Origin of the sequence: Micromonospora coerulea, from assembly GCF_016598485.1 — a bacterium.
GTDB classification, from domain to species: domain Bacteria; phylum Actinomycetota; class Actinomycetes; order Mycobacteriales; family Micromonosporaceae; genus Micromonospora; species Micromonospora coerulea.
In genome coordinates this window covers 1-57145 of the sequence record NZ_JAEMUW010000006.1, presented here as the reverse complement: position 1 = coordinate 57145, position 57145 = coordinate 1, and the positions used below count along the sequence as shown (strand labels likewise).

Sequence of the window (57145 nt, the reverse complement as noted above, 5' to 3'; positions counted from 1 at the left end):
ACTTGTCCGGGCAGAGCAGCACGCGCATGCCCAGCAGTGTGGCAGCCCACACCGCGGGCGGCTGCACGCCGGGCTCGCTGTGGGACCATGGGAGGCGTGACTTCGACCTGGGCTGAGCCTTCCAACACCGCCACTGCGCTGCTGCTTCTCGGCCGCGGCAGCGACCCCGCCACCGAGCGTGGCGTGGAGTGTCCGGGTGACCTGCCCGCGCCAAGCGACCCGGACCTGGTGGCCCGGGCGGCGGCGGCCAAGGCCGCGCTCGGCACGAAGGTCTTCGTGCTCGGCCACCACTACCAGCGCGACGAGGTGATCCAGTTCGCCGACGTGACGGGCGACTCGTTCAAGCTCGCCCGCGAGGCGGCGGCCCGGCCGGACGCGGAGTACATCGTCTTCTGCGGCGTGCACTTCATGGCCGAGAGCGCCGACATCCTCACCTCGGACGCCCAGAAGGTGATCCTGCCGGACCTGGCCGCCGGCTGTTCGATGGCCGACATGGCGGTGCTGTCGCAGGTCGAGACCGCCTGGGACGTGCTGACCGAGCTGGGCGTCGCGGCGGACACCGTCCCGGTGACGTACATGAACTCCTCGGCGGACATCAAGGGCTTCGTCGGCCGGCGCGGCGGCGTGGTCTGCACCTCGTCGAACGCGAAGCGGGCCCTGGACTGGGCCTTCGAGCAGGGCTCGAAGGTGCTCTTCCTGCCCGACCAGCACCTCGGCCGCAACACCGCCGTGCTGGAGATGGGCTTCTCGCTGGACGACTGCGTGCTCTACGACCCGCACAAGCCGAACGGCGGGCTGACCGCGGAGCAGCTGCGCGACGCCAAGATGATCCTGTGGCGGGGGCACTGCTCGGTGCACGGCCGCTTCACGCTGGACAGCGTCAACGACGTCCGCGAGCGGGTCCCCGGGGTGAACGTGCTGGTCCACCCGGAGTGCCGGCACGAGGTGGTCACCGCCGCCGACCAGGTCGGCTCCACCGAGTACATCATCAAGACCATCGAGGCGGCCCCGGCCGGCTCGGCCTGGGCGGTCGGCACCGAGCTGAACCTGGTCCGCCGGCTGGCGCTGGCCCACCCGGACAAGCAGATCATGTTCCTGGACAAGGCGGTCTGCTACTGCTCGACGATGAACCGGATCGACCTCCCGCACCTGGTCTGGGCCCTCGAAGAGCTGGTCGCGGGCCGGGTGGTCAACCAGATCACGGTCGACCCGGACACCGCGCACCACGCCCGGGTGGCGCTGGACCAGATGCTGGCCCTGCCGGGCGCCTGATCACCCTCGGTCACATCGCTGGTACGGAAACGCACCGGACACCCCGGTTCGTGCCCTCGCTGGCGATGTGACCGATTCCATTCTCGTCACCGAGGGCTATGCTGCCGGGGCGAGAAACATGCCGGCCGTTTTCATCCGGCGGCGCACCGGGTAGCGATGCAGATCGTGGGCCCCACTCATCTACACGGCAGCACCAACGCGCTGGAGGTTGCGTTGACCGACGACGTCCTGGTCGTACACGGAGGCACTCCGCTCGAAGGGCGGATCCGCGTGCGCGGCGCGAAGAACCTCGTTTCGAAGGCGATGGTCGCCGCCCTGCTGGGCGACTCCCCCAGCCGACTGTTCGACGTGCCGAAGATCCGCGACGTCGAGGTGGTCCGCGGGCTGCTCGGCCTGCACGGGGTGAAGGTGACCGACGGCGACGAGGACGGCGAGCTGGTCTTCGACCCGTCCAACGTCGAGAGCGCCAGCACCGACCAGATCAACGTGCACGCCGGCTCCAGCCGGATCCCGATCCTGTTCTGCGGCCCGCTGCTGCACCGGCTCGGCCACGCCTTCATCCCGGACCTGGGCGGCTGCCACATCGGGCCGCGCCCGATCGACTTCCACCTCCAGGCGCTGCGCGAGTTCGGCGCGACCGTCGACAAGACCCCGGAGGGGCTGCACCTGTCCGCGCCGAACGGGCTGCACGGCACGAAGTTCGCCCTGCCGTACCCGAGCGTGGGCGCCACCGAGCAGGTGCTGCTGACCGCGGTGATGGCCGAGGGCGTCACCGAGCTGCGCAACGCGGCGGTCGAGCCCGAGATCATCGACCTGATCTGCATCCTGCAGAAGATGGGCGCGATCATCAAGGTGCACACCGACCGGGTGATCGAGATCCAGGGCGTGAAGAAGCTGCACGGCTACACCCACCGGCCGATCCCGGACCGGATCGAGGCGGCGAGCTGGGCGGCGGCGGCACTGGCCACCCGGGGCGACGTCGAGGTGCTGGGCGCCCAGCAGGCCGACATGATGACCTTCCTCAACGTCTTCCGCTCGGTCGGCGGCGAGTACGAGGTGACCGACGCCCGGCCGCCGAAGCTGGGCGACCCGGGCCAGGAGGGCGGCATCCGCTTCTGGCACCCCGGCGGCGAGCTGAACGCGGTGGCCCTGGAGACCGACGTGCACCCCGGCTTCATGACCGACTGGCAGCAGCCGCTCGTGGTGGCGCTGACCCAGGCCCGGGGCCTGTCGATCGTCCACGAGACGGTCTACGAGCAGCGGCTGGGCTACACCGAGGCGCTGAACACGATGGGCGCGAACATCCAGGTCTACCGGGACTGCCTGGGCGGCACCCCGTGCCGCTTCGGCCGGCGCAACTTCAAGCACTCCGCGGTGATCGCCGGCCCGAGCAAGCTGCACGCCGCCGACCTGGTCATCCCGGACCTGCGGGCCGGTTTCAGCCACCTGATCGCGGCGCTCGCCGCCGAGGGCACCTCCCGGGTGTACGGCGTCGACCTGATCAACCGGGGCTACGAGGACTTCGAGAAGAAGCTGGCCGACCTGGGCGCGCACGTCGAGCGTCCGTGACGTCACACCGCTCTTCCCGCGCCCGGTGCACCCGCGATGTGCACCGGGCGCGGCTGTGTGGCTACCCTTCACCACGTGCCGTCGCTGTTTCGCCGCAAGCCCGCCGACCTCGTCGATGAGTCCGTCACCTCGGTGACGACCGACGAGGAGTCCGTCAACGCCCGCCCCCGGGGCTACACCCCGAGCAAGAAGGAGCTGGGCCAGGTCACGCCGAAGCGGCCGACCGCCGGCCGGCGGCTCAGCGCGCCGAGCCGGCCGTTGACCAAGGAGGAGGCGCGGGAGCAGCGCCGCGCGTCCCGGGCCGAGGCGGCCTCGGAGTTCCGTCGCGAGGGCGGGCCGCGCGACCGGGGCCCCGAGCGGCTGCTGGCCCGCAACGTGGTCGACTCCCGGCGTACGGTCGGGACCTGGTTCTTCGGCGGGGCGCTGATCGTGCTGGTCGGCTCCAACCAGGCCATGCCGCCGATCGTCCGGCTGATCTCCAACGTGCTGTGGGGCGCGCTCGCGCTCGGCGTGGTGGTCGACTCGGTGCTGATCTCCCGCAAGATCAGGAAGCTGATGCGGGAGCGGTTCCCGAAGAGCAACGAGAAGCTCGGCTCGCTCTACCTCTACGCGATCATGCGGTCGATCACCTTCCGCCGGATGCGCGCCCCCCAGCCGCAGGTGAACATCGGCGACAAGATCTGACCACACGCACGTCGACGAAGGCCCCGGGCACCCACCCGGGGCCTTCGTCACACCTGGGCCGGACTGCGGTACAGCCGGGCCACGACCTCCTCGATGTCCGGCTCGACGATCGAGATGTCGCGCAGCGCGGCCAGCCCGGCCAGCCCGGCGACCACCTCGGCGACGCCCGCCGACTCCAGCGCGTAGACCAGCCGGTGCCCGTCCGCCTCCACCCGGTGCAGCGGCGCGCCCGGCAGCGTCGGCGGCGCGGCAAGGGCCGTGTCCAGCTCGGCGACGACCAGGCGGCGGGAGCCGTACCGGCTGTGCAGGGCGGCGATCGAGCCGTCGTGCACCACCCGGCCGTGGTCGATCACCACGAGCCGGCGGCAGAGCCGCTCGATGTCGGCCAGGTCGTGGGTGGTGAGCACCAGGGTGGTGTCGCCGGCCCGGCCCAGCTCCGCCAGAAAGCCCCGGACGGCCTGCTTGCTGACCACGTCCAGCCCGATCGTCGGCTCGTCCAGGAAGAGCACCTCCGGGCCGTGCAGCAGGGCGGCGGTCAGCTCGCCGCGCATCCGCTGGCCGAGGGAGAGCTGCCGGACCGGGGTGTCCAGGAACTCGTCCAGGTCCAGCAGGTCGCGGCAGCGGCGCAGCCGCGCCGCGTGCCCGGCGGCCGGCACCCGGTAGACGTGCCGCAGCAGGTCGAACGAGTCGCGCAACGGCAGGTCCCACCAGAGCTGCGAGCGCTGGCCGAAGACCACCCCGATCCGCAGCGCCAGCCGGGTCCGCTCGGCCACCGGCCGCAGGCCGCAGACCCGGGCCTGTCCCGCCGACGGCATCAGCACGCCGGTGAGCATCTTCAGGGTGGTCGACTTGCCGGCGCCGTTGGGGCCGATGTAGCCGAGCATCTCGCCGCGCTCCACCCGCAGGTCGACCCCGTCGACGGCGGTGACCATCCGCTTCTCCCGGCGCAGCCGCCCCGCCTTCACCCGGACGGTGAACTCCTTGCGCAGCCCGTGCACCTCGATGACGCTCATGACCCCGTGCTCCGGTAGTGACGGATCCCGACGCGCCAGGCGACGGCCGCGACCGCGGCGGCGACCAGCGCCACGCCGGGCGCGGTCCAGCCGACCCAGGCCGGCAGGCCGAGCGGGTCGGCCCGGCCGAGCAGCGCCAGCGCCGGGTGGTAACTGACGAAGGCGAACCCCATCCCGTACGCGAAGAGCGCGCGGAACCAGCCGTCGTAGACGGTGATCGGGTACGACGTGAAGTCGCGCCCGCCGTAGGTGACCGAGTTGGCCAGCTCGCCGGAGTCGATCCAGTAGAACGACACCGTCGCGGTGGTCACGAAGACCGCGCCGAAGAAGACCACCGCGGCGACCGGGGCGACCACCACCAGCGCCAACCGGCCCGGCGTCCAGTCGATCCCGGCCGAGGTGACCGCCACCACCAGCACGGCCAGGCCGAAGAGCGCGCGGGACACCTTGCGCAGCGGCAGGTCCATCAGCAGCAGCTGAGGCAGCGCGCCCAGCGGGCGGACCAGCACGGCGTCGAAGAGGCCGGTCCGGACGTACCGGGGCAGCCGCTCGATGTTGCCGACCAGCAGGTCGGCGGTGGCGAACGCGAACGACGAGATGCCGACGATGACCAGCGCCTCCCGCAGCGTGAACCCGCCCAGCTCTGTGGTCACCCCGAAGAGCACCAGCACGGTGACCACGTCGAAGACGGTCGCCCCGACGTTGCCGACCAGGTCCACCACGAAGGAGGTCCGGTACGCGGTCTGCGACCGGGCCTGCGCCCGCAGCAACGCCCGGTACGCGGCCAGGCCGCCCGACGCCCTGTCGGCCTCCGCCGGGCGCGCCGGCTCGGCGAGGGTCTCAGCCACCCTGCACCACCAGCCGGCGCTCGGCGCGGCGCTGCACCAGCCGGCAGGCGGCGAGGATCAGCACCGCCCAGGCGACCTGGAGCCCCACCAGCCCGACCTGCGTCGGGGCCGGGTCCCGCTCGACCAGCACGTCGAGCGGGGTCTGGAACAGGCTCGGGAACGGGGTGGCGTACCAGAGCACGAGCTGGAGCCATTCGGGCAGGAAGCGCAGCGGGAAGTAGAGCCCGGCGAGCACCCCGGAGCCGAGCGTCCAGAGGATCATCGCGCCCCGGACGTCCTGCAGCCAGTACGCGGTGGCGTTGACCAGGAACCGGCAGCCGAAGCAGAGCACCACGGCGACCAGCACGGAGAGCGCGAAGAGCGCCACGGTGGCCCAGCGCCGGGGCAGGTACACGTCGAAGAAGAGCGGGCCGATCAGCACCGGCGGCAGCAGCCGGGAGAGCGCGGCGAACCCCGCGCGGCCCAGGTCGGTGGCGAGGTAGCTGGTCACCGGGTGCACCGGACGGAGCAGGTCGCTGGCGATCTCCCCGGTCCGGATCCGGTCCGCCAGGTCGGTCCAGCCCCAGAGCAGGATCACCGCCAGCAGGCCCTGCCCGGCCCAGACGAAGGTGGCGAGCTGGGCCCGGTCGTACCCGGCGACGGTGCCGGCCGCGCCGGCCACGGCGAGGAAGATGTAGCAGCGCAGGAAGCCGAAGACCGTGTTGGTGACGACCCCGGCCACGGCGGCCTGCCGGTAGGTCGCCTGGCGCCGGAAGCCGGACGCGACTATGGCACCAAATGTCCGAAACCATCGGGTAACGTTTGTATGCGTGGGCGGCGCCACAGTGGCGGTGACAGAGCCCACGCCGCTACCCTCCATCCGCAGCCATGACGTGCTGGACCGGGCGACTCTACCGGCGCGTGGGGTGCCCAGCGCGACAATTTCCAACGAGGTGACATCGCCGTGAGCGAGCGACGCGAGCCGGCCCCGGGGCCGCGCCGCGCGGGCGGCGACCGGGTGCCCCGATGAGTGGCGGCTACGACCGCTGGCGCGACCCGGCGGAGCCGGCCTGGGTCGCCGAGCCGACCACCGAGTGGCACCCCCAGTTCCCGGGTCAGCGCTACCCGGGTGACATCGGCGTGGCGTACCTGGTCCCACCCGCCCAGCGCGGGCGGGCCGCCGTCGTCGGCCGCGCCGAGGTGCAGCCGGTCAGCCCCGCCCCGGACGACGCGTACCCGGTCAGCCCGGCACCCGACGAGCGGCGCGGGTACCCGGTCAGCCCCGCCCCCGGCGACCGGCGGGGCACGTACCCGGTGAGCCCCGCACCGGACGAGCGGCGCGGCACCCACCCGGCCAGCCCGACCCGGGAGGCGCGGCGCGGAACGTACCCGGTGAGCCCCGCCCCGGACGAACGGCGCGGCACCCACCCGGCCGGCCCGGTCCCGGACGAGCGGCGCGGCACCCACCAGGGCAGTGGTGACCGGCGTGGCGCCTACCCGGTCGTCGGCGCCGGGGGCGACCGGCGCGGCGCGTACCCGGTGATCCCCGGCCCCGGCGCGGGGCGCGGCGCGGACGACCGGCGTGGCCGGGACGACGCGGGGGTCACGCCCGACGGCCGCGACCGGCCGGCCTGGCCGGACCGGCGGGCCGACCCGGACCCGCGCGAGCGGCGGCCCCGGACGGACGGCCGTCCCGAGGACGGCCGGGCCGGCGACGACTCCCAGCGGCGCGGTCCGGCGCAGCCCGACCGCGCCGACCATGGACCCGGCCGGTTCGACCGGCGGGCCCCCGAATGGACGGTGGACCGCGACCGGGCCGGCTGGCACGGCGACCGGCACGACCCGCCGTGGGGCCGCGACTCGGGCCGGCGGACGGCGCCGCCGGAGGCCGTGCCCCCGCGGCCGGTCTCCCCCGCCCCGGAGCCCGGCTGGCTCCCCGAGCCCGACGAGTTCCCGCACCGCCCCCAGCCGCAGCCGACCGACCGCCGCCCCGAGGCGCCCACCTGGTCCGAGCGGCGGTGGAGCACGCCGACCGCCGACGGGCGGCCCGCCGCCGCGCCACGTGGCCCCCTGGACCGCCCGGAGCACGATGTCGACGGTCCGCCGCCGGCCCGGGAGCGCGACCCGCGCCGGGAGACCGCCGCCCGGGCCGAGACCCACCGGGACGCGCCCCCGGCGTCCCCCCGCGACGGCCAGCGCTGGTCGACCACGGATCCGCACCGCCCGGCGCCCGGCCAGCACGGCGACCCCCGCCCCGCGGGCCGGCCCGCCGCCGGCCCGCCGGACGACCGGCGGGACGACCACCGCTTCCCGGACGGTCCGCGACCGCGGCCCGACGCCCGCCTGACCGACGAGCGGCGAAACGGTCATCGCACCCCCGGCGACCTCCGGCCGCGGCAGGACGACCGGCCCGCCACCTACGCGCCCGACGAGCGCCGCCGGCACGGCGAGGCCGCCCCGCGCCCGCCCGAGCGACCCGCCGAGCACCGGAGCCGGACCGAGCCGGCCGGCCAGCGGCCGGACGACCACCAGCGCCCGCCGGTCGGCCGGGCCGCGCGGCCGGTCGACCCCGTGCCGCCCGGCCGGGACGAGCGGGGCCCCGCCGGGCCGTACCCGGGCGGTCCGCGGCACCAGCCGGCCGATGAGACCGCAGCCCGGTACGACGGCCGGCGGCCCGAGCCGGCCACTGCCCGGCCCGAGGACCGGTACCGACCGGAGGACCGGTTCCGGCCCCGTCCCGAGGACCGGCAGGCACACCCCGCCGAGCAGGGCCCGGCCCAGCCCGGTCCGAGCTGGCGTGCCCCGGTGGAGCCGGCCGCCCGCGTCCGGCCGGACGAGCCGCGGAGCCGTCCGGTCGAGCCCGCACCGAGCCGGTACGACGACGACCGACGCCCGACCGCCCGACCCGTCGCCGGCACCCGGCCCGACGACCGGCCGGTCGCCCCTACCTCCGGCCCACCGGTCTCGGGCGCACCCGGCTACCCGCTCCCCACCTCCGGCGTGCCCGGCTACCCGCTTCCCACCTCCGGCCCGCCGGTCTCCGGCCCGCCGGTCTCCGGCCCGCCGGTCTCCGGCCCGCCGGAGGTCCCGGTTGCCACCGAGCGGCCGGTCCCTGGCGACCGCGCTCCGCGCCCGGCACCGTCGGCAGCGCCGGCGCCGCGGCCGACCTCGGCGCCCCCGGCCGACGGGCCGCGCCCGCGGTTCCTCCCCGGGGAACCCCCCGCGACGGCGCCGCGGCCGAGCGATCGGCATTCCGCCGCCGACCCGTCCGCGCGCCCGGCGCCGCCGGCGTACCGCGGTCCGAGTGGCGAACCGGCCGCGCCGCGCCCGGACGAGCGGGGTGCCCGGGTCGCGGACGGCGCAGCCACCGTTCGGCCGCGCTCCGCACCGCCGGAGTACCTGCCGCCGGTGTCGGCGCCGCCCACTCCGCCGGCCCCGGTGTCCGGCCCGCCCGCCGCCCGCCCGGTCGCGGAGCCGGCGCCGTCCGCGTCACCGGCCCCGGTCTCTGGACCGCCGGCCCCGGTGTCGGCGCCGCCGGCTCCGGTGTCCGGGCCGCCCGCCGCCCGACCGGTTGCCGAGTCGCCGCCCGTGGCCGGCACCACGTCCTCCCCGGCCGGATCGGACACCACCGAGCCGGGCGCGGCCGCCCGACCGGCGGCGACACCGCCGCCCGGTCCGGCCGAGGTCGGCGAGGCGTGGTTCCGCCCGGCGCCGCCACCCGGGCCCCTGCCGCCCCCTCCGCCGCAGGTCAGCGCGCCGCCCGCCGGGACCAACCCAATTCCCGCGCCGGCCGCGACTCCCCCGCCGCCGGCTTTCGCGCCGGTCCGGCCGCCGCTGGACGAATCCGAACGGCCGGTGTCCGCACCCGCCGACCCGGCGCCGACCGCGCGGGAGGTCCGGCCCTCGGCCGGGTCTGAGTCGTGGTCCGCGCGCCCCGTATCGGCCCCGCCCACACACTCGGGCTCGGCCGCCGCGCCGGACTTCGCGTCGCCGGACCCGGTGTCGGCACCGCCCGCACCGCTCCCGGCGCCCGTCTCGGGACCGCCGGCCCAGGTCTCCGCACCGCCGGCCCGGTCCGGCCCGGAACTGCCGGCCCAGCCGGCGGCGCCGGCACAGCCCGGGTCCGCACCGCCGGCCCCGGCCTCCGGGTCCGTCCCGGGGCCACCCGCCCCGGACGCCTCCGCCCCGCCGATGCTCGCGCCAGCGGCCGAGTCCACCCGGCCCGTGTCCGCGCCACCCGCGCCGGCGGACGACTCCGCACGGCCGGTGTCCGGGGCGCCCGCGGCTTCGGGGGCGGCGGCCGCGGTGCCGGGAGCCGACACCACGACCGAGCCGGAACGGCCGGAGCCGCCGACCGACCCCGAGCAGGTGCTGGCCGCAATCCGCTGGCGGCTGGACCCGGAAACGCTGCGCGAGGAGGCACCCGACCCGGAGGAGCTGGGGGCCGTCCGGGACGGGCTCACCGCCAAGCTGGGCGTCGCCCTCGACAACCGGAGCCGGGCCCGGCTGCTCAGCCTCCGGTCGGTGGCGTCGCGGCTCCTCGGTGACCTGGACGACGCGCTCGCCGACGGTCGGCTCGCGGTGACGTACGCCGAGGCCACCGGCGAGTTGCGACGGACCGCGCTGGCGCGGGCGCGGCTCGCCCAGGTGCTGCGGTGGCGGGGTGAACACGCGGAGGCGGACCGGCTCTTCGCCGAGGCGAACTCCGCTGAGCTGCCCGACCGGTTGCGCGCGGCGCTGCACGAGCACGCCGGCCGGTCCTGCCTGGACCAGGGGCGGCTGATCGAGGCGTGCGACCACTTCGAGCGGGCCCTGGACCTGCGCCAGGGCGCGGATCCGGAACTCGTCGCGCGGACCGCGGTGGCGCTGGACGCGGTCCGGGACCGGGCCGCGGCCAGCGGGTTCGGCCCCTGGCCGCGCGAGCGCGAGGCGATGTTGGGCGGCGACCGTCCCCCGGTGCCGACCTTCGACGAGGAACTGGGGCTCTGGGGCTACGCCGACGCCGAGGGCAACCTGGTGATCGACCACCGGTACGCCGAGGCGCAGCCGTTCCGCGAGGGCATGGCCTGGGTACGCCGCCCCGAGGCGTCCCGGTGGGCGCTGATCGACACCTCCGGGGCGGGGCTCATCGAGGCGAACAACGGTTACCGTGCGGTGGGGTCCTTTTCCGCCGGCCTGGCCTGGGTGTCGATGGACGGCAAGGGCAACTGGATGGCGGTCGACCCGACCAACATCGTGAAGATCCCGCCGGGCTTCGAGGACGTCCGCCCGTTCCGGGGTGGCCTGGCGGCCGTCCGCCGGGGCGGCTGGGGCGCGGTGGACCGGAACGGCCAGCTCGTCGTCCCGACCCGGTACCACGGCTTCCCCACCGCGCTGACCGATGGCCGGTACGTGGACGGTTTCACCGACGAGGGCCTGGCCGTGGTGGAGCTGGCCGGCCGCCGGGGGGTGGTGGACCGCACCGGTCGGGTCGTGGTCGAGCCGGCGTACCGGGCGCTGGTGATCCACCCGGTGGCGTTCCTGGTCGGCGACGGCGCCGGGCGCTGGGGGGCGCTCGACCGGCACGGCGAGCCGCTGATCGACCCGGTGCACCCGAGCCCGGCCAAGGTGGTCGCGGAGATCGACCGGCTGCTCGCCGACACCAGCCCGGTGCTCTGAGGCGTGCCGTCCGGCACGCCGGCGCAGCGCGACCGGGTGACCGTGATCCGGCGGGACTAGGGTCGGGGCATGGAATTCCGACACCTAGGCCGTTCCGGCCTGCTGGTCAGCGAGATCTCGTACGGCAACTGGATCACCCACGGTTCCCAGGTCGAGGAGGACGCGGCGACCGCGTGCGTGCGCGCCGCCCTGGACTCCGGCATCACCACCTTCGACACCGCCGACGTGTACGCCGGCACCAGGGCCGAGTCGGTCCTCGGCCGGGCGCTCAAGGGCGAGCGGCGCGAGGGGCTGGAGATCTTCACCAAGGTCTACTGGCCGACCGGCCCGGGGCGCAACGACCGCGGCCTGTCCCGCAAGCACATCATGGAGTCGATCAACGGCTCGCTGGGTCGGCTCCAGACCGACTACGTGGACCTCTACCAGGCCCACCGGTACGACTACAGCACCCCGCTGGAGGAGACGATGGAGGCCTTCGCCGACGTCGTGCACTCCGGCAAGGCGCACTACATCGGTGTCTCGGAGTGGAAGGCGTCGCAGCTCCGCGAGGCCCACCAGCTGGCCCGTGAGCTGCGCATCCCGCTGGTCTCCAACCAGCCGCAGTACTCGATGCTGTGGCGGGTCATCGAAACCGAGGTCGTGCCCACGAGCGAGGAGCTGGGGGTCGGCCAGATCGTCTGGTCGCCGATGGCCCAGGGCGTGCTCTCCGGCAAGTACCTGCCGGGTCAGCCGCCGCCGGCCGGTTCCCGCGCCACCGACGAGAAGTCCGGTGCGGGCTTCATCGCGTCCTGGCTGACCGACGAGGTGCTGACCCGGGTGCAGCGGCTCAAGCCGCTGGCCGAGCAGGCCGGGCTGACCATGCCGCAGCTGGCCATCGCGTGGGTCCTGCAGAACCCGAACGTGTCGTCGGCGATCGTCGGCGCGTCCCGCCCGGAGCAGGTGTACGACAACGTCAAGGCCGCCGGCGTCAACCTCGACGCCGACCTGCTCAAGGCGATCGACGAGATCGTCGAGCCGGTCACCGAGCGCGACGCGGCCAAGACCGAATCCCCCGCCCAGCGCCCGTAACGCCCGCACCGAGTCGATCTGGGGCCCGTCGTTGCCTGCTGATCTCCAGCGGCGGCGACGAGCCCCAGATCGACGAGGCGACGGTCAGCCCTGCCAGAAACGGATCAGGTCGAAGCCGGCCGAGTAGAAGGCGGGGGGCAGGCCCAGGAAGTCGGCGATCGCGAAGATCGCGCTGAAGAACCAGCCGCCGATCCGCGGGCTCCACAGCAGCGCAAAGAGCAGGATGAAGCCGTACGGCGCGAAGAGGTCGTAGGTGCGCCGGTGCGCCGGGCTCAGCCACGGTTGGATCATGTTGCCGCCGTCCAGGCCGGGCACCGGCAGCAGGTTGAGCACGCTGGCGGTGAGCTGGAGGAACGCCAGCAGGCCCACCCCGGCCCAGAACTCGATCGAGCCGCCGGTGCCGAAGCCGATCCGCAGCGCCGCCACCAGCACCAGGGTGAACAGCACGTTGGTGGCCGGGCCGGCGAGGCTGACCAGGGTGTGCCGCAGCCGGCCGGGGATCGCGTGCCGGTCCACCCAGACCGCCCCGCCGGGCAGGCCGATGCCGCCGAGCAGCACCACCAGCACCGGCAGCACGATCGACAGCAGCGGGTGGGTGTACTTGAACGGATTGAGCGTCAGGTAGCCCCGGTGCGCGATGTCCCGGTCCCCGGCCCGGTAGGCGACCACCGCGTGGGCGTACTCGTGCAGGCAGAGCGACACCAGCCAGCCGGAGACGACGAAGAGGAACACGTCGAACCGGACGTTGCCGTACCGCTGCCAGGCCAGCACCCCGCTGGTCACGAAGAGCGCGACCAGGGCGAGGAAGACCGGGCTGGGCCGGAACGCCGCCCGGGGCACGCCGAGCACCAGTGGCTCGCCGGGCCGGTTGTAGCCCATCACTCGGCCGGGGGCAGCAGGCTCATCCGGTACTCCACCCGGTCGTCCTCGACGAGCGCGACGGAGGTGACGCCGGACGCCGCGAGCTCCCGCCAGACCTGGCCGATCCACGACTCGGCATCCGCCTGGCTGGGGAACGACTCCGCCGGTCCCTCGACCGACTGGCCGTCCGTGCCCTCGTACCGCCAGCTCCACGCCATGCCGCGTCTCCCCTCGCCGCCCGTCGTCCCTCTGGGACGGAAACCTCCGCAAGCGTAGTCGGCCGATCGCGGGACGGCCCGGCCGACCATGGTCCGGACGGCCCACCGGGTGGATCAACGAGGTCGCCGCCGGCCGGTACGGTGACGCGGTGCTGACTCAAGGAGTGGTGCTCAGCGATCGCTACCTGCTGGGCGAGCGGATCGCGACCGGCGGCATGGGGGCGGTCTGGCGCTGCACCGACACCCTGCTGGGCCGGGAGGTGGCGGTGAAGGTGCTGCTGCCGTCGCTGGTCGCCGACCCGGAGTTCACCACCCGCTTCCATGCCGAGGCGCGGATGATGGCCGCGCTGCGGCACCCCGGCATCGTGCAGGTCCACGACTTCGGCTCGGCGACGCTCGCCGACGGCAGCCAGGTCAGCTACCTGGTGATGGAGTACGTCGACGGCGAGCCGCTGGTGACCTGGGTACGCCGCGCCGGCCGGCTCGACCCGGCCTCGACGATGTCGGTGGTGGCGCAGGCCGCCCGGGCGCTGCACGCCGCCCACCTCGCCGGGATCGTCCACCGGGACGTCAAGCCGGGGAACCTGCTGGTCAAGCGGGACGGCAGCGTGGTGCTGGTGGACTTCGGCATCGCCCGGTCCACCACCATGGCGGGGATCACCGCCGCCCACATGGTGCTCGGCACCGCCTCCTACATGTCGCCCGAGCAGGCGGCCGGCCAGCCGGTCTCGGCGGTCACCGACGTCTACGCGCTCGGCGCGGTCGCCTACTACTGCCTCGCCGGCCGCCCGCCGTTCGAGGGCGAGAACCCGCTCCAGGTGGCGCTGCGGCACGTCCAGGACGAGCCCGCCCCGCTGCCGCCGGGCACGCCGCCCGCGGTGCGGGAGGTGGTACGCCGGGCGCTGGCCAAGCGCCCCGCCGACCGGTACCCGGGCGGGGCCGCGATGGCCGAGGACGCCCGGGACGCGACGCTGGCCAGCGTGCCGGTGCCACCCCGCCCGCCGTGGGCGGTGCCGGGGCCCGCCGTCGCCGGCCCGGCCGCGCCGCCGACCCCCACCCCGGCGCCGCCGACCGAATCGCCGTCGACCGGCCAACCAGCGGGAGCACCGGCCGGACCGCCGTCGACCGGCCACCCCACGGGAGCACCCGCCGGGCCGCTGTCGGGTCAGCCTGGCGGTCCGGGTGCCCACCCCGGGCAGCCGGGCGGCGATCCCGCGGTACGGCCCACCGCCCCGCCCCGCGCCGCCGCAGCCGGCGGTCCACTCTCCGCGCCGCCGGCCCACCCCGGCGGGTACGGGCCGCAGCAGGACCGGCACGCCGGTTCCGGCGTCCCGCCCACCCGGGAGGAGCCGTCGAGTGGCCCCCGGGGGGCGGAAGCTGGCCCTGGCGGGCGCGGCGGGCGTCGTGCTGGTCGCGCTGGTGACCCTGGTCGCGGTGGCGGCGCTGCGCCCGCCCGGCGGGTCCGAGCCGCCGGAACGCCGGGCCGCGCTGACCGGGGAATCGGCGCTCGCCGCGCCGGGGCAGCCGTCGGCGGCGGCCACCGGGGACACGCCGGGGGCGACGCCGAGTCGCACCGGCCGCGCCACCCGGCCCCCGTCGACCGCGCCGACCCGCTCGACGGACCCGCTGACCGTTCCGACGATCGGCCCGTCGGCGACCCGCCCGGCCGGCGGCACGACCGGGTCGCCAAGGCCGTCCGGCACGACCAGCGCCCCTGAGAAGCCCAATCCGTACACCGCAGGGCAGGCGTGCGGCAGCGGCTACCAGGTGATCGGCTCGGCGGCGCTGACCGTGTCCGGGACTCGCCGGGGGCGGGTCTACCTGCTCTACAACACCGCCAGCGGCGCCAACTGCGTGGTCACCCTCAAGGACACGGACGTCGGCCGGGCCACCACCGTGTCGGCGTACCTGGAGGTGCAGGGGAAGACCCGCCAGACCGACAGCGGCGCGTTCGAGTAATACGCCGGCCCGGTCCGGGCGGGCGCCGCCGGGGCCTGCGTGAAGTGGGGCGGCGCGGTCGCCGGGGCCAGCTACGGCAGCCCGTTCGAGCACTGCGGCTGAACCGGGCCGCCCCGGCCCGCCGGTACGTCGTCCGCCGGCCGGGCCGCGTCCGGGGCGGCGGGCGGCGGTCCGCCGGACGGCCTTAAGGTACGGGCATGTCCGTTGACGGGTGGAACACGCTCCTGGTGCTCGGCGGTATCCGGTCCGGCAAGTCCGAGTTCGCGGAATCGCTGGTGGCCGACGCGCCGACGGTCCGCTACCTGGCCACCGCGCAAGCCGGCGATCCGGAGGACACCGAGTGGGCCACCCGGCTGGGGGCCCACCGGGCCCGCCGGCCGGGCAGCTGGACCACCGAGGAGACGGCGGACGACCCGCGCCGGCTGGCCGACGTCATCGCCACCGCCGGGCCGAACGAGACGCTCCTGGTCGACGATCTCGGCGGCTGGGTGACCGTGCTGCTGGACCCGGCGCACCAGCCGGCCGACGACACGGCCACCGTGACGGAGCTGGCGGCGGCGATCCGGGCCAGTGCCGCGCGGATCGTGCTGGTCAGCCCGGAGGTCGGGCTCTCCCTGGTGCCGACCACTCCGCTCGGCCGGGCGTTCACCGACGCGCTCGGTGCGGCCAACCGGGCGGTCGCCGACGCCTGCGACGCCGTGGTGCTGGTCATCGCCGGCCAGCCGAGCTGGCTGAAGCCGACCGCCGCGCCGCGGGCCGCCGTGCCCGCGCAGGCAGGCCCCGGCCAGGCCGGCGAGCCGGCGCCGGCGGCGACCAACGGCGCCCCGCCGACCCGCCCCGCCGGGGCACCGGAGGCCGCGCTGCCGGAGGTGTTCACCCCGGCCGTGGCGCCCACGCCGACCCCGGCGCCGGCGGAGGAGAGCGCGGCCTGGGCGGCGCCGACCATGGCCCTGCCGATGGTCGCCACCGGGCTGGTCATCCAGCCCGGCATGGAACTGCCGATGCCCGACGACTACGCCGGCCCGCAGGCCGTCGACCGGCTCGCCACCCTGGACGTGCCCGGCGCCGGGCTCGGTGTGCTGGAACGGGTGGTGGGCTTCGCCGGCGCCACCCAGGGCACCGCCACCCCGGCACCCTGGAGCTCGGTGCGGGTGCTGCTGCTGCACGGCGACCACGCCGGCGGCGCCGCGGCCGGCGCGGTGCCCGGCGAGTCCGCCCGCCGCGCCCGGCAGGCCCGCGCGGGCCGGGGCGCGCTGGCCCGGCTGGCCGCCGAGAGCGGCGCCAGCCTCCAGGTGGTCGAGGCGCCGGCCTCGGCACCGATGGAGGACGGGCCGACGCTGACCGCCGACGAGGTGGAGTCGGCTCTGCGGTACGGCTGGCGGCTGGCCGAGCAGGCCGCCGACGCGGGCGTACAACTGCTGGTGCTGGCGGCGTGCGGCGCCGGCACCGAGGCGGCCGCCGCCGCGGTGCTCGCGGCCACGGCCGGCGCGGAGCCGCCGGCGGTGCTCGGCCGCGTGGTCACCGAGGCCGGCGAGATCGACGATGCGGCGTGGATGGTCCGCTGCGCGGCGGTCCGCGACGCGCTGCACCGCACCCGCCGCTCTCCGCGGGAGGCCAAGGACGTGCTGGCCGAGCTGGGCGGCGGGGACATCGCGGTGGCGACCGGCGTGCTGCTCGGCGCGACCGCCCGGCGGGTGCCCGTGCTGCTCGACGGGCCGGTCGGGGTGGCCGCCGGCATGGTCAGCCGGGATCTGGCCGGGCAGGCCCGGCACTGGTGCCTGCTGCCCGACCACGGCGGGCAGCCGGCGGTCCGGCTGGCCGCCGACGTGCTCGGCCTGACCCCGCTGCTGGACCTGCGGCTCGGCCTCGGCGAGGGCGCCACCGCGCTGGCCACGCTGCCGCTGCTGCGCTCGGTGCTGGCGCTGGCCGCCACCCTGCCGGTGCACCCGTCGCTGGGTGGCGAGCCGGAGGACGACGAGGAGTTCGTCGAGCCGGAGCCGGCCGGGCCGGGACCGACCACCACCGAGCCGGAGTTCGCCGAGCCGGAGCCGGCCGGGCCCGGACCGACCACCACCGAGCCGGAGTTCGCCGAGCCGGAGCCGGCCGGCCCGGGACCCACCACCACCGAGCCGGACGAGCGGGTCGCCGTGCCGGAGTCCCCCGGTCGGCGTGCCGACTGAGTCGCGGCTCGCCGACGGCGTCCGACTGGCGGTCACCACCTTCACCACGCTGCCGCTGCGCACCGGCCAGGTCGACCGGGCCGCGGCGGGCCGGGCGATGGCGCTCGCCCCGGCGGTGGGCGCGCTGCTCGGCGCGCTGCTCGCCGGCGTGCTGCTGCTGACCGCCGCGCTCGCTCCCCCGCTGGTCGCCGCCGGGGTCACCGTCGGCCTCGGCGCGCTGCTCACCCGGGGCCTGCACCTGGACGGGCTGGCCGACACCGTGGACGCGCTGGGGTCGTACCGGCGGGGCGCCGCCGCGCTGGAGATCATGAAGAAGCCGGACGTCGGCCCGTTCGGGGTGGTCGCCCTGGTGGTCGTACTGCTGCTCCAGACGGCGGTGCTCGCGGAGCTGGCCGGGCGGTCCTGGCCGGCGGCGCTCGCGGGCGTGGTCGCCGCGACCGCGGCGGGCCGGCTCGGCGTCGCGGTGGCCTGCCGGCGCGGCGTCCCGGCCGCCCGGCCGGAGGGGCTGGGCGCGCTGGTGGCCGGCACGGTGGGCCCGGTGGCGCTGGTCGTCGGCACGGCCGCCGTCGCGCTGCTGGCGGCACCCGCGGTGCCGGATCGCCCGTGGCAGGGGCCGCTCGCCGTCGGCGCCGCCCTCGCCGTCGAGACCGGGCTGCTCCGGCATGCGGTACGCCGGCTCGGCGGGGTCACCGGGGACGTGCTCGGCGCCACCGTGGAGATCGTCACCACGCTGGTCTACCTGGGACTGGTGCTGTCCGGCTGAGCGCGGCACCTCCGGCCGGGTAGCGTTCGTGAACGACAGCACCGGCGTGGTCGATGGGGGACGGCATGCTCATCACGGACGACTTCCTGCCCGTACCCGTGCCGGAGTCGCTCGACGCGACCTACCTGGTGCCCATCAAGGGGCTGCCGAAGGTCAGCCCGAAGACGGCCGTGGCGGCGCTCGCCGGGCGGCTCGCCGAGCCGGTGCACGGCCTGGCGAAGCAGATGCTCGACAGCCCGCTGATGACGGTGGACACGCGGTCGATCGGCGAGTTCCCGGAACTGCCGCCGGACCTGCTCACCGCGTTCGGCGCCACCGAGGCCCAGCTGGCCCGGCTGGCCGCCGCGACGCACCTGGTGGTGGTGCAGGCGGAGTACCGGCCGGGCTGGCCGCCCGCGCACGAGTGGGCGGCCCGGGCGGTGGCCGCCGCGGTGGCCGAGACCGTCGGCAGCGACGTGGTGGACGTCTTCGGCCTCCAGTTCCTCGACCCGGCAGCGGCGCTGCGCTCGCTCCCCGACGCCCAGGGCCGCATCCGGCTGGTCGACTGGGTGCTGGTGCCCTACTCCTCGGACGCCGACGGGCTGTGGTTCACCACCAAGGGGCTACGCCGGTTCGGGCTGCTCGAACTCCAGGCGCAGGGGGTGCCGGACCACCTCACCCGGGCCTGGGGCGCGGTGATGACCGGCGCCGCCCGGCGGCTGCTGCGGGACTGGACCGACGGGCTGGCCGGCGAGGAGGTGCCGGCGTTCGTGCAACTGCCGGTGCTGGCTACCGTGACCGGCCACGACATCGCGGTGGCGTACGGCAACCCGGAGCAGCACGGGGCCACCGCGCCGGTGCTGCTCCGGCTGGAGCTGGACCCGGCCACCGACCCGGACGCGGACTCGTTCCTCAGCCTGCGGCCACCGCCCGGCCACGCCGGGCCCGCCGGACGCTACTTCGCCGCCGCCTGCGCCACGCTCTTCGCCGGCATCCAGCCGGACGTCCGGTACGCCCGCCCCGGCGACGCGATGAGCAAGGCGATCGCGACGGCCCGCGCCGGCCTGGGCGACATCCGGGCCCGGTTCCTGGCCGGTCAGCTCCCCGCCGAGACCCAGCTCGTGGTCAAGTACGGCCTGCCCGGCGACGAGGGCCCCGAGTTCGTCTGGGCCGGGGTGACCTCCTGGGAGACCCCGGAGCGGATCGTCGGGGTCAGCGCCAGCGACGCCGCGACCGACCCGACCGTGCGGATCGGCGCCCCCGTGGTCGTCGAGCCGACCGACCTCGTCGACTGGGCCCTGCTCGACGGCACCGGCGTCATCGAGGGCGGCTGGACCCAGGCCGTCCTCGACGCCGGCGACCACCCCACCTCGGACTAACCCCCGAGTGGGGTGGGGTCACCTGACCGAGGGGGTGACGAAGGGGGGACGGGCGACGGTCATCTGGGCGCGCCGGCCACGGATGTCGACCTCGACCACATCGCCATCGGCCAGCTTCGGGTCGGTGTCCAGCAGGGCCAGGGCGATGCCCTGCTTCCTCGTGGGCGAGAAGGTGCCGCTGGTGACGGTGCCGACCCGGGTGTCACCGGCGTAGACGGCCATGCCGGGACGCGGGATGGCCCGGTCGACCGCCGCCAGGCCGCGCAGCGTACGGCGCGGACCGGCGGCCTTCTCCGCGAGCAGCACGTCCCGGCCCCAGAAGGCCGGCTTGTCCCAGCCGACCGCCCAGCCGGAGCGGCCCTGCACCGGGGTGATGTCCGGCGACAGGTCCTGCCCGTGCAGCGGGTAGCCCATCTCGGTGCGCAGGGTGTCCCGGGCGGCCAGCCCGCAGGCCCGCAGCTCGTACGGCTCCCCGGCGGCGAAGAGCGCGTCCCAGACGGCGACCGCGTGGGCCGCCGGCACGACCAGCTCGTAGCCCAGCTCGCCGGTGTACCCGGTCCGGCACACGGTCAGCCCCACCCCGTCCAGGGTGGCGGTGGAGAAGCTCATGTAGCCGTGTTCGGTGGGCAGGCCCAGCGCGCCGAGCAGCTCCGCCGAGCGCGGGCCCTGCACGGCGAGGACGGCGTACGCCCCGTGCTCGTCGCTGACCTCGACCCCGGTCGGCGCGGCGGCGCGCAACCGGCGCACCACCTCGGCGGTGTTCGCCGCGTTGGGAATCAGGAAGACGTGGTCGTCGGCGTGCAGGTAGGCGATGATGTCGTCCACCACGCCGCCGGTGGCGTCGTCGCAGCACAGCGTGTACTGCGCCTGGCCGACGGCGATCCGGCCGAGGTCGTTGGTGAGGCAGGCGTTGACGAAGCCCGCGGCGCCGGGCCCGGTGATCCGCGCCTTGCCCAGGTGGGAGACGTCGAAGACGCCGACTCCGGTACGCACCGCCGTGTGCTCCTTGAGCACGCCGCCGCCGGCGTACTCCAGCGGCATCTCCCAGCCCCCGAACGGGGCGAACTTGGCGCCGAGAGCGGTGTGCCGCTCGTGCAGCGGGGAACGGCGCAGCCGGGTCGCGGCGGCGTCGGAGGTCACTTCGGTCATGGGTGGAAACTTACCGGGGCCCGACATGCTGGTTAGCATCGGCGGGACCCGTCAGCACGATCGACGGGACGCACCCGACGTCCGGCGGGTAGGTTGCCGCCGGAGACCTTCATCGCCGGTACGCCAACCCGCGACCGGCCCGGCCCGCCCGGAGTAGCTTCAGTGACATCGCCCAGCACCACCCTGAGCCTGGTCGACACCGACCCCGCCGAACTCGCCGTCGATGCCATCGTGATCGGCGTGCACAGCCAGACCGGAGGGCAGGACGCCACCAGCGGACCCGCCGGCAAACTGCTGCTGGCCAGCGGCGCGGAGAGCATCGCCGCCGCGTTCGACGGCAAGCTGACCGAGACGCTGGCACTGCTCGGCGCGACCGGTGGCCCCGGCGAGGTGATCAAGCTGGCCACCCTCGGCACCGTCACCGCCCCGGTGGTCGCCGCCGTCGGCCTCGGACCGGAGCCGACCGGCGCCGCCCCGGCCCCGGAGATCCTGCGCCGGGCCGCCGGCGCGGCGGTGCGCGCCCTCGCCGGCGCGCCGCGGGTGGCGCTGGCGCTGCCGCTGCCCGACGACGCCGACGCCCCGGCCGCGCTGCGCGCCGTCGCCGAGGGCGCGCTGCTCGGCGGGTACCGGTTCGCCGGTTACAAGACCAAGCCGCAGCCCACCCGGCGGGAGCCGGTGGCCGAGGTGCTGGTGTCGGTGCCGGACGCCGCCGACCGCGCCGCCCAGGCGGAGATCGCCCGGGCGCAGACGGTGGCCGGCGCGGTGCGGCTCAGCCGCGACTGGGTGAACACCGCCCCGAACGAGCTGCGTCCCCCGTCGTTCGCCGACGCGGTGGCGGCCGCCGCCCGGGACGCCGGCCTCGGCGTGGAGGTGCTGGACGAGGCGGCCCTGGCGGCCGGCGGGTACGGCGGCATCCTCGCCGTCGGGCAGGGCTCGGAGGCCCCGCCGCGGCTGGTCAAGCTGACCTACACCCCGTCCGGCGGCGGGTCCGGCAAGCGGGTGGCGCTGGTCGGCAAGGGCATCACCTTCGACACCGGCGGCATTTCGATCAAGCCCGCGCAGGGCATGTGGGAGATGAAGTCCGACATGGCGGGGGCGGCGGCGGTCGGCGCGGCCATGCTGGCGATCGCGGCGCTCAAGCCTTCGGTGGCGGTGACCGGGTACCTGCCGATGGCGGAGAACATGCCGTCGGGCACCAGCTACCGGCCCGGTGACGTGATCACCATGTACAACGGCAAGAAGGTCGAGGTGCTCAACACCGACGCCGAGGGCCGGATGATCCTTGCCGACGGGATCGCGCGGGCCTGCGAGGATGGCGCCGACTACCTCTTCGAGACCTCCACCCTGACCGGCGGCCAGGTGATCTCGCTGGGCAAGAGGATCGCCGGCGTGATGGGCAGCCCGGAGCTGTGCGAGCGGGTGAAGGCGGCCGGCGAGGCGACCGGCGAGCCGGCCTGGCCGATGCCGCTGCCGGACGACGTGCGCAAGGGCATGGACTCCGACGTCGCGGACATCTCGCAGGTCAACGCCGGCATGGACCGCGCCGGTCACATGCTCCAGGGCGGGGTCTTCCTGCGGGAGTTCGTCACCGACGACGTCGCCTGGGCGCACATCGACATCGCCGGGCCGGGCTACCACTCGGGCGAGGCGACCGGCTACTTGACCAAGGGCGGCACGGGCGTGCCGGTCCGCACCCTGGTCCACCTGGTCGAGGACGTCGCCGCCAACGGCTGACGGGTACCGGACAGCACGACGGGGCGCTCCCTGCGGGGGCGCCCCGTCTTCGTGCCCGGGCCTCAGAACAGCTCGGGACGGCGCTTGCGGCGTTCGTTGTAGTCGCGCATCCGTTGCGGGTAGCCCATCAGCCGGACGTCGTAGATCGGGATGGCCAGCTTGCGGGCCAAGCGCCGGGCACCCTCCGGGCCGTCGATCCGCCGCCGGGTCCACTCGCCGTCGTCGGCGATCAGCATGACGGTGGTCTCGGTGACGGTCGTCCGCGGCTCGATGTACGCCTCGACGCCCCGCCGGGTGCGGACGAAGTTCTCCAAATGGTCCAGGTCGGCGCGGTCGGCGACCCGGTCACGGCTCGCCACGCTCGTCCGCTTCCGTCGACGGAACAGCCCCACCGGACCATCTCCTCCCCCGCGCACTATCGAAGACGGTGCCAAGCGTACGTGTCCGTGACGTGTCGTTGGGCACCTCAGTACGCGCCCTCGGGCTCGGAGTGACAAGATGACCGAGGTGGGGTCTGTTCCGTGTCACCCTGCCGTGACCCCCGATGCAGCGACGCGACCTGGGAGTTGGACGTGAGCGAGCCGAACGAAGCGACCTTCGACATCGTCATTCTCGGAGGTGGCAGCGGCGGCTACGCGGCGGCGCTGCGTGCCGCCCAGCTGGATCTCTCCGTCGCGCTCATCGAGAAGGGCAAGCTCGGCGGGACCTGCCTGCACAACGGCTGCATCCCCACCAAGGCGCTGCTGCACGCCGCCGAGATCGCCGACCAGACCCGCGAGTCGGAGCAGTTCGGCGTGAAGGCCGAGCTGGTCGGCATCGACATGGCCGCGGTCAACTCGTACAAGGACGGCGTGATCTCCCGCCTGTACAAGGGCCTGCAGGGCCTGGTGGGCAGCGCCAAGAACATCACCTTCGTGGCGGGCGCCGGCAAGCTGGTCGGCCAGAACGTGGTCGAGGTGGACGGCAAGCGCTACACCGGCCGCAACGTCATCCTGGCCTCCGGCTCGTACGCGAAGAGCCTGCCCGGCCTGGAGATCGACGGCGAGCGGATCATCACCAGCGACCACGCGCTGACCCTCGACCGGGTCCCCGCGTCGGTGATCGTGCTCGGCGGCGGCGTGATCGGCGTCGAGTTCGCCAGCGTGTGGAAGTCCTTCGGGGTGGACGTGACGATCGTCGAGGCGCTGCCCCGCCTGGTCGCCGCCGAGGACGAGGAGTCGTCCAAGGCGCTGGAGCGGGCGTTCCGCAAGCGTAAGATCAACTTCAAGGTCGGCAAGCCGTTCGAGAAGGTCGAGAAGACCGAGAAGGGCGTCAAGCTGACCATCTCCGGCGGCGAGACCGTCGAGGCCGAGCTGCTGCTGGTCGCCGTCGGTCGCGGCCCGAACACCGCCAACCTCGGGTACGAGGAGCAGGGCGTCAAGATGGACCGCGGCTACGTGCTGACCGACGAGCGGTTGTGCACCAGCGTGCCGAACGTCTACGCGGTCGGCGACATCGTGCCCGGCCTCCAGCTCGCCCACCGCGGCTTCCAGCAGGGCATCTTCGTCGCCGAGGAGATCGCCGGCCAGAACCCGGCCGTGATCGACGAGGCGGGCATCCCGCGGGTCACCTACTCCGACCCTGAGCTGGCGTCGGTCGGCCTGACCGAGGCGAAGGCCAAGGAGCAGTACGGCGACAAGGTCAAGACCTTCAACTACAACCTCGGTGGCAACGGCAAGAGCCAGATCCTCAAGACGGCCGGCTTCGTGAAGGTGGTCCGCCTGGAGGACGGTCCGGTGGTCGGCGTGCACATGGTCGGCGCCCGGGTCGGCGAGCTGGTCGGGGAGGCGCAGCTCATCTACAACTGGGAGGCGTACCCGGCCGAGGTGGCGCAGCTCCTGCACGCCCACCCCACGCAGACCGAGGCCCTTGGCGAGGCGCACATGGCCCTCGCCGGCAAGCCGCTGCACTCGCACGCCTGATCACGACAACCGCGGCGTCCGGCGACGGGCGATGATCCCACCACGGGAATGAAGGAGTCTGGAGAACATGCCGGTATCGGTCACCATGCCCCGGCTCGGCGAGAGCGTCACCGAGGGCACCGTCACGCGCTGGCTCAAGCAGGAGGGCGACACCGTCGAGGTCGACGAGCCGCTGCTCGAGGTCTCGACCGACAAGGTCGACACCGAGATCCCGTCCCCCGCGGCGGGTGTGCTGAGCCGGATCGTGGTCGGTGAGGACGAGACCGCCGAGGTCGGCAGCGAGCTGGCCGTCATCGCGGGCGAGGGCGAAGAGGCCGGCGCGGCCGCACCGCAGCCGGCCGCCGGGCCCGCCGCCGAGCCGACGGCCGCCGCCGAAGGCACGGGTCCCGAGCCCGAGCAGGAGAAGCCCGCCCCGGAGCAGCCGGCGGCCCAGGCCGCTCCGGCGCCATCCGGCGAGGGCACCCCGGTCAAGATGCCGGCCCTGGGCGAGAGCGTCACCGAGGGTACGGTCACCCGCTGGCTCAAGCAGGTCGGCGACACCGTCGAGGTGGACGAGGCGCTGCTGGAGGTCTCCACCGACAAGGTCGACACGGAGATCCCGTCGCCGGTCGCCGGCACCCTGCTGGAGATCAAGGTCGCCGAGGACGAGACCGCCGACGTCGGCGCCGACCTGGCGATCATCGGTGCCGCCGGCGCCGCGCCGGCCGAGGCGAAGCCGGAGCCCAAGCCCGAGCCGAAGCCCGAGCCCAAGCCGGAGCCCAAGCCGGAGCCCAAGCCGGAGCCCAAGCCCGAGCCCACGCCGGAGCCCAAGGTCGAGGAGCCGACCCCGGGCCTGTCCTACAACGAGCCGGCCGCGGAGGCCGAGGTGGCGGCGCAGCCCGCGAAGGCCGAGCAGGCCGCCCAGCCGGCCGCGCCGACCCCGACCCCGCAGCGCCCCTCCGCCCCGGTGCAGGGTGGCGGCGAGGAGGCGGCCGGTTACGTGACTCCGCTGGTGCGCAAGCTGGCCAGCGAGCACGGCGTCGACCTCTCCTCGGTCAACGGCACCGGTGTCGGTGGCCGGATCCGCAAGCAGGACGTGCTGGAGGCGGCCGAGAAGGCGAAGGCCGCCAAGGCCGCGCCGGCCGCCCAGCCGGCCCCGGCCGCCGCGGCGCCCGCCCCGGCCAAGCCGGCCGCGAAGCCGCAGCCGAGCGGCAAGCGGGGCACCACCGAGAAGCTGACCCGGATCCGCACGGCGATCGCCAAGCGGATGCAGGAGTCGCTGCACGAGATGGCGCAGCTCACCACGGTGATCGAGGTGGACGTCACCAGGATCGCCAAGCTGCGGGCGCAGGCGAAGGACTCCTTCCAGCAGCGGCACGGCGTGAAGCTGTCGTTCCTGCCGTTCTTCGCACTTGCCGCCGTCGAGGCGCTGCAGGCGTATCCGATCGTCAACGCCCGGATGGACCTGGCGGCGGGGACGATCACCTACCCGGACGCGGAGCACCTCGGCATCGCCGTGGACACCGAGCGCGGGCTTCTGGTGCCGGTCATCCACAACGCCGGCGACCTCAACCTGGGCGGCATCGCCAAGCGGGTCGCGGACCTGGCCGAGCGCACCCGGACCAACAAGATCAGCCCCGACGAGATCACCGGCGCGACCTTCACGCTGACCAACACGGGCAGCCGGGGCGCGCTCTTCGACACCCCGATCGTGCCGTCGCCGCAGTCGGCGATGCTCGGCACGGGTGCCGTGGTGAAGCGTCCGGTCGTGGTGAACGACCCGGAGCTGGGCGAGGTCGTCGCGGTGCGCTCGATGGTCTACCTGGCCATGTCGTACGACCACCGGCTGATCGACGGCGCGGACGCCGCCCGCTTCCTGGTCGCGGTCAAGGAGCGGCTGGAGGCCGGCAACTTCGAGGCCGAGCTGGGTCTGTAGACCCGGGGGAACGCCCGGAAAGGGGGGCGCGCGGCTCACGCCGCGCGCCCCCCTTTCGCCATCTCGGGCGGGGTCAGCCCCGCAGGTGCTCCTCGGAGACCTGCCAGAGCCGCTCCGCCGCCTCCGGGTCCAGCGCGTACGGGGCGTATCCGGTGCGGGTGCCGGGCTGGTTGGGCCCGGCCTCCTGGCAGTCCTCGAAGTACCGTCCGCCGACGCCATCGAGCAGCGGAGAGGCGGCGACCAGCACGGAGGTCGCGGCGCCCTGCTCGGTGTCCTTCCAACTGGGCATCGTCTCGCCCCCGCTCTCGGCTCGCAGCCGGGCGAGGTCCTCGTCGCTGATGTAGCGCTGGAGGTTGGTCCGGATCGCCCCGGGCATCAGGGCGTTGCTGAGAATGCCGTCGTCCGCCCAGCGCCGGCTGACCTCCACCGCGAAGAGCACGTTCGCCGTCTTGGACTGCCCGTACGCCGCCCACGGCTCGTACGGCCGCTGATGGAAGTGGATGTCCTCGAACACCACGGGCGAGCGCAGGTGCGCCGACGAGCTGACCGAGACGATCCGGGCGCCCCCGGCGGCGGCCAGGGACCGGCGCAGGCCGGTGGCCAGGGCGAAGTGGCCGAGGTGGTTGGTGGCGAACTGCATCTCCCAGCCCTGCGCGGTGCGCATCTCGGGCGAGGCCATGATGCCGGCGTTGTTGACCAGGATGTGCAGCGGCCCGTCCCAGCTGCGGACGAAGTCGGCCACGGACGTCAGGTCGGCGAGGTCCAGCGGGGCCACCAGGACGTGGTCGTTGCCGGTGGTACCGGCGATGTCGGTGGCGACCTGCTGGCCGGCGTCGACGTTGCGGACGGCGAGCGTGACGTCGGCTCCGGCGGCGGCGAGCGCGCGGGCGGTCTCCACCCCGATCCCGGACGCGCCGCCGGTGACGATGGCCCGGCGGCCGGTGAGGTCGAGGCCGCGCACCACCTCCACGGCGGTGGTCTCGCGGGAGAACGGCGTGTTGACAGGTGTGCTGGTGGTCATGATCCATCCTTGTCGGTGGCGACGCGGACGCCAGGTCCGGCCGCTACGATGAGAATCGGAGGATCCTCCGTTACGGTCGAGACTAAACGGAGGAGACTCCGCTTGCCAACCCGACCGCGCTCCGGCCGGTCACTCGAAGGAGGCGACGTGCCGGACACCGGCCCCCGACCGCTGCGCGCCGACGCGCTGCGCAACCGGCAACGCCTGCTGGACGCCGCCGTACGCGCGTTTTCCCACGACGGGCCCGAGGTAACGCTCGACTCGATCGCCAAGGACGCCGGGGTGGGCATCGGCACCCTCTACCGGCACTTCCCCACCCGGGAGGCACTGATCGAGGCGGCCTACCGCAACGAGCTGACCAAGCTCTGCGACGCCGCGCCGGACCTGCTGGCCACCCTGCCGCCGGATCGGGCACTCCGGGCCTGGATGGACCGGTTCGTCGACTACCTGTCGACCAAGCGGGGCATGGCCGACGCGCTCCGACTCGCCATCGCCTCCGGCGCCAACCCGTACGCGCACAGCCGCGACCGCCTGCTGGCCACGCTCGACCTGCTGCTGGCGGCGGGCGGCGCGACCGGCGCCGTACGGGGTGACGTCGCGCCCGCCGACGTACTGGCCGGGCTGAGCGGGATCTCCCTGGTCGCCGGCGAACCCGACCAGCGCGAGCAGGCCAGCCGGCTGCTCGACCTGCTGATGGACGGCCTGCGGCAGCGCACCGGCTGAGCGATTCGCCGACCGGAGCCGACCGCCGCTGAAAGACTCGACCGGTGGGCGGCACTCGGGGGCGTGGCTGGTTGGGCCCCGCCGTCGCGGTCGCCCCCGGCGCCCGGGTGGACCGGTTCGAGGTCTTCTTCGACCTGGTCTTCGTCTTCTCGTTCTTCATCATCACCCGGGCCACCGCCCTGAACATCAACGGCACCAACCTGCTGCACGCGCTGCTGGTGCTCGCCGTGCTCTGGTGGTCCTGGGTCGTGCACAGCGTCGTCGCCACCCGGGTCCGGCTCGGGGAGGGCTTCGTGCCGGTGCTCATGGTGGCCGGCATGGCCGCGCTCTTCACCTTCGCGCTGGCGCTCCCGCAGGCCTTCCGCGATGCCGGGGAGAACGCCGCCGGCCCGATGGTGGCGGCGGGCAGCTACGTGGTCATCCGCCTGGTGCACCTGGCGCTCTACCTGCACGCCGTCCGGGACAGCCCGAACGAGCGCCGGCAGCTCAGCCGGTTCGCCCCCGAGCTCGCCCTGAGCACCGTTCTGCTGCTCGGCGCCGCGCTGATCCCGGCCCAGATCGACGACTCCGGCCGGGCCTCGATGGTCCGCGACGGGCTCTGGGCAACGGTGGTGGTGCTCCAGTACGGCACCGGGCTGATCGCGGGCACCTGGGGCTGGGGCGTCACCTCCGCCGAGCACTGGACCGAGCGGTACGACCTGATCCTGATCATCGCCCTGGGTGAGTCGGTCATCTCCGTCGGCGTCGGCAGCAACCTGCTCGGCCAGCCACCGAGCTGGCCGGCGGTGGCGGCCGCCGTCCTCGGCATCGTGTTCACCGCCGCGCTGTGGTGGGCGCACTACGACTGGGTGGGCCCGGCCGCTCGGATCGCGCTGCACGCCACCCAGGGACGACCCCGGGTGGCCATGGCCCGGGACGCGTACGCGTACCTCTACCTGCCGATGATCGCCGGGATCATCCTGTTCGCCCTGGGCGCCGAGGGGATCGTGCACCAGATCGCCGATCCGCACATCCCGCTGGCCGAACGCTCCCACGGTCCCAGCGCGGCGCTGCTGTTCGGCGGGGTGATCTGCTACCTCTGCGGAAACATGCTCTTCCAGCTCCGCACGCTGCACACGCTGTCCTGGATCCGGGTGGGCACGGTGCTCCTGCTCGCCGGGAGCATCCCGGTCGGCGCGCGGCTGCCCGGTCTGGCCACCCTGACCCTGCTGACCGTCATCTGTGTGGGGCTGGTCGTGGTGGAGGTGGCGACCATGGGTGAGGCCCGACGCGCCCTGCACGAGCTGGTCTTCGCCGAGCGGACCACGCACGAGGCGAGCGAGGCCGCGTACCGGGCGCGCTGGCACGAGCCGGCGCCCGACGAGCCGTCGACCTGACCGGGGCGGCGCGGGCGGCGAGCGGGTATGGTCCGGCGCAGCGTCGCGGTGCGCCCGGCACGAAGACCGCCGTGGGCATGGAGGCGCGGGACAGCAGGGGACCATGTGCACCCATCCCACGAGCCGGGCGGGCGGCTGACCGCCCTCGGCAACCAGTTGATCGAGATCCACCTCTGGCTCCGCGAGGAGCTGGCCCGGCTGCGTACCGGCCTGGACTCCCCCGGTGGGGACGCCCGACCGCCCCGCGCGCTGCGAGCCCACTGCCTGGCCTTCTGTGCGGCGCTCGACCGGCACCACACCGGCGAGGACGGCGGCGCGTTCCGGGTCCTCGCCGAACGGGAGCCGGCGCTGCGCCCGGTCCTCGCCGAACTGGCCGCGGACCACCAGGTGGTGGCGGGCATCCTGCGCCGGGTCGAGGACCTGGTCACCGGCCGGGCCGGCGGCCGGGACGTGCGCGCCGAGCTGGACGGCCTCGCCGCCCTGCTGGAGTCGCACTTCAGGTACGAGGAGAAGAAACTCGTCGCGGCGCTGAACCGCGAGGCGGGCGGCACCGTGGAACTGCTTGTCGAGCCGCCGGGCCCGCCGCCGCTGTCGACGTGATCGGCCCGGAACTGGCCGGCCGACGCGGGGGGCCGTGGGATTCGCCGGTCAGCAGAATCGGTGCTCCGGGCTGGTTTCCGCGCCGCGGACGCCGGATGCTGAGCCGATGGTGATCTTTTCCGTCCAGGCCCGTCCCGCCGACGCCGCCGGCTGGCTCGACCTGGCCCGCCGGGTCGAGGCCGCCGGCTTCGACGCCCTGCTCGCCGCCGACCATCCCGGCCACGGCGCGTCGCCGTTCGTCTCGCTGGCGGCCGCCGCGGCGGTGACCTCGACGCTCGGCCTCGGCTCGTACGTCGCCAACGCCGGCATCCGGGAGCCGATCCTGCTCGCCACCGACGTGGCCACCCTGGACGTGGTCTCCGGCGGGCGGGCCCGGCTCGGCATCGGCGCCGGACACACCCCGGCCGAGTGGCGGGCCGTCGGGCGCGAGCGGCCCGACGTCGCCGCCCGGGTGCGCCGCTGCGTGGCGGTCACCGAGGCGGTCCGCGACCTGCTGGCCGGCGAGGAGGTCACCGTGGACACCCCGGAGCTGGTCGCGCACGCGGCCCGGATGGGCGGCCTGCGACCCGTCCAGGACCGGGTGCCGCTGACCATGGGTACGGCCAACTCGACGCTGCTGCGCTGGGCCGGCGCGCACGCCGACGTGGTCGGCCTGACCGGTTTCGGGCGTACCCTCGCCGACGGCCACGCCCACGACGTGCGGTGGCGGGCCGAGCAGCTGGAGGCGCAGCTTTCGCACGTGGCGGCCGGGGCCGCCGGCCGGGTCGAGCCGCCCGCGCTGGAGGCCCTGGTCCAGCAGGTGGTGGTGACCGACGACGCCGAGGCTGCAGCCGCGAAGACGGCCGCCGACACCGGCCTGATCGTCGGCGAGCTGCTGGCCACCCCGTTCGTCCTGATCGGCACGGCGGAGGAGATCGTCGCGGCGGTCGCGGCCCACCGGCGCCGCTGGGGCATCACTCGCTTCGTGGTACGCACGGACGCCGTCGACCAGCTCGGACCACTGCTTCCCCGGCTGGCGCAGCTCTGATCGCACCGCTGGCGAGGCAGCCACAGTCGGGTAGCTGAAAGATCGTTGACCTGGCGATCGACCACGCTCACAGTCAGGGTGTCAGTGGGAAGGTGACACCCTCATGCACATCGAGATCGCTGATCGCGCGGATCTCGATCGGGCGGAGACGCTGGTCTCGTTGCTCCGGCGCCCCCACCTCGACCGGGTCACCGTCACACTGCCCGGGCTCGACGCGACGGAGCGCGAGCGTACGGCAGCGATCATCCGCCGGCTGTTCAACGACTGCGGCTGCGACTGGGGTGCGTTGGCCCTCGTCACCGCCGTGGCCGGCGTCCTCGTGGTCGGACCGAGCGGCGGCCCGGCCGTCGCCGCGGCCGTGCTCGGCTGCCTCGCGGCGGCGGTCGCCGGCAAGCTCCTCGGGCTGTCCTGGAGCCGTCGGCGCCTGCTGCTACGACTGCGCGCGCTGCGCGCGGTCTCCTGACTCGGAGGGGGGATCTCCCATGGCACTCGTCTGCACCGAAATCACCGAATGGGTCGAGGAGGAGATCTCCAAGCCCGTCGAGGAGTGGGAGGAACGGCAGGAGAAGAAGTGCAAGGACTACCCGTGGTACGACCCGCGGGGCTGGGTCTGCTGGTTCGTCACGTACTTCGTGAAGGTCGTCCGCTGGGTGATCGTCAAGGTCGGCAAGTGGGTGGTCCGTACGGTGTGCAAGCTCGTCGGGGTGGTCGTCGAGGCGGTGGTCGACATTGCGGCCGGGCTCTGGGACGTGGTCGTCGGCATCGTCACGCTCGACTGGCGGCGGATCCTCGACGGGCTGCTGCGGGCGGTGATCGGCCTGGTGCTGGGGATCATCCGGCTGGCCCGCATCGTGTTCCTCGGCGACACGATCGACTACATCATCGAGGAGATCAACCGGGAGCGCCTGCGCCGGTACGTGCGCGGCCTGCTCGAGGCGAAGTACTCCGGTGACACGCTGACCGAGATCAAGGAGGCGATCCGCCTCGACCACGGCGCGTTCGGGCTGCGCCTGCACGGCACCGCGTACCGGACGACGCTGGACTCGGAGACCCCGTCGCTGCGCGAACCCACCGTGCCCAACCTGGTCGTGCTGCACGAGCAGGGCGCGATCAACCTGCGGGAACTCTGCGGCTTCGAGTTCCACGAGGGGTTCTGGAACCGCAAGCGGTACAAGACCCTGAAGAAGGGGACCGTCGTCGGTGGCGGCGGTGGCGGCGAGTTCGACAACCCCATCTCCGCCGACGAGCTGGACACCTACCTCAGCTCGCGGGGCGCGCAGGGGCCGGCGTTCATCGTGCTGCCGATGCGGGACGGCGCGCTGGACACCAAGGTCTCCACGGCCCGCGAGAAGGGCCGCGAACTCGCGCTGATGCTGGACTTCGACCAGGAGACCCGCCCGGTCACCGACCCCGACCACATCGTCCACAAGGGGTACGACCGACCGGACGCCCACCCCGCGCTGACCCGGTTCCTGAAGGACGTGATCGGCCGGCACGACAAGACCACCGACCCGGACGGGGCGACGGCCGACCTCTGCCACCCGGCGGCCGTCGGGGTCTTCCGCTACACCGACACCCTGCGCGGGTTGGCCAACAACCTGCACGAGAGCGCCTGCGGGCTGAGCGGCAAGAACACCTCCGGCGCCACCTTCATCGACAACACCCCGGATCAGATCTGGAAGTACGTGCCGATCCACGAGCTGGGGCACACCTTCGGCCTCTGCCACACCGACGGGGTGGACCGGATCATGTACTCGCCGAAGACCAACACCTGGTGGCGGAAGTGGTACCTGATCCCCCGCACGATCCTGAGCGTCTACCTCGACGGCGAGCCGACGTTCACCTTCGACGAGGCGAAGGCGGCGTGGGACTACATCGTGGCGCACTTCGCGCCCCAGTGCCTGGGCGCCCGACCGGTCGTCATCGGGGTGAGCCCGGCGGCGGTCCGCGGCGGCACCGGGGGGCGGCAGGGGTAGCCGGCAGGCAACGGCGACGGCAGCACGAGCTGCCGTCGCCTCAGCTTTCGACCCACCCGACCCGCCACCGAACGGTCGGTGGCGGAACGAGGCGACCCGGACGCACCCGCAGGTCGGCCGGGTCGGCCGGCTCACCCCGGCGGTCAGCACGTGCGGGTCAGCCAGCGGCCCCGATCTCGCCTACCATTCCGCCAATGATCGATGAACGTTTCGAGCTGTCACCGGCGACAAACGAACGGACGCTGCTGGACACCTTTCTCGACTACCAGCGCCGGGCGCTGGTGCGCAAGTGCGCCGGGGTGACCGATGAGCAGCTTCGCCGGCGGCCGGTGCCGTCGTCCGATCTCTCGCTGATCGGCCTGGTCCGACACCTGGCCGCGGTCGAGCGGTGGTACTTCCAGGCGGTGATCGACGGAAACTTCCCGGGCAGCCTGTTCACCCGCACCGACGACCGGGACGAGGAATTCAACGACATCGAGCAGGCCACCGGCGCGGGCACCTTCGCGATCTGGCGGGCCGAGGTCGAGGCGTCCCGGCGGATCGCCGCCGACCGCCCGCTGGAGGCGGTCGGCCGGTCGCCCGCCACCGGCCAGGAGCACTCGCTGCGCTGGGTGCTCAACCACATGATCGACGAGTACGCCCGCCACCTCGGCCACGCCGACATCATCCGCGAGGCGATCGACGGCCAGACCGGCGAATGACCGGTCAGCCGAGCCGGTCGTAGAAGCGGATCTTCTCGCGGAGGTGGTCGTACTGGCGCTGGAGCAGTTGCATCTGCTCCTCGACCCGCGCCGCGTGGCGCTCCAGCAGGGCCCGCCGCTCCCCCGCGGTGTGCTCGCCCGCCCGGGCCAGCTCGGCGTAGCGGCACATCTCGGCGATCGGCATGCCGGTGTCGCGCAGGCAGCGGAACAGCACCAGCCAGCTCAGGTCCTCGTCGGTGAAGACCCGCCGGCCGCCGGAGGTACGGCCAATGTCGCTGAGCAGGCCGATCTTCTCGTAGTAGCGGAGGGTGTCGAGGCTGAAGCCGCTGCGCCGCGCGGCCTCCGAGGGCGCGTACATCCTCCGGATGCTAGTGCTTGACCTGGAGCGCGCTCCAGGTTGAAAGCTGGGCGGCATGACGATGACACGGACACTGGGCCGCAGCGGCATCGAGGTCAGCGCGGTCGGCATGGGGTGCTGGGCGATCGGCGGGCCGCTCTGGGGCGACGACGGGCAGCCGTTCGGCTGGGGCGAGGTCGACGACGACGAGTCGGTCCGCACCATCCACCGCGCTCTCGACCTGGGCGTCACCCTCTTCGATACGGCCAGCAACTACGGCGCCGGGCACAGCGAGCGGGTCCTCGGCCGGGCCCTCGCCGGCCGCCGCGACCGCGCGGTGATCGCGACCAAGTTCGGCAACCGCGCCGACGAGGCCACCCGGCGGTGGACCGGCCAGGACCACCGCCCGAACTACGCCGTGACCAGCCTGGAGGAATCGCTGCGCCGGCTCGGCACGGACCACGTCGACCTTTACCAGCTGCACATCAACGAGCTGCCGGCGTCCGCCGCGCTCGACCTGGTCGACGCCCTTGAGGGCCTGGTCACCCAGGGCAAGATCCGGGCGTACGGCTGGAGCACCGACAACCCGGAGTCGGCCCGCGCGTTCGCCGAGGCCGGTCCGCACTGCGCCGCCATCCAGCACGACGAGTCGGTGCTCAAGGACAACCCGGAGATGTTCGCGGTCTGTGACGCGCTCGACCTGGCCAGCCTCAACCGTGGCCCGCTCGCGATGGGACTGCTCACCGGGGCGACGCGGAAGGTCGGGGCGGACGACGTCCGCGGCATGGCCCCGGAGTGGCTGGTCTGGTTCACCGACGGCCGTCCGACGCCGCAGTGGTCGGCCCGGGTCGCCGAGATCCGGGACGCGCTCACCGCCGACGGACGTACCCTCGCCCAGGGCGCGCTGGGTTGGCTGCTGGCCCGCAGTCCCCGGACCGTGCCGATCCCTGGTTGCCGCACCGTGGCCCAGGCCGACGAGAACTTCGCCACCCTCGGGCTCGGCCCGCTCCCGGCGGACGCGTTCGCCGAGGTGGAGCGGCTGCTCGCCGATTTGCGACCGGTTCCCGCCGCCTAGCGGCGAAGATCCGGCGAACGCACCCAAAGAGGGCTCCGTGGCCGAAGATTATGGGCATGCGGATCCTCATGGCCGGCGCGTCCGGTTTCCTCGGCAAAGGACTGGTCGGCCGGCTGACGTCCGACGGGCACCAGGTCACCCGGCTGGTCCGCCGGCCGGCGCGCACCCCGGACGAGCGGCAGTGGAACCCGTCGGCCGCGCAGCTCGACCCGGCGGTGGTCGCCGAGGCCGACGCGGTGGTCAACCTGGCCGGCGCGGGGGTCGGCGACAAGCGTTGGAGCGACGACTACAAGAAGCTGATCCGGTCCAGCCGGGTGGACACCACCACCACGCTGGCCATCACCATCGCCGGGCTGCCCGCGGCGGACCGGCCGTCGGTGCTGCTCAACTCCTCGGCCATCGGCTGGTACGGCGACACGGGCGACCGGGTGGTCGAGGAGGACGCCCCGGCGGGCGAGGGCTTCCTGGCCGACGTCTCCCGGGTCTGGGAGGCGGCCACCCGGCCGGCCGAGGACGCCGGCGTACGGGTGGTGCGGCTGCGCACCGGGCTGCCGTTGCATCGCAGCGGCGGGATGCTCCAGCCGCAACTGCTCCCGGTCAAGCTGGGCCTGGCCGGCAAGCTGGGCAGCGGCCGGCAGTGGTGGTCCTGGATCTCGCTGCGCGACTGGCTGGACGCGTCGGCGTTCCTGCTGGCCCGGGACGACATCGCCGGCCCGGTCAACGGGGTCGGCCCGGACCCGGCCACCAACGCGGAGTTCACCCGGGAGCTGGCCCGACAGCTGCACCGCCCGGCGATCCTGCCGGTCCCCGCGCTGGCCCTGAAGGTGGCCCTCGGCGGCTTCGCCCAGGACATCCTCGCCAGCACCCGCGTCCGGCCCGCCGTCCTCACCAAGGCCGGCTTCGAGTACCGCCACCCCGACCTCCGCTCCGCCCTGCACGCCGCGCTGACGGAGTGAGCGCAGCGGTCCCCCGACGAGGCAGGGAACCGCTGCGGCAGCCGGGATCAGCAGCCGATGACCCAGTAGCTGGGGCCGGTCTGCTTGAGCGTGCTGGTGTTGAAGGTGTTGTAGAGGCCCATCTTCTGGTTGCTGCCGAGGGCGTAGGCGTAGCCGCCGGACTGGTAGGCGCGGCCGGCGGTCACGTGCGCGTAGTTGCTGGCGGTGACGCAGACCGGGGCGGCCGTCGGGGTGGGGCTGGCGGTCGCCGTGGGGGTGGGCGTGACGCCGCCGTTCAGGCCGAAGAAGAGCGCGTCCCGGTACGTCGAGCAGATGGTGTCCAGGAAGTACGAGGTGGCGGTGCCGCACTGGTCGGCCGCCGAGCCCGGGTCGACCGGAGTGCCGTGGCCCATCCCGGAGACCCGGTAGAGGCGGACCGCGTCACTGCCGTACACCTCCAGGCTGGTGCCGGCGGGCAGCGACGCCGTGCTGGTCGGGGTCTGTGACACGCCCAGCACGTTGGTCCACTGGTCGCGGGACTCGGTGGCGTTCATCGGCACCACGGTGGTGTCCGAGGTGCCGTGCCAGATGGACACCCGCGGGCGCCGGCCGGTGTAGCCGGAGTACGCGTTGCGGACCAGGTCACCCCAGGCCGCCGGGGTCTTGTCCACGCCGCTGTACTGGCAGGTGCTGGTGGAGGCCGGCGGTGAGCAGCGGTACGGCAGGCCGGCGATGACCGAGCCGGCGGCGAAGACGTCCGGGTAGGTGGCGAGCATGACCGAGGTCATCGCCCCGCCGGCGGAGAGCCCGCTGACGTAGATCCGGTTGCCGTCGAGGCCGTAATTGGACTTCGCGTAGTCGACCATCTGCTTGATCGACAGCGCCTCGCCCTGGCCCCGGTTGATGTCCCCCTCGGTGAACCAGTTGAAGCAGCTCAGCGACTGGTTGGCCGACGACTGCTGGGGCACGATCAGGGCGAACTTCCACTGGTCGGCGTACTTCTGCCAGCCCGAGTTGGCGAAGTACCCGGAGGCGTTCTGAGTGCAGCCGTGCAGCAGCACCACGGCCGGCGCGCTCGCCGGCAGGCCGTCCGGGCGGTAGGCGTACATGCTCAGGTTGCCGGGGTTGGAGCCGAAGCCGGTCACCTGGGTGAGGGTGGCGGCCTGGGCGGGCATCGCGACGGTGAACACGGCGGCCGCGGCGAGCGCGAGCCCGGCGGCCGCCCCGGCGATCCGGGTGAGCAGTGATGAGGAGCGGCGCATGGCGGCCTCCAGGTTGCGGAATGTGAACTGGGTCACCCCCGAGTTGCCGAGACGTTACGTCCGTGTTTCAGCCCGGCGACATGGCCGGCGCTCATATATTTATGAAGGCCAACGTGTGCCACCGGTGGCGCGGCGGGTTCCGGCCGGCCGGGAACGCGCGGCCCCGGTCAAGCTTTCGTGTCTGACCGGCGTGTCCGGGTCCGGTTGGTAACGTCCCTTCGTGCCGACCTCCCCGTCCCTGGCCACCGATCCGTCGCCCGGGCCCGCGCGCGTCACCCGGGACCACCGGGCCGACCTGCTCGTGGCGCTGGCCGCGCTGGCCCTGGCGTTCTGGGTGACCAGCGGGATGTGGCGCGACCCGAGCACCCGGATGATCACCGTCAACTCCAGCGACCAGGCCCTCTTCGAGTGGCTGCTGGCCTTCGGCGGGCACTCGCTCACCCACGGGGAGAACCCGCTCTTCACCCATCTGATCAACGTCCCGGACGGGGTGAACCTCGCGGTCAACACCTCCATCACCGTGTACGCGTGGGTCTTCGCGCCGCTGACCTACCTGGTCGGGCCGCCCGCGACGTTCCTGGTGATCCTCACCCTCAACCTGGCCGCCACCGCGCTGGCCTGGTACTGGCTGCTCAGCCGGCACCTGGTGGGCAGCCGGCTGGCCGCCGCGGTCGGTGCGCTCTTCATCGGCTACTGCCCGGCCATGGTGTCGCACGCCAACGCGCACCTGAACTGGACCGCCGGCTGGCTGGTGCCGCTGCTGATCTGGGGCGCCTTCGCGCTGCGCCGCCCCGGCAACGCGGTCCGGGGCGGGGTGCTGCTCGGCGTGCTGGTGGCGGCCGCCTTCTCGATCGCCGCCGAGGGGCTCTTCTTCACCGCCCTGGCGCTCGCCTCGTTCCTCGCCCTCTGGGCGGTGCAGCCGTCCCGCGGGGCCGAGGTGCGCGCCGCGCTGCCGCACTTCCTGCGCGGGCTCGGGGTCACCGCGCTGGTCGCCGGGGTGCTGCTGGCGTACCCGCTCTGGCTGCACTTCGCCGGGCCGCAGCGCTTCCACGGCACCGGCTTCGACCCGCTGGTGCACTCCGAGGACATCGCCGCGTACGGGTCGTACCCGCGCCGGTCGCTGGCCGGGTGGGCCGGGCTGGGCACCTCGCTGGCGCCCAACCCGACCGAGGAGAACTCCTTCTTCGGCATCCCGCTGCTGCTGCTCGCCGTCGCCTGCTTCGGGCTGCTCTGGCGGCGCGCCGACCGGGCGTTCCGGGCCACCCTCTGGGCGCTGGCCGGCAGCGCGGTCGCCTTCGCGGTGCTCTCCTGGGGCCCGCAGGCCAAGTGGAACGGCCGGCGCACCGACCAGCTGCTGCCGTTCGGGGTGCTGGACAACCTGCCGGTGGTCAACGCGGCGCTGCCCTCCCGGCTGGCCCTGGTCGTGGCGCCGGTGATCGGGCTGCTGCTGGCGTACACCGTCGACCGGCTGCGCGCCGAACCACCCCGGCACCGCTCCACCGAGCTGGCCTGGGCGCTCGGCTTCGCCGCCGCCCTGCTGCCGCTGCTGCCCACCCCGCTGCTGACCAGCGTCCGCGAGCCGATCCCGGCGTTCATCACCACCGGCACCTGGCAGCAGCACGTCTCCCCCGGCGGGGTGCTGACCCCGCTGCCGCTGACCATCGACGTCACGCCGGACGGCCAGCGCTGGCAGGCGTACGCGCTGGCCCACCGGCAGGGTGAGTTCCGCATCCCGGCCGGCTTCTTCCTCGGTCCGGGCGGTCCGGACGGCCGGGGCCAAATCGGCCCGGCGCCGCGCACCTTCAGTGCGCTGATGGACCAGGCCGGCCGGACCGGCCTCGTCCCGATCATCACCGACGGCAGCATCCGGGAGTCTCTCGCCGACCTGCACTACTGGCACGTCGAGGCGGTGGTCCTCGCCGACCGGGTGCACGGCGCCAAGTACGACATCGACGAGGAGGCCCTCCGCCGCACCGCCACCGCCCTGCTGGGCCCCCCACGACGCGTGGACGACGTCTGGCTCTGGAAGGTCCCCCCACCCTGACCCTCCGCGATCCTGCACCTGGCGCCCGGCATACGGCGCGAAAGCCGCGGGTGATTGGCGACGAGGCTCACGGGCGGAGCGGGGGGTCGGCGGGGCTAGGGTGGACGGGTGAGCGTGACGACTTCGTTGACCGCGGTGCGGGCCGGGCTGATCGACTACCGGGACGCGTGGGACGAGCAGCGGCGGCTGCACGAGGCCGTGGTGGCCGGCGAGCAGGGCGACACCGTGCTGCTGCTGGAGCACCCCAGCGTCTACACCGCCGGCAAGCGCACCGAGCCGTGGGACCGCCCGATGGACGGCACCCCGGTGGTCGACGTCGACCGCGGCGGCAAGATCACCTGGCACGGGCCGGGGCAGCTCGTCGGCTACCCGATCGTCAAGCTGCCCGACCCGGTGGACGTGGTGGCGTACGTGCGCCGCACCGAGCAGCTGCTGATCGACGTCTGCGCCGAGTTCGGGCTGACCGCCGGCCGGGTCGAGGGGCGCAGCGGCGTCTGGGTGCCGGAGGACGACCACGGCCCGGCCCGCAAGGTCGCCGCCATCGGCATCCGGGTGGCCCGGGGCGTCACCCAGCACGGCTTCGCGATCAACTGCGACTGCGACCTGTCGTACTACGACCGGATCGTCCCCTGCGGCATCCGGGACGCGGGCACCACATCGCTCACCGCTGAGCTGGGCCATCCGGTCACCGTCGCCGACGTGCTCCCGGTCGTCGAGCGCCACCTGCCCACCCTGGTCACGCTCGAAGGCTGACCGGGTGCGCATCGATCTCGTCACCCTCGTCGTCGCCGACTACGACCCGGCCATCGACTTCTTCACCGAGGTGCTCGGCTTCGAGCTGGTGGAGGACAAGCCTTCGCTCACCAACGACGGGCGGCCGAAGCGCTGGGTGGTGGTCCGCCCGCCGGGTGGCGGGACCGGGCTGCTGCTGGCCCGCGCCGACGGCGAGCGGCAGGAGGCGACGGTCGGCGACCAGACCGCCGGACGGGTCGGCTTCTTCCTCCGCGTCGACGACTTCGAGGCCACCTACCGTCGGATGCGGGCGGCGAACGTCGAGTTCGTGACGCCCCCGCGCACCGAGCCGTACGGGCGGGTCGCGGTCTTCCGCGACCTCGCCGGCAATCCCTGGGACCTGCTCGGCCCCGCCTGACCGCGCGCCGGCAGGTGTCGACTCGGTCTCAACCCGATTGACCCACCGTCCCGGGAAAGGTTGGCTGCTGTCGAGACGAGGCGCCGACGGAAGGACCCCGATGACCGACGTGATGTCGATCCAGCAGCAGATCGCCGACGAACTTCAGGTGGCGGCGACCTTCGACGCCGCAGGGGAGATCGAGCGCCGAGTCGTCTTCCTCGCCGACCGCCTGGTCGACACGGGGCTGAAGGCGCTGGTCCTCGGCATCAGCGGCGGGGTGGACTCCACCACCGCGGGCCGGCTCTGTCAGCTCGCGGTGGAACGGGCCCGCGACGCCGGCCACCCGGCGATCTTCGTCGCGATGCGGCTGCCGTACGGGGTGCAGGCCGACGAGCACCACGCCCGGGCCGCACTGGAGTTCATCCGGGCCGACCGAGTGCTGACGGTCGACGTCAAGCCGGCCAGCGACGCCGCGTTGGACGCGCTGGTGGCGGGCGGGCTGACCTTCCGGGACGCCGCCCAGCAGGACTTCGTGCACGGCAACATCAAGGCCCGCCAGCGCATGATCGCCCAGTACGCGGTGGCCGGGGCGATGGACGGGCTGGTCGTCGGCACCGACCACGCGGCCGAAGCGGTCACCGGCTTCTTCACCAAGCACGGGGACGGGGCGGCCGACGTCGTACCGCTGACCGGGCTGACCAAGCGGCGGGTGCGCGCGATCGCCGCAGCGCTCGGCGCCCCCGCCGAACTGGTCGGCAAGGCGCCGACCGCGGACCTGGAGAGCCTCGACCCGGGCAAGCTCGACGAGGACGCGCTCGGCCTGGCGTACGAGCACATCGACGACTACCTGGAGGGCCGGCCGGTCCCGGCGGAGGTCGAGCAGGCGCTGGTGGCCCGCTACCGGGCGACCGACCACAAGCGGTGCCTGCCGGTCGCGCCGTAGCAGACCGGTGGGCTCGCGTCGGCCCGGCCGTCGCCGGGCCGACGCGTACCGCTACGGGGTGAGCCGGTGCAGGTCGCGCGGGAAGGCGGTCACCTCGCGGATGTTCGCCGCACCGGTGAGCCGGCCGACGAAGCGTTCCAGGCCGATGGCGAAGCCGCCGTGCGGCGGCATGCCGTGCCGGAAGGCGTCCAGGTAGCCGGCGTACGGCTCGACCGGCTCGCCGCGCGCGGCGAGGGCGGCCAGGTAGTCGTCGTACCGGTGCAGCCGCTGCCCGCCGGTGACCAGCTCCAAGCCGCGGAAGAGCAGGTCGAACCCGTTGGAGTACGCCGGCCGCGCCGGGTCCGGGTGGGTGTAGAACGGCCGCTTCGCCATCGGGTACCCGGTGACGAAGAGGAAGTCCGAGCCGTGCTCGGCCATGGCCCACTCCCCCAGCGCCCGCTCGTGGGCCGGGGCGAGGTCCGGCTCGTCGGCCGGCGCCCCGGCGATCTTCAGCGCCTCGGTGAAGTGCACGGCGGGGATCTCGGCCGGCACCCGCGGCACCGCGATCCCGAGGGTGGCCAGCGCACCCCCCGCCCGCTCGGTGACCGCGCTGAGCATCCCGGCCAGGGTGTCCCGCAGCACCGCCATCACGTCCCGGTGGTCGGCGACGAAACCCAGCTCGACGTCGAGCGAGGTGTACTGGGCCAGGTGCCGCACGGTGTCGTGCGGCTCGGCCCGGAACACCGGCCCGACCTCGTAGACCCGCTCGAAGACGCCGACCATCAGCTGCTTGTAGAACTGTGGCGACTGGGCCAGGTACGCGGGCCGGCCGAACCAGTCCAGCGCGAAGACGTTCGCCCCGCTCTCGGTGGACGAGGCGACCACCTTCGGGGTGTGGATCTCCACGTAGTCGCGGCCGTCCAGGGCGGCCCGGAAGCCGGCCACCGCCGCCGCCGAGATCCGCAGCGCCGCCGATCGGGTCGGGTGGCGCAACGCGGTCGGGGCGTTGTCGAGCTGGGTGGGCAGGGTGGCGGTGAGCGCCGGCCGGTACAGGTCGAACGGCGGCGGCACGGCGGGTGGGCCGAGCGGTCGTACCGTCGGGTCGGTCAGCTCGACCCCGGCGGGCGCGGTGGCGGTCGCGACCACCATGGCGGTGACCTCGACGACCGTCTCCTCGGTGAGCTGTTCCAGCGCGGCGCGGGCAGCCGGGTCGGTGACCACCACCTGGGCCAGGCCGGCGGCGTCCCGCACGATCAGGAAGGCCACCGACTTGAGCAGCCGGCGGCGGTGCACCCAGCCGGCGACCCGAACGGTCGCACCGACATGGGCGGTGAGCTGGGAGGACAGGATGCGTTCCACGGTGGGCTGCTCCTCGGTCGATCGCAACGCCTTCGCCGCCCTCGGGCGGCGGAGCATCGCCTCGGCCCCGGGAGGTGTGGGCGAGCGGGAAACCTCGCGGTGCCACCACACCTTCGCTCCCGCCTGGGCGGGAGCCTCGTTCGTCGCCTGATCACCGGGGCCAGCCGGGCGGGCTCTACTGGGCGCCCGGAGGCGCCGTTCTTCCCGCAGCTCGGGAGGGTCTTCGCGCCCCGGCGCCAGACCGCCTCTCAGCAACCGGCGGCTCTCTGCGCTGGCGGGTCGGCACGCTACTCGGCTCCGTCACAGCTTTGCCGGGACGCTAGCACGCGTCCGGGCGTCTGTGACGGCGGATTTTCGACGCCCGGTGTCCGGTGTCACAACATCTGCGGCGTGACGCCGGTCGCCCGACGTACATCGACGTGCACCGCCGGGCGTAGGCTCGGTTTTGTGACGATCGAGCACTCCGCGCCAACGACTGAGCAGGCTGCGCGCACCGCGACGGTCGCCCCCGAGGGGCGGCGCATGCTGCGGATCGAGGCGCGTAATGCCGAGACGCCGATCGAGCGCAAGCCACCGTGGATCAAGGTCAAGGCCAAGATGGGCCCGGAGTACACCCAGCTGCGCGGGCTGGTCTCGCGCGAGGGGCTGCACACCGTCTGCCAGGAGGCCGGCTGCCCCAACATCTACGAGTGCTGGGAGGACCGGGAGGCCACCTTCCTCATCGGTGGTGACCAGTGCACCCGGCGCTGCGACTTCTGCCAGATCGACACCGGCAAGCCCGCCGAGTTCGACGCCGACGAGCCGCGCCGGGTCGCGGAGTCGGTGGCCGCGATGGGCCTGCGCTACGCGACCATCACCGGCGTGGCCCGCGACGACCTGCCCGACGGCGGGGCCTGGCTCTACGCCGAGACGGTCCGGCAGATCCACGCCCTCCAGTCCGGCTGCGGCGTCGAGCTGCTGATCCCCGACTTCAACGCGGTGCCCGAGCAGCTCGCCGAGGTGTTCGGCGCCCGGCCCGAGGTGCTCGCGCACAACGTCGAGACCGTGCCGCGGATCTTCAAGCGGATCCGGCCGGCGTTCCGCTACGACCGCTCGCTGGACGTGATCCGGCAGGCCCGCGCGGCCGGCCTGGTGACCAAGAGCAACCTGATCCTGGGCATGGGCGAGGAGCGGGCCGAGGTGTCGCAGGCCCTGCGCGATCTGCACGAGGCCGGCTGCGAGCTGATCACCATCACGCAGTACCTGCGCCCCTCCCCCCGGCACCACCCGGTGACCCGCTGGGTCAAGCCCGAGGAGTTCGTCGAGCTGCGCGAGGAGGCCGAGGAGATCGGCTTCGCCGGCGTGATGAGCGGGCCGCTGGTCCGCTCGTCGTACCGCGCCGGCCGGCTCTACAAGCAGGCCCTGGACGCCCGCGAAGGGGTCACCGCCGGCTGAGCCGGGTAAATCCGGCATTACCGTACATTTGCCTGGGTCCTGATGCCACGATCCGGGCATGTCCGCCGGGGTACGCCAGGAGTCGCGCGAAGCCGCGCGCCCAGGCGCGCCCCGGCGTCTCCGGCTGCCGGTGCTGCTCACCCTGCTCGTGGTCCGCGCCGGGGTCGGCTACCGGCTCGTTCTGCTGCTGGCCGACGCGCCGCCGACCAACAGCGACGAGGCGACGATGGGGCTCGCCGCCCTGCACATCGCCCGCGGGCAGGACTTCCCGGTCTGGTTCCACGGGCAGGCGTACATGGGCACGCTGGAGGCGTACCTGGCCGCGCCGCTGCTCGCGCTGACCGGGCCGTCGGTGCTCGCACTGCGGCTGCCCACCCTCGTGCTCTACGCGCTCTTCCTGCTCCTGACCTGGCGGCTGACCCGGCGGCTCGGCGGGGACCGCTGGTTCGCCCTGCTGGTCGTCGGCTTCCTCGCGTTCGGCTCCGACCGGATCGTGAAGAACCAGTTGATCGCCGGCGGCGGCTACCCCGAGCTGAATCCTGCAGGCGTCGCGCTGGCCCTGCTCACCCTGGACCTCTGCGCCGGCCGGGCGGGTGCCCGGCTGCCCCGCTGGGCGGCGTGGGGACTGATCTCCGGGCTCATGCTCTGGGTCGATCCGCTGCTGCTGCCGTACATCGGCGGCACCGGCGTGGTGCTCGTGGCGTGGCGGCGGCGGGAGCTGGCCGGCCGGGCCGGCATCGTGACGGTGGCGGCGACCCTGCTCGGCGCGGCGCCGATGCTGCTCGACAGCCTCCGGCACGGGCGTGACCCCTTCACCGCCGTCCTCACCGCCAGCGGCGGGGACGCGGCGGCCGGCTGGGGCGAGCGGCTGCACGGCGGGCTGGTGCTGGGCCTGCCGCTCGGCATGGGCTTCTGCTCGCCGGGCCACTGCGCCACCTGGCAGCTCTGGTGGGCGCTCGCCTTCCCCGTCCTGCTGCTGCTCGCCGCGCTCTCCGCCTGGCGCACCCTCCGCGCGCCGGCACCGGCCTCCGCCGCACCGGAGCGGTCGGTCGGGGCGGCGGTCCGGTTGGCGCTGCTCGTCGGGGCGGCGGCGGTGCTCGGGGCGTACGTGCTGAGCAGCGCCGCCGGGCGGACCCCGGTGGAGAGCGCCCGCTACCTGTCCTGCCTGGCCGTCGCCACCCCGGCCCTGCTCTGGCCGCTGCGGGCGGCGACGCGCGCCGGCCGGGGCCCCGCCCGGGTCGCCGCCGTCACGGTGCTGGCCGCCATCCTCGGCACGGCGACCGTCGCCACGGCCGCCGCCGTCCGCACCGTGCCGGCCATCCACGCCGAGGCCGACCGGCACCGCGCGCTCGTCGACACCCTCGACGAGCTGGGCGTGCGGCACGTCCGGGCCGGCTACTGGACCTGCAACCGGCTCACCTTCGCCAGCGCGGAGGACGTGGTCTGCGCGGTGGTCGACGACGACCTGCGCCCCGGCTTCGACCGGTACCCCGCGTACCGGCGGGCGGTGGATGCCGACCCCGGCGCCGGCTGGGTCGCCCCGGCCGGGTCGCCACTGGCCGCCCGACTCGACCAACGAGTCGGCCCGGACACCGGCGACCTGGCGGCGGTCCCGGTCGAAGGCTGGCGGATCTACCTCCCCCGTTAGCGGGTGCGCGGTGGCGGGATGGTGGCGGTGGGGTGGTCGAGGAGGCCGAGGCGGTGAGCCAGCGCGGCGGCCTCCACCCGGTTGGTGACGTCCAGCTTGGCGATGATCCGGGAGACGTGCACGCTGGCCGTCTTCGGCGAGATGAAGAGCCGCTCGGCGATCCGGCTGTTGCTGTGCCCCTCGGCCACCAGCCGCAACACCTCCTGCTCCCGGCTGGTCAGCAGGTCGGCGCCGGGACGCCCGCCGCCGCGCAACCCGACCCGGCGGGCCAGGGTGGCGGCCTGCTCGGCCAGCGGCGTCGCGCCGAGCCGGCCGGCGAGCTCGCTGGCCTCCCGTACCGCGCCGGCCACCTCGTCCCGCACCCCGGCCGAGGCGGCCGCCTCGGCCAGCCCGAGCAGCGCCCGGCCCAGCGGGTACGGCTGCCCGGTCACCCGCCACGCCTCCACCGCCGCCCGCCAGGCCGGCAGGGCCGCGTCGCCGGTCGCCAGGACCGCGGTGACCTGGGCGGCGTGCGCCCGCTCAGCCGGGTAGCGGGCGGGTAGCGCGGCGGCCAGGGTGGACACCTCGGCGGCGAGGTCGGCGTCCCCGGCCAGCGCGGCGGCGCGGCCCGCGGCGGTGAGCACCGGCCACCCCTCGCGCGGCAGGTCGGGCAGGCGCTCGTCGGCCAGCGCGGTCCGCGCCGCGCGGACCGCCTCCAGCTTGTCGTCGGCGGCCAGCGCGGCCGCCATCCGAAGCTCGTGCAGCGGCAGCCGGTGGTTGGGCCAGAGGTACGGCCGGGCGAGGAAGGCCAGCGCGCGACCCACCAGCTCGTCGGCGGCCGGATGCGCCCGGGCCAGCCGCAGCCCGGCGCGAAGCTGGAGCCAGTGCAGGCCGGAGACGCCCGGTGGGTCGATCCGGGCCGCCTCGGCGCAGACCGCGTCGGCCTCGTCCCAGCGGCCCAGCGCGATCAGCGCCTCGGCCCGGTTGGACAGCAGGTACGCGCCGGCGGAGCGGCTGATCCCGACCCGGCGCGCCTCGCTCACCCCGGCCAGGGCCGCCTGCTCCGACTCGGCGTAGTGACCCAGCTCGAAAAGCACGTCGGAGAGGTGGACCAGGGCGCTGACCAGCGCGGGCGCGTTGCCGCTGGCACGGGCCGTGGCCTCCGCCCGGCGCAGCTCGGCCAGCCCCAGGTCGGGGGCCTTGTCGGTACGGCAGAGCAGGGCGATCCGGGTGGGCAGCAGCGCGACGTCCACGCCGATCGCCTCGGCGGCCGCCATCGCCTCGGCAGCCACCGAGGCGGCCTGCTCCGGATCGACCTTCACCAGGTGGGCGGCGATGTCGGCGAGCACCCGGACCCGCTGCGCGCCGTCCGGCACCCCGCTGGCCAGCCGGTACGCCTCCCGCAGCTCCACCGCGCCGTCACTCTTGCCGAGCAGCGCCAGCAGCCGGCCCCGCTGGTCGAGCAGGCAGGCGGCGCGCAGCGGCTCGGCGGCGGTGTCCACCTCCGCCAGCGCGGCCCGGGTGAGGGTGGCCGCCCGGGTGTAGTCGCCGGCGGTGCTGGCCGCCGCCAGGGTCTCCTCCAGCACCCGCAGGTGGTCCATGCCGAGCCGGTCGGCGGCGTCGGGCACCAGCTCCCACAGCTCCAGCACCCGCTCCAGCAGCCGGCTCTGCTCCGCGTACGCGCACCGGTCGGCGGCGGCGTTGGCGGCGGCGCGGGCGGTAACCAGGGCGCGGGGGTGGTCGTGCGCGGCGTACCAGTGGTGGGCGATCTCGGCCGGGGCGCGGCCGGCGGCCACCAGGTGCGGCTGCGCCTCGATGGCGGCCGCGTACCGGGCGTGCAGCCGGGCGTGCTCGCCGGGGAGCAGCTCGTCGTGGACGGCCTCGCGGACCAGCGCGTGGCGGAACTCGTAGTCGCCCTCGGGGTCGGCCACCACGAGCTGGGCGGCCACCGCGGCGCGCAGCGCGTCCTCCAGCTCGGCCTCGGGCAGGCCGGCCACCTCGGCGAGGAGCTGGTGGGCGAAGCGGGTGCCGCCGGCGGCGGCGATCCGCAGCACCCGCTGGGCCGGCTCGGGCAGCCGGTCGACCCGGGCCAGCAGCAGGTCGCGCAGGGTCTCCGGCAGCGCGGCGCAGCCCACCGGGTCGCCCGCGGCGGCCAGCTCCTCGATGAAGAAGGGATTGCCCTGGGTGCGGTCGTGCACGTCGTCGACGGCCCGCGGGGCGGGCTCGACGCCGAGCAGGTCGGCCAGGATCGCGCCGGTGCCGTCCCGGTCGAGCCGGCCCAGCTCGACGCGTTCGACGCCGCGGGCCCGGTCCAGCTCGGCGAGGAAGGGGCGCAACGGGTGGCCGCGGTGCAGCTCGTCGGTGCGGTAGGTGCAGACCAGCAGCAGCCGCGCGGTGCGGGCCGCCCGGACCAGGAAGCCGATCAGGTCCCGGGTGGACCGGTCGGCCCAGTGCAGGTCCTCGATCACCAGCACCAGCGGCTGGCCGGCCGCCAACCGCTGGAACAGCTCGGCCACCAGGTCGAAGAGGTAGCCGCGCGGGGTGTCCGACCCGGGCAGGCCGATCGGCGCGGCGGCCGCGGCCGGCACCCGGGCCAGCTCCGGCAGCAGCCGGGCGAACTCCGCCTCGTATCCGGCGAAGGCGTCCGGGCCGTCGCGGCGCAGCACCTCCCGCAGCGCCGCGGCGAACGGCGCGAAGGGCAGGCCGGCCTCGCCCAGCTCCAGGCACTGGCCGATCAGGATGCGCGCCCCGCTGGCGGTGGCGAGGCCGCCGAACTCCTCCAGCAACCGGGTCTTGCCGACGCCGGCCTCACCGCCGACGAGGACGGTGGTGGGCTCGCCGGTACGGGCCCGGCCGAGCGCGTCACGCAGCGCCGCCACCTCGTGCTGGCGGCCGACGAGGACGGTGCTGGCGGCGCGTGCGGTCACGACGTCGAGCATGCCACGACGGCGGCCGGCCGGGTCCCCGCCGACCGGCCGGTAACCGGGCGCCGGGCCGGCCGCCCCCGTGACGGCCGGCCCGGTGCCCGGGATCCGGGCGGCGCCGGCGCCGCCCACCCCGGCCGCCCCGCCGGGTCCGACGGCGGTCGGCCCGGTGGCCGGTGCGGCCGGCAGTGCGGTGGCGGTCACCGGCGGGCGTCGGTGGCGCGGGCGGCGTGGTGCCGGCGGCCGAGCCAGCCGCGCGGCTGGCGGCGGGGCAGCGCCCGGGCGAGCCGGTCGGCGGCCGCGTCGGCCTGGAGCTCGGAGGCGTGCGTACGGTGGATGGTGAGCAGGAAGTCTGCGTCGTTGCCGAACATCTCGATTCCCCTGTCGTGCGGTGTCGTGGTCCCTGTCGAGATTCACTTTCCGCGCGAAGGTGGCCCCGGGGCATGGGTCGGCAGCCCGATCTTCGCCCCCGCACCCTCCTTAGCGGGGGCCTCAGCGACGCCGGTGGCGACGTAAGGTACTCAGCCGCGTGCCGGAGGCCGGCCGCGGATCAACGGGGCGGGCGGCGACCACTAGACTCTGCGGCATGGCAAAGCCCCAGGAGAAGGTCTCGTTCGGCCAGCGGCTGAAGCAGATCGGGATGGTGTTCCAGTTCACCGCCAAGCAGGACCGGTGGTTCGCGCCGCTGACCGCGGCGGCCGTGCTGATCCCGCTCGCACTCACCGTGGTCGCGGTCATTCAATGGGGCTGGATCTGGCTGCCGATCGGCATCCTGCTCACCCTGCTCGCGGTGCTGATCGTGCTGAACCTGCGGTCCAACAAGGCGATGATGAACGCCGCCGAGGGCCAGCCGGGCGCGGCGGCGCAGATCATGGAGAGCATGCGCGGCGACTGGCGGGTGACGCCCGCGGTCAGCTCCACCACCCAGATGGACATGGTGCACCTGGTGATCGGCCGGCCCGGCGTGATCCTGCTGGCGGAGGGGAACCCGCAGCGGGTCCGCGGCCTGCTCGGGCAGGAGAAGCGCCGGCTGGCCAAGGTGATCGGATCCGCCCCGCTGCACGACTACGTGATCGGCCAGGACGAGGGCGAGCTGCCGATCCGCAAGCTGCGGACGACCCTGATGCGGCTGCCGCGCAGCCTCTCCCCGAAGGACGTCAACGCCCTCGACAAGCGGCTCAAGGCGCTCACCGCCCGCCCGCAGATGCCCAAGGGCGCCATCCCCAAGAACATGCGCCCCCCGCGCGCCTTCCGCCAGACACGGGGCCGCTGACCCCGTATCACGGAAAGAGCCGGACCCCCACGGGTCCGGCTCTTTTCCGTCCTACCGGCGGCCAGGTGTCAGGGCGGTGGTGATGACGGAGTCGGTGAGGCGGTCGTGGAAGCCGCGGCGGTGGGCGCCCATGATCAGGGCGGGGACGACCAGGGCGAGCAGGACGCCGCGGAGCAGGGCGCGGGGCACCCCGATCCGGCCGCCGTCGGACCACGACAGGCAGCGGATCCGGGTGATGTACATGCCGGGGGTCTGGGCGAAGAGGCCGAGGAAGACGGCGTACTCCAGGACCAGGACCAGCACCGGGGCCCAGCCGTCGCGGACCGGGTCGGCGAAGAAGTTGGAGACCAGCAGGCAGAGCACCCAGTCGATGACGAGGGCGCCGAAGCGGCGGCCGATGCTCGGGGGCGTGAAGGCCGGGTCCGCGGCGGGCGGCACCGGTACGGCGGCGGGAGCGGTCACGACCGTCAAGGGTAGTCAGGTCCGCCCCGGCGGTGTCGGTGGCGGTCACACCCACGCGATCGGCGCGGAGCGAGAAATCGGACCAAAGACATCAATTGGCGCTACACCCGTTACAGCCGGTATCGTCCGAACGGAAAACCAGGGGTGCTGAGCGGGCCAGATGACGCTGTGCGAGGGACGTAACACGGCAGAAACATAGGAGACACGGCCGGGCAACCCCGCGGTCATAGCGTCGTCAGGAGCCTAGCCACCCCGTGGACGTGCCAGGAGGACGTGTGTTCGCCAATCCCGAGGAACTCCTGCGATACCTCAAGAACGAGGACGTGAAGTTCGTCGACGTACGTTTCTGTGACCTGCCCGGCGTGATGCAGCACTTCAATCTGCCGGTCGAGTCCTTCGACGACAGCGTCTTCACCGACGGCCTCGCGTTCGACGGCTCGTCGATCCGCGGCTTCCAGGCGATCCACGAGTCGGACATGCTCCTGCTCCCGGACGTCGCGAGCGCCTTCATCGACCCGTTCCGCGCCCAGAAGACCCTCGCGCTGAACTTCTTCATCCACGACCCGTTCACCCGCGAGGCGTACTCCCGGGACCCGCGGAACGTGGCGAAGAAGGCCGAGGCGTACCTGGCGGCGAGCGGCATCGCCGACACCGCGTACTTCGGCGCCGAGGCGGAGTTCTACATCTTCGACTCGATCCGCCACGAGACCTCCGCGCACCAGTCGTTCTACTACATCGACTCGATCGAGGGCGCCTGGAACTCCGGCCGCGAGGAGGAGGGCGGCAACCGCGGTTACAAGACCGCGTACAAGGGCGGCTACTTCCCGGTGCCGCCGGTGGACCACTACGCCGACCTGCGCGACAGCATGGTCCGCCGCCTGATCGACGCCGGCTTCACGGTGGAGCGCTCACACCACGAGGTCGGCACCGCCGGCCAGTCGGAGATTAACTACAAGTTCTCCACCCTGCTCCACTCGGCGGACCAGCTCCAGCTCTTCAAGTACCTGATCAAGAACGAGGCGTGGGCCGCCGGCAAGACCGCCACCTTCATGCCGAAGCCGCTCTTCGGCGACAACGGCTCCGGCATGCACACCCACCAGAGCCTCTGGCTGAACGGCGAGCCGCTGTTCTACGACGAGACCGGGTACGCCGGCCTGTCGGACACCGCCCGCTGGTACATCGGCGGCCTGCTGCACCACGCGCCGTCGCTGCTGGCCTTCACCAACCCGACGGTCAACTCGTACCGCCGGCTGGTGCCGGGCTTCGAGGCGCCGGTCAACCTGGTCTACTCGCAGCGCAACCGCTCCGCCTGCACCCGCATCCCGGTCACGGGCAGCAACCCGAAGGCCAAGCGGGTCGAGTTCCGGGTGCCGGACCCGTCCAGCAACCCGTACCTCGCCTTCTCGGCGATGATGATGGCCGGCCTGGACGGCATCAAGAACAAGATCGAGCCGCCGGCGCCGATCGACAAGGACCTCTACGACCTGCCGCCGGAGGAGTGGGGCGACGTCAAGCAGGTCCCGGGCTCGCTGCCCGCCGTGCTGGACGCCCTCGAGGCCGACCACGACTACCTGCTCGACGGCGGCGTGTTCACCCCGGACCTGATCTCCACCTGGGTGGGCTGGAAGCGGGCCAACGAGGTCGACCCGGTGCGCCTGCGCCCGACCCCGCATGAGTTCGCCATGTACTTCGACTGCTGAGGCCGATCAAGGCGCTGACCTGGACCAACAGGATTGCCACTGATCTTGAGTACAGGTTGGGTACAACCTCACGGACGGCGGTCATGCCCGGCTCACAGCCGGCGTGGCCGCCGTTCCGTGTTGACCGAGCGCGCCGTCAATGAGCAGCCGGGTCCGGTCGAGCACGTCCGGCCACTCGTGGACGTAGGTGTTGAGCGTGACGGTGGGCGTGCTGTGCCCCAGCGAGAGCTGAACCGTCTTCACCGATGCGCCCGCGTGGATCAGCACCGTCGCGTAGTAGTGCCGCAGTCCGTGTATCCCCCACCGCGCCGGCAGGCCGACCGCTTCCCGAGCGGTCGCCGACGGGCGGCCGGGCCGGCAGTGGGCCCTGGATCTGCCCGACCGGGTGCTGCTGGTGGCCACCTACCGGCGTACCAACCTGACCATGCGCCAGATCGGTCCGCTGTTCGGGGTGTCGCACTCGGCCGCGCACCGCGTCATTGACACCCTCGGCCCGCTGCTGGCCCTCGCGCCGGTGCGCCGGCGGCCGGTCGACCAGATCGCCATCGTCGACGGGACCCTGATCCCGACCCGGGACCACCGCCTGGCCGCCCGGAGCAAGAACTACCGGTACTCGACCAACCTGCAGGTCGCCATCGACGCCAGCACCCGCCTGGTCATCGCCGTCGGCGACCCCCAGCCCGGCAACCGCAACGACACGATCGTCTACCGCAGCAGCGGCATCGAGGAGAAGCTGGACGGGCGGCCGGTGATGGCCGACGGCGGCTACCGCGGCAACCCCGAGGTGATCATCCCGTACCGCAAGCCCACCGACGGCACCGACCTGCCCGACTGGAAGCAAGCCCTCAACGTCGAACACCGCACCGTCCGAGCAGGGGTCGAACACGCCCTGGCCAGGATGAAGTGCTTCAAGATCCTGCGCGACTACCGCCGCGCCGCCCACACATTGACCGACGCCGCTTCCGGCATCGCCAACCTCCACAACATCATCCTCACCGGCTGAACGCCGGTCGGGCGCAGGGCAACGCTTCGACCCAGTTACGAGACGTCCCTTAGCTGTTGCCATCTACCGAGCATCCCGTGGGCCCGTGTGGGTGCACCTTCTACCTGAAAATCGGAAGGTCGGCGGTTCGACCCCGCCCCTGGCCACATAGCCTTTCGCCGGGCTACAGAGGTCCCCACCAGCGGAAACGCCGGTGGGGATCTTGCTGTTGGTATCCCGGCTGCATCGGTCGCCGTTGCCCTTAGTTGACCGCTCTTGGCTCGTGATCACCGCCACTTATCGCACGCAGATCGCACGCCGCCCCATTTCTGCCGCATTCTCGTCGCCCCTGCCGGCTTCGGGGAGTCGGCCTCGTTGTCGATCAAACGTAGACTTGCAGGCATGAAGCGGCCGCGTCTCCGGATGACGCAACTCGTGGGGCTCCTGCTCCTGCTTGCGTCGGGTGTCGGGTTGTGGCTGGGCTGGCCCGAACAGGTCACGTCGCCACTTCTCCTCGCCGGGGGACTGGTGGCTCATGGTCCGACTGCCATTGCCGCTTGGCGGGAAAGGGAGTCCAAGCCGCCGAAGTCTGCGGAAGAGGTCCTGAGGTGGTACCCGAAGTGGTGGGCCTGACCGCTTCCCGCCTCTGCTGCCATCCCGTTACCGCTGGCTGAGCAGGGGTCTATCGAGGTGGGGCGGGCGGGACTCGAACCCGCGACCGAGGGATTATGAGATCAAAATGGGCGACCCAGCACGCTGTACGGATGGGCTTCTAGCAGCGGAAACACCTCTCGACATCTCTCACCACTCCCCCGCTGTCCGTGGACCTCTTGCGGACCAGATGCGGACCGCTCGCGTGGCAGGCACGGACGCCCGCGGCTTCCTCATCGGCTCGACGGCATCGGCTCGCCGGACAGGACCCCGTAGACGACAACAATCAAGAACATGACGCCGGCCGCAGCGAAGATCACGCCAATCACCCGTTCCAGCAGAACGAAACGCGCTAGACGCTTGTCGTACTGGGCATCCGGAAGCCAGCGCCACGGCGGAACTCGCCGTAGCACGCTCGCGGTGGCCATCGACCGGCGCATGTGCCACTCGGTCACGCCTCGGAAGTTGGTGGCCAGGGCGACACCGATGAGGCCCATGGTCAGACTCATCATGACAGCGGCAACGAAGCGCCATGTCTCCATCTGACCTCCTTGACGCGGGTCCCCGATCATATGTGGCCCTGCCTTGCAAAGATCAAGACTGCTGTCGGCCGGCGTCGGTCACTGCGGCTGGCCTGCTCACCTCGTCGCCTTGCGTCGGTCCGAGCCCAGGGCCGTCGAGCGGCTTTGGTTGTACGGATGGCTGTACCGGTTGCAGGGCCAGCAGCGTCTGTTAGCCGCGGTAGTCCTCGAACTCCCATAGACCAATCCGGCCGACCATCTCAGCGAGCTCGGTCCGGCTGGTCGCTTCGACGTTCCCGATCAGCTTGCGCAATGCTGCCTCGACGGGCGCCGGCGAGAACTCTGCCATGAACAGCCAGTGACGCCCCACCAGGAAGGGCTGCCCGACCAGTAGGTCGGCCAAGGCGGCAGGGGTGCATGCAGTCGCCTGGTACTGCTCCTCACCTGGTTCGCCTACGACGCCGACGTACACCTCGACCAGTTGCAAGGTGTTCCGAGGATCAAAGGGTTGGTCGGATTCCATGTCGGGGAACCGGACGTGTCGCACTTCCGCACGCATGGAGGCAAGTTACCGCCTGGCGCCACCGACGGCGAATTATGAGATCAAATTGCCCTTTCCGCTGACCTTGGCGAATGTGGCTCTAGCAGCGGAAACAGCTTTCAGCATCTCTCACCGCTCCCCCGCCATCCATCGACCTCTTGCGGACTGGATGCGGACCGCTCACCTGTCGCGGCCGTCCGAAGCGTCAGCTCTCAGCCCGCCGTGTCGCGCCCAACCAGATCCTGCGAGGCCTGCACGCATCCGCCGCTATGACCGGCGGCGAATCCACGCACGAATCAGCTCTGCAGCCAGCCAGTGCCCGGTCGTCTCCGCGAAGTCGAGCGGCGTCGCGCCCGAGCCGTCCCGCCGCAGCGGGTCTGCCCCACGCGCCAGCAGAAACGCGGTCATCGAGACGTGCAGCGGCTCGCCCGTCTGGTTGGCTCCGTCTCTCTCGATGTCGATCGCGTGCAGCAAGAGCGTGAAGCCCTGCTCGTCCGGATTTTCGATGTCAGCCCCGGCATCGAGAAGCTCCCGCAGCTTCGGCAGGTCCTCGTGTTCAACGGCTAGGTGCGCGGGCGTCACTGGGCGGACTCTACGTGACCCAGCCGGCGTACCGACAAGATCGCCAGTTTGGAAGAGCGTGCTCAACCGGTCGTGATGCCCGAAACGCCTGCGGTCAACGGCGGAGCTAGGGCGTGTCTCCTGGATCATGAACGGCGGTCGGGCTTCGCGCGGAGCCAGATGAAGATGTCGGCGATCTGCACCGTGGCGCGGTAGCGGCTGGCGAGTTTGTCGTAGCGGATGGCCACGGCCCGGAACTGCTTGCGCCGGTTCATGAGTCGTTCGATGGTGTTGCGCTGCCGGTACCCCTCGGGGCGGAATGCCGGTGGACGACCGCCGCGAGAGCCCCGACGCCGGCGGTTGGCCTTCTGATCGTCCTTCTCCGGAATGTCGTGCGGGATGCGCCGGGCGCGGAGCGTCGTCCGGTTCGCTCGTGAGCTGTAGGCCTTGTCCGCGGCGAGGCTGTCCAGGCGCTTGCGGGGCCGTCCCACGCCGCCGGGACGCCGGACCGACACCGCGTCGAGCAGCCGGACAAGCTCGCGGGTGTCGGAGTCCTGGCCCGGGGTCAGATGGGAGGCCAGGTTCCGGCCCCGCCCTTCCCCGATCGTGTGGATCTTTGTGGTCCACCCGCCTCGGGACTTGCCGAGAGCTTCCCGTCGCGCTGCGTCACGGCTGCTCAGCCCCCCTTTCGGGCACCCGCGGCGTGCTGATGCGCCCGCACGACCGTGGAATCGGCGTGACCACGCCAGTCCAGATCGCCCGCCGCGTCCGCAGCCGTATGCAACGCCGCCTCGATCCGCGCCCACGTCCCATCGGCCTCCCACCGGGCGAACCGCTTGTACAACGTCTTCCACGGCCCGTACCGGTCAGGTAAGTCCCGCCACGGCACACCCGTGCGTACACGGAACAGGATCCCGTTGATCACCTGCCGATGATCACGCCACCGCCCACCCCGCTGCGGCACCATCGAAGGCAAAAGCGGCACAATCTTCGCGTACTCGGCATCAGTGAGTTCGAACCGTCCACTCACGACACGACTTCATAGCCCAACCCGGCAACAAGATCCAGGAGACACGCCCTAGTTGCCCCTGGTGCCCATTCGTGACCGCTGCCGGCCGCCGCTACTGGCCCATGGATGGCCCGTGACGCCCTGGTGTTCGCGCTCGGCACGTCGACAGCGTGTCTGCGGGTCTGCCAGGATCGGCGGATGTTGGTGAGGGAACGGCCGGGTGAGTGATCTTGGATAGCTCGCAGCGACTGGCACGGGTTCAGCATCTCTTGGCAGGCCTGCCGGGGCCGTACGGCAATGAGCACCTGTGGACGTTGGTGGACGTCCTTGACGGCGTTGATGTATTCGACAGGGCGTTCGCGTTCCTGCTGGAATGCGCAGTGGTCGACTCAGTGAGCGGGTCGGGTTGTCCGCCCCAAGCACCACAGGATGCCGCGCAACTGCGCTACCGGCTGTCGGAGTTGGACCAGGATGCCGCCTTGGCCGTGCTGGTGGAGACCGCATCCCGAACGCTTGCGTATGGGATGAAGGGACGCTACTCGGAGAGCAAGGCGCAGGAGGTGTTCGGCCGACTGGTGGATCTGCTGGGGCCCGAGACGCGCTGGTGGTCAAACATCGACCCCGCCGGCGGTTGGGTCACCCGGCACACGTTTGATGCGCTCGTGGCCGGCACCGGTGGCGGGATTGTCGTCGCGGTCCTGGCCGTAGACGAGGATTGACCCTCCATCCTGGGCTTTGTGGCGGCCTGAGCGGATCTCCTCGTCGGGCAGTCGTCAGACCT

Annotated in this window: 51 protein-coding genes and 2 pseudogenes (1 of these 53 cut by a window edge); 33 read left to right on the top strand and 20 right to left on the bottom strand. The window is 73.5% G+C overall.

What is annotated here, in order from left to right:
• A protein-coding gene (locus I8N68_RS10180; RefSeq protein ID WP_200209652.1) for a glycerate kinase family protein crosses the window boundary here: on the bottom strand, window positions 1-28 show its beginning. The gene continues 1133 nt to the left of window position 1, outside the view; only the first 28 of its 1161 coding nucleotides appear in the window; it begins with the start codon at window positions 26-28; its stop codon lies off the left edge, out of view.
• Between the two features lie 68 nt (window positions 29-96).
• Here I8N68_RS10180 and nadA point away from each other — a divergent pair, with 68 nt between their 5' ends.
• The 3 genes from nadA (at window position 97) to I8N68_RS10165 (ending at window position 3525) form a co-directional block, all read left to right on the top strand.
• Window positions 97-1272 (top strand): quinolinate synthase NadA, encoded by a 1176-nt coding sequence (nadA, locus tag I8N68_RS10175; protein ID WP_200209651.1) that lies wholly within the window; start codon window positions 97-99, stop codon window positions 1270-1272.
• Between the two features lie 156 nt (window positions 1273-1428).
• Entirely contained in the window at window positions 1429-2841 is a 1413-nt protein-coding gene (gene murA / locus I8N68_RS10170; RefSeq protein ID WP_234039312.1) for a UDP-N-acetylglucosamine 1-carboxyvinyltransferase, read from the top strand.
• A gap of 75 nt (window positions 2842-2916) precedes the next feature.
• Window positions 2917-3525, top strand: a complete 609-nt coding sequence (locus I8N68_RS10165) for a DUF3043 domain-containing protein (protein ID WP_307812743.1) — start codon at window positions 2917-2919, stop codon at window positions 3523-3525.
• 47 nt (window positions 3526-3572) lie between these two features.
• Here the strand turns inward: I8N68_RS10165 and I8N68_RS10160 are convergent, their stop codons facing one another.
• From I8N68_RS10160 to I8N68_RS10150, 3 genes are read right to left on the bottom strand one after another with little or no spacing between them, the layout of a single operon-like run.
• Window positions 3573-4538 carry an ABC transporter ATP-binding protein gene (locus I8N68_RS10160; RefSeq protein ID WP_200209649.1) on the bottom strand — a complete coding sequence of 322 codons (966 nt, stop codon included), beginning with the start codon at window positions 4536-4538 and terminating at the stop codon, window positions 3573-3575.
• Complete coding sequence (locus tag I8N68_RS10155; protein WP_372433692.1) at window positions 4535-5386, bottom strand: ABC transporter permease; 852 nt, start codon at window positions 5384-5386, stop codon at window positions 4535-4537. The genes I8N68_RS10160 and I8N68_RS10155 overlap by 4 nt, the downstream gene beginning before the upstream one ends.
• On the bottom strand, window positions 5379-6230 hold the full coding sequence (locus I8N68_RS10150; RefSeq protein ID WP_200209648.1) for an ABC transporter permease: 852 nt from the start codon (window positions 6228-6230) through the stop codon (window positions 5379-5381). The genes I8N68_RS10155 and I8N68_RS10150 overlap by 8 nt, the downstream gene beginning before the upstream one ends.
• Before the next feature lie 161 nt (window positions 6231-6391).
• On the opposite strand from I8N68_RS10150, the gene I8N68_RS32755 reads away from it, so the two are divergent.
• Window positions 6392-11023, top strand: a complete 4632-nt coding sequence (locus tag I8N68_RS32755) for a WG repeat-containing protein (protein WP_234039309.1) — start codon at window positions 6392-6394, stop codon at window positions 11021-11023.
• Window positions 11024-11092: 69 nt separating this feature from the next.
• Window positions 11093-12091 (top strand): aldo/keto reductase family protein, encoded by a 999-nt coding sequence (locus I8N68_RS10140; protein WP_200209647.1) that lies wholly within the window; start codon window positions 11093-11095, stop codon window positions 12089-12091.
• Window positions 12092-12175: 84 nt separating this feature from the next.
• Here the strand turns inward: I8N68_RS10140 and I8N68_RS10135 are convergent, their stop codons facing one another.
• Both I8N68_RS10135 and I8N68_RS10130 read right to left on the bottom strand, forming a co-directional pair.
• Window positions 12176-12970, bottom strand: a complete 795-nt coding sequence (locus I8N68_RS10135) for a site-2 protease family protein (protein ID WP_200209845.1) — start codon at window positions 12968-12970, stop codon at window positions 12176-12178.
• Window positions 12970-13170 carry a hypothetical protein gene (locus I8N68_RS10130; protein ID WP_200209646.1) on the bottom strand — a complete coding sequence of 67 codons (201 nt, stop codon included), beginning with the start codon at window positions 13168-13170 and terminating at the stop codon, window positions 12970-12972. The genes I8N68_RS10135 and I8N68_RS10130 overlap by 1 nt, the downstream gene beginning before the upstream one ends.
• A 149-nt stretch (window positions 13171-13319) precedes the next feature.
• Here I8N68_RS10130 and I8N68_RS10125 point away from each other — a divergent pair.
• From I8N68_RS10125 to I8N68_RS10105, 5 genes and pseudogenes are all read left to right on the top strand, one after another.
• Window positions 13320-14654, top strand: a pseudogene (locus tag I8N68_RS10125) (serine/threonine-protein kinase); the annotation flags it as partial.
• 283 nt (window positions 14655-14937) lie between these two features.
• Window positions 14938-15129 (top strand): hypothetical protein, encoded by a 192-nt coding sequence (locus I8N68_RS10120; RefSeq protein WP_200209644.1) that lies wholly within the window; start codon window positions 14938-14940, stop codon window positions 15127-15129.
• A gap of 197 nt (window positions 15130-15326) precedes the next feature.
• Entirely contained in the window at window positions 15327-17309 is a 1983-nt protein-coding gene (locus tag I8N68_RS10115) for a bifunctional adenosylcobinamide kinase/adenosylcobinamide-phosphate guanylyltransferase (protein WP_200209643.1), read from the top strand.
• On the top strand, window positions 17299-18072 hold the full coding sequence (gene cobS, locus I8N68_RS10110; RefSeq protein WP_200209642.1) for an adenosylcobinamide-GDP ribazoletransferase: 774 nt from the start codon (window positions 17299-17301) through the stop codon (window positions 18070-18072). Before I8N68_RS10115 ends, cobS begins: the two co-directional genes overlap by 11 nt.
• Window positions 18073-18137: 65 nt before the next feature.
• Window positions 18138-19430 carry a DUF2314 domain-containing protein gene (locus I8N68_RS10105; RefSeq protein WP_200209641.1) on the top strand — a complete coding sequence of 431 codons (1293 nt, stop codon included), beginning with the start codon at window positions 18138-18140 and terminating at the stop codon, window positions 19428-19430.
• Window positions 19431-19448: 18 nt separating this feature from the next.
• On the opposite strand, the gene gcvT is transcribed toward I8N68_RS10105, so the two are convergent.
• Complete coding sequence (gene gcvT / locus I8N68_RS10100) at window positions 19449-20579, bottom strand: glycine cleavage system aminomethyltransferase GcvT (protein ID WP_200209640.1); 1131 nt, start codon at window positions 20577-20579, stop codon at window positions 19449-19451.
• 162 nt (window positions 20580-20741) lie between these two features.
• On the opposite strand from gcvT, the gene I8N68_RS10095 reads away from it, so the two are divergent.
• Window positions 20742-22313, top strand: a complete 1572-nt coding sequence (locus I8N68_RS10095; protein ID WP_200209639.1) for a leucyl aminopeptidase — start codon at window positions 20742-20744, stop codon at window positions 22311-22313.
• A gap of 62 nt (window positions 22314-22375) precedes the next feature.
• Here the strand turns inward: I8N68_RS10095 and I8N68_RS10090 are convergent, their stop codons facing one another.
• Complete coding sequence (locus tag I8N68_RS10090) at window positions 22376-22705, bottom strand: hypothetical protein (RefSeq protein ID WP_200209638.1); 330 nt, start codon at window positions 22703-22705, stop codon at window positions 22376-22378.
• A 180-nt stretch (window positions 22706-22885) separates the two neighbouring features.
• Here I8N68_RS10090 and lpdA point away from each other — a divergent pair, with 180 nt between their 5' ends.
• Window positions 22886-24274 carry a dihydrolipoyl dehydrogenase gene (gene lpdA, locus I8N68_RS10085; RefSeq protein ID WP_200209637.1) on the top strand — a complete coding sequence of 463 codons (1389 nt, stop codon included), beginning with the start codon at window positions 22886-22888 and terminating at the stop codon, window positions 24272-24274.
• Between the two features lie 67 nt (window positions 24275-24341).
• Window positions 24342-26189 (top strand): 2-oxoglutarate dehydrogenase, E2 component, dihydrolipoamide succinyltransferase, encoded by a 1848-nt coding sequence (sucB, locus tag I8N68_RS10080; RefSeq protein WP_200209636.1) that lies wholly within the window; start codon window positions 24342-24344, stop codon window positions 26187-26189.
• A gap of 73 nt (window positions 26190-26262) precedes the next feature.
• On the opposite strand, the gene I8N68_RS10075 is transcribed toward sucB, so the two are convergent.
• Entirely contained in the window at window positions 26263-27210 is a 948-nt protein-coding gene (locus tag I8N68_RS10075; RefSeq protein WP_200209635.1) for an SDR family NAD(P)-dependent oxidoreductase, read from the bottom strand.
• A gap of 147 nt (window positions 27211-27357) precedes the next feature.
• Between I8N68_RS10075 and I8N68_RS10070 the strand changes: the two genes are divergently transcribed.
• From I8N68_RS10070 to I8N68_RS10040, 7 genes are all read left to right on the top strand, one after another.
• Complete coding sequence (locus I8N68_RS10070; protein ID WP_200209634.1) at window positions 27358-27933, top strand: TetR/AcrR family transcriptional regulator; 576 nt, start codon at window positions 27358-27360, stop codon at window positions 27931-27933.
• A 44-nt stretch (window positions 27934-27977) separates the two neighbouring features.
• A complete protein-coding gene (locus tag I8N68_RS10065; RefSeq protein ID WP_200209633.1) occupies window positions 27978-29309 on the top strand; it encodes a low temperature requirement protein A in 1332 nt (443 codons plus the stop codon).
• A 105-nt stretch (window positions 29310-29414) separates the two neighbouring features.
• Window positions 29415-29909 carry a hemerythrin domain-containing protein gene (locus I8N68_RS10060; RefSeq protein WP_307812739.1) on the top strand — a complete coding sequence of 165 codons (495 nt, stop codon included), beginning with the start codon at window positions 29415-29417 and terminating at the stop codon, window positions 29907-29909.
• A gap of 106 nt (window positions 29910-30015) precedes the next feature.
• Window positions 30016-30936: an LLM class flavin-dependent oxidoreductase gene (locus I8N68_RS10055; RefSeq protein WP_200209627.1), complete on the top strand. Its 921-nt coding sequence runs from the start codon at window positions 30016-30018 to the stop codon at window positions 30934-30936.
• Window positions 30937-31039: 103 nt separating this feature from the next.
• Window positions 31040-31399, top strand: coding sequence for a hypothetical protein (locus tag I8N68_RS10050; RefSeq protein ID WP_200209626.1), 360 nt, complete (start codon window positions 31040-31042; stop codon window positions 31397-31399).
• A 19-nt stretch (window positions 31400-31418) separates the two neighbouring features.
• Window positions 31419-32912: a zinc metalloprotease gene (locus tag I8N68_RS10045; RefSeq protein ID WP_200209625.1), complete on the top strand. Its 1494-nt coding sequence runs from the start codon at window positions 31419-31421 to the stop codon at window positions 32910-32912.
• Window positions 32913-33106: 194 nt separating this feature from the next.
• Window positions 33107-33613, top strand: coding sequence for a DinB family protein (locus I8N68_RS10040; RefSeq protein ID WP_200209624.1), 507 nt, complete (start codon window positions 33107-33109; stop codon window positions 33611-33613).
• Window positions 33614-33617: 4 nt separating this feature from the next.
• On the opposite strand, the gene I8N68_RS10035 is transcribed toward I8N68_RS10040, so the two are convergent.
• Window positions 33618-33971 (bottom strand): MerR family transcriptional regulator, encoded by a 354-nt coding sequence (locus I8N68_RS10035; RefSeq protein ID WP_200209620.1) that lies wholly within the window; start codon window positions 33969-33971, stop codon window positions 33618-33620.
• Between the two features lie 55 nt (window positions 33972-34026).
• Between I8N68_RS10035 and I8N68_RS10030 the strand changes: the two genes are divergently transcribed.
• Both I8N68_RS10030 and I8N68_RS10025 read left to right on the top strand, forming a co-directional pair.
• The gene (locus tag I8N68_RS10030; RefSeq protein ID WP_200209616.1) at window positions 34027-35025 is read left to right on the top strand and encodes an aldo/keto reductase; all 999 of its coding nucleotides are present in this window, start codon (window positions 34027-34029) and stop codon (window positions 35023-35025) included.
• A gap of 56 nt (window positions 35026-35081) precedes the next feature.
• A complete protein-coding gene (locus tag I8N68_RS10025; protein ID WP_200209615.1) occupies window positions 35082-35981 on the top strand; it encodes a TIGR01777 family oxidoreductase in 900 nt (299 codons plus the stop codon).
• A gap of 47 nt (window positions 35982-36028) precedes the next feature.
• On the opposite strand, the gene I8N68_RS10020 is transcribed toward I8N68_RS10025, so the two are convergent.
• Window positions 36029-37222: an extracellular catalytic domain type 1 short-chain-length polyhydroxyalkanoate depolymerase gene (locus tag I8N68_RS10020; RefSeq protein ID WP_200209844.1), complete on the bottom strand. Its 1194-nt coding sequence runs from the start codon at window positions 37220-37222 to the stop codon at window positions 36029-36031.
• Window positions 37223-37442: 220 nt separating this feature from the next.
• Between I8N68_RS10020 and I8N68_RS10015 the strand changes: the two genes are divergently transcribed.
• From I8N68_RS10015 to nadE, 4 genes are all read left to right on the top strand, one after another.
• On the top strand, window positions 37443-39266 hold the full coding sequence (locus I8N68_RS10015; RefSeq protein WP_200209614.1) for a DUF6311 domain-containing protein: 1824 nt from the start codon (window positions 37443-37445) through the stop codon (window positions 39264-39266).
• 108 nt (window positions 39267-39374) lie between these two features.
• Entirely contained in the window at window positions 39375-40019 is a 645-nt protein-coding gene (gene lipB / locus I8N68_RS10010; protein WP_200209613.1) for a lipoyl(octanoyl) transferase LipB, read from the top strand.
• Between the two features lie 4 nt (window positions 40020-40023).
• Window positions 40024-40416: a VOC family protein gene (locus tag I8N68_RS10005; RefSeq protein WP_200209612.1), complete on the top strand. Its 393-nt coding sequence runs from the start codon at window positions 40024-40026 to the stop codon at window positions 40414-40416.
• 100 nt (window positions 40417-40516) lie between these two features.
• Window positions 40517-41341 (top strand): NAD(+) synthase, encoded by an 825-nt coding sequence (nadE, locus tag I8N68_RS10000; protein WP_307812737.1) that lies wholly within the window; start codon window positions 40517-40519, stop codon window positions 41339-41341.
• A gap of 51 nt (window positions 41342-41392) precedes the next feature.
• On the opposite strand, the gene aspS is transcribed toward nadE, so the two are convergent.
• The gene (gene aspS / locus I8N68_RS09995) at window positions 41393-42679 is read right to left on the bottom strand and encodes an aspartate--tRNA(Asn) ligase (RefSeq protein ID WP_200209611.1); all 1287 of its coding nucleotides are present in this window, start codon (window positions 42677-42679) and stop codon (window positions 41393-41395) included.
• Here aspS and I8N68_RS09990 point away from each other — a divergent pair.
• The 3 genes from I8N68_RS09990 to I8N68_RS09980 all read left to right on the top strand — a co-directional run bounded on the left by I8N68_RS09990 (window position 42669) and on the right by I8N68_RS09980 (window position 45761).
• Window positions 42669-42830, top strand: a complete 162-nt coding sequence (locus tag I8N68_RS09990) for a hypothetical protein (protein WP_200209610.1) — start codon at window positions 42669-42671, stop codon at window positions 42828-42830. The genes aspS and I8N68_RS09990 overlap by 11 nt on opposite strands.
• A 239-nt stretch (window positions 42831-43069) precedes the next feature.
• Window positions 43070-44113 (top strand): lipoyl synthase, encoded by a 1044-nt coding sequence (gene lipA / locus I8N68_RS09985; RefSeq protein WP_200209609.1) that lies wholly within the window; start codon window positions 43070-43072, stop codon window positions 44111-44113.
• A 58-nt stretch (window positions 44114-44171) separates the two neighbouring features.
• Window positions 44172-45761: a DUF423 domain-containing protein gene (locus I8N68_RS09980; protein ID WP_200209608.1), complete on the top strand. Its 1590-nt coding sequence runs from the start codon at window positions 44172-44174 to the stop codon at window positions 45759-45761.
• Here I8N68_RS09980 and I8N68_RS09975 read toward each other — a convergent pair.
• Window positions 45758-48868, bottom strand: a complete 3111-nt coding sequence (locus tag I8N68_RS09975; protein WP_307812735.1) for a helix-turn-helix transcriptional regulator — start codon at window positions 48866-48868, stop codon at window positions 45758-45760. The genes I8N68_RS09980 and I8N68_RS09975 overlap by 4 nt on opposite strands.
• Window positions 48865-49035, bottom strand: a complete 171-nt coding sequence (locus I8N68_RS09970; protein ID WP_200209607.1) for a hypothetical protein — start codon at window positions 49033-49035, stop codon at window positions 48865-48867. Before I8N68_RS09970 ends, I8N68_RS09975 begins: the two co-directional genes overlap by 4 nt.
• A gap of 215 nt (window positions 49036-49250) precedes the next feature.
• Between I8N68_RS09970 and I8N68_RS09965 the strand changes: the two genes are divergently transcribed.
• Entirely contained in the window at window positions 49251-49937 is a 687-nt protein-coding gene (locus I8N68_RS09965; RefSeq protein WP_200209606.1) for a DUF4191 domain-containing protein, read from the top strand.
• A 51-nt stretch (window positions 49938-49988) separates the two neighbouring features.
• Here the strand turns inward: I8N68_RS09965 and I8N68_RS09960 are convergent, their stop codons facing one another.
• Entirely contained in the window at window positions 49989-50399 is a 411-nt protein-coding gene (locus I8N68_RS09960) for an RDD family protein (protein ID WP_200209605.1), read from the bottom strand.
• A gap of 275 nt (window positions 50400-50674) precedes the next feature.
• On the opposite strand from I8N68_RS09960, the gene glnA reads away from it, so the two are divergent.
• Entirely contained in the window at window positions 50675-52099 is a 1425-nt protein-coding gene (glnA, locus tag I8N68_RS09955) for a type I glutamate--ammonia ligase (protein WP_200209604.1), read from the top strand.
• Between the two features lie 81 nt (window positions 52100-52180).
• Here the strand turns inward: glnA and I8N68_RS33875 are convergent, their stop codons facing one another.
• Window positions 52181-52501 (bottom strand): tyrosine-type recombinase/integrase, encoded by a 321-nt coding sequence (locus I8N68_RS33875; protein ID WP_307812733.1) that lies wholly within the window; start codon window positions 52499-52501, stop codon window positions 52181-52183.
• On the opposite strand from I8N68_RS33875, the pseudogene I8N68_RS09945 reads away from it, so the two are divergent.
• A pseudogene (locus I8N68_RS09945) lies at window positions 52434-53102 on the top strand (transposase family protein); the annotation flags it as partial. The gene I8N68_RS33875 and the pseudogene I8N68_RS09945 sit on opposite strands and share 68 nt — an antisense overlap.
• 863 nt (window positions 53103-53965) lie before the next feature.
• On the opposite strand, the gene I8N68_RS09940 reads toward I8N68_RS09945, so the two are convergent.
• The 4 genes from I8N68_RS09940 to I8N68_RS09925 form a co-directional block, all read right to left on the bottom strand.
• Window positions 53966-54274, bottom strand: a complete 309-nt coding sequence (locus tag I8N68_RS09940) for a hypothetical protein (RefSeq protein WP_200209603.1) — start codon at window positions 54272-54274, stop codon at window positions 53966-53968.
• A gap of 190 nt (window positions 54275-54464) precedes the next feature.
• On the bottom strand, window positions 54465-54812 hold the full coding sequence (locus tag I8N68_RS09935; protein ID WP_200209602.1) for an Imm8 family immunity protein: 348 nt from the start codon (window positions 54810-54812) through the stop codon (window positions 54465-54467).
• A 249-nt stretch (window positions 54813-55061) separates the two neighbouring features.
• The gene (locus I8N68_RS09930; RefSeq protein ID WP_200209601.1) at window positions 55062-55376 is read right to left on the bottom strand and encodes an ankyrin repeat domain-containing protein; all 315 of its coding nucleotides are present in this window, start codon (window positions 55374-55376) and stop codon (window positions 55062-55064) included.
• Window positions 55377-55501: 125 nt separating this feature from the next.
• Window positions 55502-56322 (bottom strand): IS5 family transposase gene (locus I8N68_RS09925; RefSeq protein WP_372433699.1). Its coding sequence is split into 2 segments (ribosomal slippage): window positions 55502-56032 and window positions 56035-56322, totalling 819 coding nucleotides; the frame shifts between segments, so codons are not numbered across the junction.
• 266 nt (window positions 56323-56588) lie between these two features.
• Here I8N68_RS09925 and I8N68_RS09920 point away from each other — a divergent pair.
• Window positions 56589-57083 carry a hypothetical protein gene (locus tag I8N68_RS09920; protein WP_372433691.1) on the top strand — a complete coding sequence of 165 codons (495 nt, stop codon included), beginning with the start codon at window positions 56589-56591 and terminating at the stop codon, window positions 57081-57083.
• Window positions 57084-57145 lie beyond the last annotated feature (62 nt).

Bases quoted from the DNA above. Each gene is read 5' to 3' on its own strand.
- I8N68_RS10040 (WP_200209624.1), top strand. From the start codon at position 33,107: ATGATCGATGAACGTTTCGAGCTGTCACCGGCGACAAACGAACGGACG.
- I8N68_RS10045 (WP_200209625.1), top strand. From the start codon at position 31,419: ATGGCACTCGTCTGCACCGAAATCACCGAATGGGTCGAGGAGGAGATC.
- sucB (WP_200209636.1), top strand. From the start codon at position 24,342: ATGCCGGTATCGGTCACCATGCCCCGGCTCGGCGAGAGCGTCACCGAG.
- I8N68_RS10105 (WP_200209641.1), top strand. From the start codon at position 18,138: ATGCTCATCACGGACGACTTCCTGCCCGTACCCGTGCCGGAGTCGCTC.
- gcvT (WP_200209640.1), bottom strand. From the start codon at position 20,579: ATGACCGAAGTGACCTCCGACGCCGCCGCGACCCGGCTGCGCCGTTCC.
- I8N68_RS10020 (WP_200209844.1), bottom strand. From the start codon at position 37,222: ATGCGCCGCTCCTCATCACTGCTCACCCGGATCGCCGGGGCGGCCGCC.
- I8N68_RS10030 (WP_200209616.1), top strand. From the start codon at position 34,027: ATGACGATGACACGGACACTGGGCCGCAGCGGCATCGAGGTCAGCGCG.
- I8N68_RS09965 (WP_200209606.1), top strand. From the start codon at position 49,251: ATGGCAAAGCCCCAGGAGAAGGTCTCGTTCGGCCAGCGGCTGAAGCAG.
- I8N68_RS09940 (WP_200209603.1), bottom strand. From the start codon at position 54,274: ATGGAGACATGGCGCTTCGTTGCCGCTGTCATGATGAGTCTGACCATG.
- I8N68_RS09970 (WP_200209607.1), bottom strand. From the start codon at position 49,035: ATGTTCGGCAACGACGCAGACTTCCTGCTCACCATCCACCGTACGCAC.
- I8N68_RS32755 (WP_234039309.1), top strand. From the start codon at position 6,392: ATGAGTGGCGGCTACGACCGCTGGCGCGACCCGGCGGAGCCGGCCTGG.
- I8N68_RS10140 (WP_200209647.1), top strand. From the start codon at position 11,093: ATGGAATTCCGACACCTAGGCCGTTCCGGCCTGCTGGTCAGCGAGATC.
- I8N68_RS09990 (WP_200209610.1), top strand. From the start codon at position 42,669: ATGCGTTCCACGGTGGGCTGCTCCTCGGTCGATCGCAACGCCTTCGCC.
- murA (WP_234039312.1), top strand. From the start codon at position 1,429: ATGCAGATCGTGGGCCCCACTCATCTACACGGCAGCACCAACGCGCTG.
- I8N68_RS10075 (WP_200209635.1), bottom strand. From the start codon at position 27,210: ATGACCACCAGCACACCTGTCAACACGCCGTTCTCCCGCGAGACCACC.
- I8N68_RS09935 (WP_200209602.1), bottom strand. From the start codon at position 54,812: ATGCGTGCGGAAGTGCGACACGTCCGGTTCCCCGACATGGAATCCGAC.
- nadE (WP_307812737.1), top strand. From the start codon at position 40,517: ATGACCGACGTGATGTCGATCCAGCAGCAGATCGCCGACGAACTTCAG.
- I8N68_RS10115 (WP_200209643.1), top strand. From the start codon at position 15,327: ATGTCCGTTGACGGGTGGAACACGCTCCTGGTGCTCGGCGGTATCCGG.
- I8N68_RS10035 (WP_200209620.1), bottom strand. From the start codon at position 33,971: ATGTACGCGCCCTCGGAGGCCGCGCGGCGCAGCGGCTTCAGCCTCGAC.
- I8N68_RS10025 (WP_200209615.1), top strand. From the start codon at position 35,082: ATGCGGATCCTCATGGCCGGCGCGTCCGGTTTCCTCGGCAAAGGACTG.
- I8N68_RS10130 (WP_200209646.1), bottom strand. From the start codon at position 13,170: ATGGCGTGGAGCTGGCGGTACGAGGGCACGGACGGCCAGTCGGTCGAG.
- I8N68_RS10135 (WP_200209845.1), bottom strand. From the start codon at position 12,970: ATGGGCTACAACCGGCCCGGCGAGCCACTGGTGCTCGGCGTGCCCCGG.
- I8N68_RS10050 (WP_200209626.1), top strand. From the start codon at position 31,040: ATGCACATCGAGATCGCTGATCGCGCGGATCTCGATCGGGCGGAGACG.
- I8N68_RS09980 (WP_200209608.1), top strand. From the start codon at position 44,172: ATGTCCGCCGGGGTACGCCAGGAGTCGCGCGAAGCCGCGCGCCCAGGC.
- I8N68_RS10160 (WP_200209649.1), bottom strand. From the start codon at position 4,538: ATGAGCGTCATCGAGGTGCACGGGCTGCGCAAGGAGTTCACCGTCCGG.
- I8N68_RS10055 (WP_200209627.1), top strand. From the start codon at position 30,016: ATGGTGATCTTTTCCGTCCAGGCCCGTCCCGCCGACGCCGCCGGCTGG.